This is a genomic window from Streptomyces sp. NPDC025833, from assembly GCF_055558055.1.
Map to the genome: position 1 here is coordinate 1 of NZ_JBVHNF010000024.1, position 57,671 is coordinate 57,671.

The 57,671-nt window shown below is 72.9% G+C and carries 39 protein-coding genes and 3 pseudogenes (1 of these 42 running past the window's edge); 19 read left to right on the plus strand and 23 right to left on the minus strand.

The window, feature by feature from the left end; all coding sequences use genetic code 11:
- The first annotated feature begins 364 nt into the window (after positions 1–364).
- The gene (locus ACZ4K2_RS33130; RefSeq protein WP_467479394.1) at positions 365–1,591 is read left to right on the plus strand and encodes an MFS transporter; all 1,227 of its coding nucleotides are present in this window, start codon (positions 365–367) and stop codon (positions 1,589–1,591) included.
- Between the two features lie 62 nt (positions 1,592–1,653).
- Here ACZ4K2_RS33130 and ACZ4K2_RS33135 read toward each other — a convergent pair whose 3' ends face one another.
- Positions 1,654–4,272 carry a SpoIIE family protein phosphatase gene (locus ACZ4K2_RS33135; protein ID WP_467479392.1) on the minus strand — a complete coding sequence of 873 codons (2,619 nt, stop codon included), beginning with the start codon at positions 4,270–4,272 and terminating at the stop codon, positions 1,654–1,656.
- Positions 4,273–4,958: 686 nt separating this feature from the next.
- Here ACZ4K2_RS33135 and ACZ4K2_RS33140 point away from each other — a divergent pair.
- The 3 genes from ACZ4K2_RS33140 (at position 4,959) to ACZ4K2_RS33150 (ending at position 7,962) form a co-directional block, all read left to right on the plus strand.
- Positions 4,959–5,687: a DUF4232 domain-containing protein gene (locus ACZ4K2_RS33140; RefSeq protein WP_467479390.1), complete on the plus strand. Its 729-nt coding sequence runs from the start codon at positions 4,959–4,961 to the stop codon at positions 5,685–5,687.
- Positions 5,688–5,767: 80 nt separating this feature from the next.
- Positions 5,768–6,190: a hypothetical protein gene (locus ACZ4K2_RS33145; protein WP_467479388.1), complete on the plus strand. Its 423-nt coding sequence runs from the start codon at positions 5,768–5,770 to the stop codon at positions 6,188–6,190.
- A gap of 281 nt (positions 6,191–6,471) precedes the next feature.
- On the plus strand, positions 6,472–7,962 hold the full coding sequence (locus tag ACZ4K2_RS33150; protein WP_467479386.1) for an alpha/beta hydrolase: 1,491 nt from the start codon (positions 6,472–6,474) through the stop codon (positions 7,960–7,962).
- Here ACZ4K2_RS33150 and ACZ4K2_RS33155 read toward each other — a convergent pair.
- From ACZ4K2_RS33155 to ACZ4K2_RS33170, 4 genes are all read right to left on the minus strand, one after another.
- On the minus strand, positions 7,950–8,258 hold the full coding sequence (locus ACZ4K2_RS33155) for a LuxR family transcriptional regulator (RefSeq protein WP_467479384.1): 309 nt from the start codon (positions 8,256–8,258) through the stop codon (positions 7,950–7,952). The two genes, ACZ4K2_RS33150 and ACZ4K2_RS33155, sit on opposite strands and share 13 nt — an antisense overlap.
- Positions 8,259–8,393: 135 nt before the next feature.
- The gene (locus ACZ4K2_RS33160; RefSeq protein ID WP_467479383.1) at positions 8,394–9,602 is read right to left on the minus strand and encodes an MFS transporter; all 1,209 of its coding nucleotides are present in this window, start codon (positions 9,600–9,602) and stop codon (positions 8,394–8,396) included.
- A 95-nt stretch (positions 9,603–9,697) separates the two neighbouring features.
- A complete protein-coding gene (gene hemA / locus ACZ4K2_RS33165) occupies positions 9,698–10,909 on the minus strand; it encodes a 5-aminolevulinate synthase (protein WP_467479382.1) in 1,212 nt (403 codons plus the stop codon).
- Positions 10,910–11,633: 724 nt separating this feature from the next.
- Entirely contained in the window at positions 11,634–12,581 is a 948-nt protein-coding gene (locus tag ACZ4K2_RS33170; protein WP_467479404.1) for a LysR family transcriptional regulator, read from the minus strand.
- Between the two features lie 205 nt (positions 12,582–12,786).
- Here ACZ4K2_RS33170 and ACZ4K2_RS33175 point away from each other — a divergent pair, with 205 nt between their 5' ends.
- The 5 genes from ACZ4K2_RS33175 to ACZ4K2_RS33195 all read left to right on the plus strand — a co-directional run bounded on the left by ACZ4K2_RS33175 (position 12,787) and on the right by ACZ4K2_RS33195 (position 20,686).
- Positions 12,787–13,935 carry an MFS transporter gene (locus ACZ4K2_RS33175; protein ID WP_467479402.1) on the plus strand — a complete coding sequence of 383 codons (1,149 nt, stop codon included), beginning with the start codon at positions 12,787–12,789 and terminating at the stop codon, positions 13,933–13,935.
- Positions 13,936–14,344: 409 nt separating this feature from the next.
- Positions 14,345–16,099 (plus strand): phenylacetic acid degradation protein PaaN, encoded by a 1,755-nt coding sequence (gene paaN, locus ACZ4K2_RS33180; RefSeq protein ID WP_467479380.1) that lies wholly within the window; start codon positions 14,345–14,347, stop codon positions 16,097–16,099.
- 304 nt (positions 16,100–16,403) lie between these two features.
- Entirely contained in the window at positions 16,404–18,044 is a 1,641-nt protein-coding gene (locus tag ACZ4K2_RS33185; RefSeq protein ID WP_467479378.1) for a helix-turn-helix transcriptional regulator, read from the plus strand.
- A 43-nt stretch (positions 18,045–18,087) separates the two neighbouring features.
- Entirely contained in the window at positions 18,088–19,527 is a 1,440-nt protein-coding gene (locus ACZ4K2_RS33190) for an NAD(P)/FAD-dependent oxidoreductase (protein ID WP_467479376.1), read from the plus strand.
- 361 nt (positions 19,528–19,888) lie between these two features.
- A complete protein-coding gene (locus ACZ4K2_RS33195) occupies positions 19,889–20,686 on the plus strand; it encodes an alpha/beta fold hydrolase (RefSeq protein WP_467479375.1) in 798 nt (265 codons plus the stop codon).
- A 112-nt stretch (positions 20,687–20,798) separates the two neighbouring features.
- Here ACZ4K2_RS33195 and ACZ4K2_RS33200 read toward each other — a convergent pair whose 3' ends face one another.
- From ACZ4K2_RS33200 to ACZ4K2_RS33245, 10 genes are all read right to left on the minus strand, one after another.
- Positions 20,799–21,758 (minus strand): SDR family oxidoreductase, encoded by a 960-nt coding sequence (locus ACZ4K2_RS33200; protein WP_467479374.1) that lies wholly within the window; start codon positions 21,756–21,758, stop codon positions 20,799–20,801.
- Positions 21,755–22,960, minus strand: a complete 1,206-nt coding sequence (locus ACZ4K2_RS33205) for an FAD-dependent monooxygenase (protein ID WP_467479400.1) — start codon at positions 22,958–22,960, stop codon at positions 21,755–21,757. Before ACZ4K2_RS33205 ends, ACZ4K2_RS33200 begins: the two co-directional genes overlap by 4 nt.
- Positions 22,961–22,988: 28 nt before the next feature.
- Entirely contained in the window at positions 22,989–30,224 is a 7,236-nt protein-coding gene (locus ACZ4K2_RS33210; RefSeq protein ID WP_467479372.1) for an amino acid adenylation domain-containing protein, read from the minus strand.
- Positions 30,225–30,820: 596 nt separating this feature from the next.
- Positions 30,821–31,822: a BtrH N-terminal domain-containing protein gene (locus ACZ4K2_RS33215; protein WP_467479370.1), complete on the minus strand. Its 1,002-nt coding sequence runs from the start codon at positions 31,820–31,822 to the stop codon at positions 30,821–30,823.
- The gene (locus tag ACZ4K2_RS33220) at positions 31,819–32,625 is read right to left on the minus strand and encodes a MerR family transcriptional regulator (RefSeq protein ID WP_467479368.1); all 807 of its coding nucleotides are present in this window, start codon (positions 32,623–32,625) and stop codon (positions 31,819–31,821) included. Before ACZ4K2_RS33220 ends, ACZ4K2_RS33215 begins: the two co-directional genes overlap by 4 nt.
- A 135-nt stretch (positions 32,626–32,760) precedes the next feature.
- The gene (locus ACZ4K2_RS33225) at positions 32,761–36,381 is read right to left on the minus strand and encodes a hypothetical protein (RefSeq protein WP_467479366.1); all 3,621 of its coding nucleotides are present in this window, start codon (positions 36,379–36,381) and stop codon (positions 32,761–32,763) included.
- 281 nt (positions 36,382–36,662) lie between these two features.
- Positions 36,663–37,052 carry a peptidase inhibitor family I36 protein gene (locus ACZ4K2_RS33230; protein WP_467479364.1) on the minus strand — a complete coding sequence of 130 codons (390 nt, stop codon included), beginning with the start codon at positions 37,050–37,052 and terminating at the stop codon, positions 36,663–36,665.
- A 305-nt stretch (positions 37,053–37,357) separates the two neighbouring features.
- Complete coding sequence (locus tag ACZ4K2_RS33235; RefSeq protein WP_467479398.1) at positions 37,358–37,423, minus strand: PGF-CTERM sorting domain-containing protein; 66 nt, start codon at positions 37,421–37,423, stop codon at positions 37,358–37,360.
- Between the two features lie 402 nt (positions 37,424–37,825).
- Positions 37,826–38,788 carry an alpha/beta hydrolase gene (locus ACZ4K2_RS33240; protein ID WP_467479363.1) on the minus strand — a complete coding sequence of 321 codons (963 nt, stop codon included), beginning with the start codon at positions 38,786–38,788 and terminating at the stop codon, positions 37,826–37,828.
- Complete coding sequence (locus ACZ4K2_RS33245; protein WP_467479361.1) at positions 38,785–39,858, minus strand: threonine ammonia-lyase; 1,074 nt, start codon at positions 39,856–39,858, stop codon at positions 38,785–38,787. Before ACZ4K2_RS33245 ends, ACZ4K2_RS33240 begins: the two co-directional genes overlap by 4 nt.
- A gap of 100 nt (positions 39,859–39,958) precedes the next feature.
- On the opposite strand from ACZ4K2_RS33245, the gene ACZ4K2_RS33250 reads away from it, so the two are divergent.
- The 3 genes and pseudogenes from ACZ4K2_RS33250 to ACZ4K2_RS33260 form a co-directional block, all read left to right on the plus strand.
- Positions 39,959–40,468, plus strand: a complete 510-nt coding sequence (locus tag ACZ4K2_RS33250) for an Lrp/AsnC family transcriptional regulator (protein WP_467479360.1) — start codon at positions 39,959–39,961, stop codon at positions 40,466–40,468.
- 221 nt (positions 40,469–40,689) lie between these two features.
- Positions 40,690–41,079 (plus strand): annotated as a pseudogene (locus ACZ4K2_RS33255) (TetR family transcriptional regulator); the annotation flags it as partial.
- Positions 41,080–41,094: 15 nt separating this feature from the next.
- A pseudogene (locus ACZ4K2_RS33260) lies at positions 41,095–41,792 on the plus strand (methyltransferase domain-containing protein); the annotation flags it as partial.
- 70 nt (positions 41,793–41,862) lie between these two features.
- Here ACZ4K2_RS33260 and ACZ4K2_RS33265 read toward each other — a convergent pair.
- Together ACZ4K2_RS33265 and ACZ4K2_RS33270 are read right to left on the minus strand one after the other, a co-directional pair.
- Complete coding sequence (locus tag ACZ4K2_RS33265) at positions 41,863–42,696, minus strand: PIG-L family deacetylase (RefSeq protein ID WP_467479358.1); 834 nt, start codon at positions 42,694–42,696, stop codon at positions 41,863–41,865.
- 277 nt (positions 42,697–42,973) lie between these two features.
- Positions 42,974–43,960, minus strand: a complete 987-nt coding sequence (locus ACZ4K2_RS33270) for an Lrp/AsnC family transcriptional regulator (RefSeq protein WP_467479356.1) — start codon at positions 43,958–43,960, stop codon at positions 42,974–42,976.
- Between the two features lie 123 nt (positions 43,961–44,083).
- Between ACZ4K2_RS33270 and ACZ4K2_RS33275 the strand changes: the two genes are divergently transcribed.
- Both ACZ4K2_RS33275 and ACZ4K2_RS33280 read left to right on the plus strand, forming a co-directional pair.
- Positions 44,084–45,523 (plus strand): MFS transporter, encoded by a 1,440-nt coding sequence (locus ACZ4K2_RS33275; protein WP_467479354.1) that lies wholly within the window; start codon positions 44,084–44,086, stop codon positions 45,521–45,523.
- A complete protein-coding gene (locus tag ACZ4K2_RS33280; protein WP_467479352.1) occupies positions 45,520–46,704 on the plus strand; it encodes a M20 family metallopeptidase in 1,185 nt (394 codons plus the stop codon). Before ACZ4K2_RS33275 ends, ACZ4K2_RS33280 begins: the two co-directional genes overlap by 4 nt.
- 139 nt (positions 46,705–46,843) lie before the next feature.
- On the opposite strand, the gene ACZ4K2_RS33285 is transcribed toward ACZ4K2_RS33280, so the two are convergent.
- A complete protein-coding gene (locus tag ACZ4K2_RS33285; protein WP_467479351.1) occupies positions 46,844–47,572 on the minus strand; it encodes an SDR family oxidoreductase in 729 nt (242 codons plus the stop codon).
- A 453-nt stretch (positions 47,573–48,025) separates the two neighbouring features.
- On the minus strand, positions 48,026–48,511 hold the full coding sequence (locus tag ACZ4K2_RS33290; protein WP_467479349.1) for a MarR family winged helix-turn-helix transcriptional regulator: 486 nt from the start codon (positions 48,509–48,511) through the stop codon (positions 48,026–48,028).
- 63 nt (positions 48,512–48,574) lie between these two features.
- Here ACZ4K2_RS33290 and ACZ4K2_RS33295 point away from each other — a divergent pair, with 63 nt between their 5' ends.
- The 3 genes and pseudogenes from ACZ4K2_RS33295 to ACZ4K2_RS33305 all read left to right on the plus strand — a co-directional run bounded on the left by ACZ4K2_RS33295 (position 48,575) and on the right by ACZ4K2_RS33305 (position 50,186).
- Positions 48,575–48,955, plus strand: coding sequence for a tautomerase family protein (locus ACZ4K2_RS33295; RefSeq protein ID WP_467479348.1), 381 nt, complete (start codon positions 48,575–48,577; stop codon positions 48,953–48,955).
- 86 nt (positions 48,956–49,041) lie between these two features.
- Positions 49,042–49,245, plus strand: a pseudogene (locus ACZ4K2_RS33300) (LysR family transcriptional regulator); the annotation flags it as partial.
- A gap of 200 nt (positions 49,246–49,445) precedes the next feature.
- Complete coding sequence (locus ACZ4K2_RS33305; RefSeq protein WP_467479346.1) at positions 49,446–50,186, plus strand: class I SAM-dependent methyltransferase; 741 nt, start codon at positions 49,446–49,448, stop codon at positions 50,184–50,186.
- 102 nt (positions 50,187–50,288) lie between these two features.
- On the opposite strand, the gene ACZ4K2_RS33310 is transcribed toward ACZ4K2_RS33305, so the two are convergent.
- From ACZ4K2_RS33310 to ACZ4K2_RS33320, 3 genes are all read right to left on the minus strand, one after another.
- The gene (locus ACZ4K2_RS33310; RefSeq protein WP_467479345.1) at positions 50,289–50,831 is read right to left on the minus strand and encodes a GNAT family N-acetyltransferase; all 543 of its coding nucleotides are present in this window, start codon (positions 50,829–50,831) and stop codon (positions 50,289–50,291) included.
- 38 nt (positions 50,832–50,869) lie between these two features.
- Positions 50,870–51,883: a methyltransferase gene (locus tag ACZ4K2_RS33315; RefSeq protein WP_467479343.1), complete on the minus strand. Its 1,014-nt coding sequence runs from the start codon at positions 51,881–51,883 to the stop codon at positions 50,870–50,872.
- Between the two features lie 424 nt (positions 51,884–52,307).
- On the minus strand, positions 52,308–53,651 hold the full coding sequence (locus tag ACZ4K2_RS33320) for a dicarboxylate/amino acid:cation symporter (protein ID WP_467479341.1): 1,344 nt from the start codon (positions 53,649–53,651) through the stop codon (positions 52,308–52,310).
- 486 nt (positions 53,652–54,137) lie between these two features.
- Here ACZ4K2_RS33320 and ACZ4K2_RS33325 point away from each other — a divergent pair, with 486 nt between their 5' ends.
- Positions 54,138–54,872 (plus strand): D-Ala-D-Ala carboxypeptidase family metallohydrolase, encoded by a 735-nt coding sequence (locus ACZ4K2_RS33325; protein ID WP_467479339.1) that lies wholly within the window; start codon positions 54,138–54,140, stop codon positions 54,870–54,872.
- A gap of 291 nt (positions 54,873–55,163) precedes the next feature.
- Here the strand turns inward: ACZ4K2_RS33325 and ACZ4K2_RS33330 are convergent, their stop codons facing one another.
- The gene (locus ACZ4K2_RS33330) at positions 55,164–55,943 is read right to left on the minus strand and encodes an SDR family NAD(P)-dependent oxidoreductase (RefSeq protein WP_467479338.1); all 780 of its coding nucleotides are present in this window, start codon (positions 55,941–55,943) and stop codon (positions 55,164–55,166) included.
- A 557-nt stretch (positions 55,944–56,500) separates the two neighbouring features.
- Here ACZ4K2_RS33330 and ACZ4K2_RS33335 point away from each other — a divergent pair.
- Positions 56,501–57,671: the 5' portion of a geranylgeranyl reductase family protein gene (locus ACZ4K2_RS33335; RefSeq protein WP_467479336.1), read on the plus strand. Its footprint extends 110 nt past the window's final position; the window shows 1,171 of its 1,281 coding nt (coding positions 1–1,171); it begins with the start codon at positions 56,501–56,503; its stop codon lies beyond the right edge, outside the window.

A 57,671-nucleotide genomic window follows, 5' to 3' on the forward strand; every position in this document is an offset into this window, starting at 1 on the left:
GCCCCGGCCATGCCCACCCGGCCACGAGCAACCGAAACCACCACTTCACCGCGATCCGACCAGCTCAGCCACGCGAAGCGAAACGGGGAGGCTAGCTTGATCTTCAACGGCCGACCTCGCGTGGTGGCTCGAACCTGACCACTCGGCCCGGTGACTGCCGTACGGCAGAGCGGTCTTCGCCTGCACTTGTGCTCACCGCTCGTTCGCATGCTGTGTTCGAGCCGGCTGAGCGTGAGGGTGCGCACGAGCGTGATTACGACACCACCCTTCGAGGCGACGCTGATGTCGCGGATCCGCCAGCCCTCGCCCCGCTCCGCCTGCTGCACTGATCGTGCGACACAATCCCCAGCGCAGGACGGAAACCATGGACGCATCCACCACCGCGACCACGCGCGACCCCGGCGGGGCCGATGCACCGCCCCGCTCCCCGGTGATCGGATGGCTGGCCGTCGTCGCGGTGATGCTGGGCATCTTCTCCATCGTCACCACAGAAATCCTCCCCATCGGACTTCTGACCGAGATCGGCGCCGGTTTCACCGTCTCCGACGGCATGGCCGGCCTGACGATGACCATGCCCGGCTTCCTCGCAGCGATCGCCGCCCCCGTCGTCACCGTCGTCACCGCACGGATCGACCGCCGCCCGATGCTGTGCGCCTTCATGGTCCTGCTCGCCGCGGCGAACTTCCTCGCGGCAGCGGCCCCCGACTACTGGCTGGTCCTGGTCTCCCGCATCGTCGTCGGCGTCGTGATCGGCGGCTTCTGGTCCATCGGCGCCTCACTGGCCGAACGCCTCGTGCCCGCCGCATCCGTCGGCCGAGCCACAGCGGTGATCTTCTCCGCCGTACCCCTGGGCTCCGTACTCGGCGTACCGGCCGGCACACTCATCGGCGGCCTGGCCGGCTGGCGCACCGCGTTCATCGCCATGGGCGGCTTCACCGTCGCCGTACTGATCATGCTGTTGGCCGTCACGCCGCCGCTGCCACCTCGCCGGACCACCCGCCTGCGCGTATTGCGCGGCATGCTCAGCAGCGGCGCCACCCGGTTCGCACTGCTCCTGACCGTACTGATCGTGCTGGCGCACTTCGGTACATACACCTACGTCACACCGTTCCTCGAGCAGGTCACCGACGTCGGGTCCGGGCTCGTCACCGTCTTCCTGCTCGTCTACGGAGCAGCGGGCATCCTCGGCAATTTCCTGGGCGGCTCCCTGGTCGCACGCCACCCCCGGGCCACCTTCGGCACCGCCGCCGGCTTGATCGCTGTCGCCACCCTGCTCCTGCCCGTTCTGGGTCAGGGGAACGCCGGAGCGATCGCCCTCCTCATCGTCTGGGGCGTGGCGTACGGGGCGGTCCCTGTCTGCTCCCAGACGTGGTTCACCAAGGCGAGTCCCGACACCCCCGAAGCCGCTTCCGTCATGTTCACCGCGTCCTTCCAGGCCGCGATCTCCCTCGGCGCCCTGGCCGGTGGACTCATCGTCGACGCCGGCTCGCCCTCGGCGGTCATGACCCTGGGCGGTATGACAGCCATCCTCATGGTCATCGCCGTATGGGCCCACCACGCCCGACGCCGGACATGGCCGGACGACGTTTGACCCGCCCGGCCTTCGTCCGCGGCGGCGGTGTGAGAGGGCCGCGCCGGCGGGACGGCGGCCGGTCATGCGTCCGGCGGAGTGGGGCGCAGGGCGAGGAGGGCGATGTCGTCGGTACTGCCGGCGCCGAGGCTGAGGATCAGTTCGTCGCAGAAGACGTCGAGGGGTGCCTGGGCGAGGGCGGCGGTGTGCCGGCGCAGGCGGCCCAAGGCGTCGCTGAGGGATTCTCCCGGGCGTTCGATCAGGCCGTCGGTGAACATGAGCAGGGTGGAATGGGCCGGCAGCGAGTCGTGGGCGGTGGGTCTGGGAAAGGTGCTGTCCACGCCGATGAGGAGACCGGAGGCGGACTCCAGGTAATGAGTGTCGCCGTTGGGCCGGGTCAGTAGCAGGGGGAGGTGTCCGGCGGACGAGTGGTGCAGTTCCCAGGGGCCGTTGGAGGGTCCTTTGACGACGGCGTAGGCGCAGGTCGCGGTGGAGTTCGGGTAAAGGGTGAGGGTCGCGAGGTCGAGTCGGCGCAGTACCTCCGAGGGCCGGTCCTGGCAGTCGACGGCGATGCCGCGGAGCATGTTGCGCAGCTGGCTCATCGTCACCGCGGCGTTCAGATCGTGCCCTGACACGTCTCCGATGACCAGTGCCGTGTCACCGTCGGGCAGGGTGAAGGCGTCGAACCAGTCGCCGCCGACCTGGGCGGTGGTACTGGAGGGTGCGTAGCGTGCGGTCATCTCCATGGAGGGGATGTGCGGGAGGCGGGGCAGCAGGGACCGTTGGAGGCGCTCGGCCGCGGTACGGGTGTGCTGGTGCAGACGGGCGTTGTCGACACTCAGCGAGATTCCCTTCACGAGGTCGGCGACGAGGAGCGCGTCCTGTTCGGTGAAGGGATCGTCGTGGCCGGTGCGTACGACGATCAGGGCGCCCAGCACCTCGCGGCGGGCCCGCAGTGGCGCCATGATCGTGCTGCCGGCGTCCAGTTGCTCGAACAGCTCCAGCTGCCGGGCGTCCAGGGCGCTTTCCGCCTGGTCCGGTGAGGGGATCTCGGTGATCAGCAGGGGTCCCGCGCCGTTCAGCACCCGGGCCAGCGGTCCCCGCGCGTTCTCGGACACCGGGGGCAGTCTGCCGAGTTCCACCCCGGCGCTCAGTGCCCGAGGCTCGCGGTGGACGACGCAGACCCGTTCGGCATCGCCGTGCTCGTCGAGCAGATCGACCACGCACCATGCGGCCATCTGCTGGGTGAGGACGTGGCACACCCGGCGCAGTCCCTCGCGCAAGTCGAGTGTGCTCGACAGTGCACTGGTGGTGTCCGCCAGCAGGCTCAACCGCTCCCAAGCCCTCCGTGTCGCCGTCTCACCGCCGGCCCGCGGCGCCGCTGCCGCGCCGGTGTGCAGCCGCACCGAGAGCCCGGGATCGGGACGTGACACCGGCCGGTCCTCCCCGGGAGCCGTCGCTCTGGGCGTGAACTGGCCGACCCGCACCGTGCGGCCGTCGACCGCCTCCTGACTCTGCACGTGCAGACGCACATGGACCAGGCTGCCGTCGCGGTGCAAGGCCGGCAGCGGGATGGACCGGCCCATGAGGCGGGACCGGCCGGTCAGCCGGAGCGCGGTGAACCCAGCCCGGTGGCGCTCGCGCAGATGCTCGGGAATCAGCACGGTCAGCGGCCGACCGATCAGCTCGTCGGTCTGCCAGCCCAGCAGGTCGGCCAGAGCGGTGTTGGCCGCGATGATCCGGCCGTCGTCGTCGGCCGCGGCAGTCGGGACACTGCTGTCCTCCACGTCGCCGGCGTCCCACGGCGCGAATTCGACGGAGGTCGCGTCCGGCACACCGGGCAGCAGCGTCCACGCGGTGGGCGGACCTCCGGAGAGTTGGGTGACCAGTTGGTCGAGCACCCACTGGTAGTGGCTGCGCACGTGCGGCGGAGCCGGGAGGGTGAGCAGGGACCCCAGCTGTGCCGCCGTGTCACCGTGTTCGAACACGTTCCGCAACGTGTCCACGGCGGGCGCGGCGTCCAACGGGAACGCGATGTCCAGGGTCACCGTGGCGCCGCCGGTGACCGTCTCCTCCAGCGCGGACGTCACGCACGCGTTGATGACGTTGGCCACATCGCCGGCGACGAGCAGCTCGTGGCGTGACACTCCGGCGCGTTCCTCGACGCGTGTGGTCAACATCAGTTCGCGCAGCACCTCGTCACTGTGCTGCTGTGCCGCGCGGAAGACGATGTACGGCACGTCGATCAGGGTCACGGTCGCGGTTCGGCCGAGCGTGGGCACGGTCTCCCAGCCGGACGTCGGTGGCACCGGGGCCTTGGGCCACAGTTCGAACCAGACCGTCTTGCGGCCCTCCCCCACGTGGGCCCCATGACTGGAAGCCAGCTCCTCGACCATGGCAAGGCCCCGGCCGGCACCGGCATACGGCCTGGACTCCCGCGGCACCAGCGGGCGGTCCGGCCGGCCGTCGCCGACTCGCACGCGCACCTGTCCCTCGTGCGACCAGACCCGCACCTCCACCTCGGTCCGCGCGTGCAGCACCGCGTTGGTCACCAGCTCACCGGTCAGCAGCTCGGCGGTGTCCACCACCTCCGGCTCGACGCCGGGCAGCGCCGACCGCACGAATCGCCGGGCCAGCGGCACACTGCGCGTCTCCGGAGGAAATCGCCGAAAGAGAACTCCGGATGGACTAGAGCTATCCATAACACCATCAATCCCTCTGCCGGGCGAAAACCTAACTCACCCGGCCGGAGGCCCGGCGCGGCAGGAACCGGCGCGAGGCGGGGCCATCCCCGCAGACGCTCCGGCGACGTACCCCCGCGGGGCGCCGTCGCGTGCCCGGGGCGTACACCCGCCCCGCACGGGGCAAGGCCCGGCTGCGCGCCGCCTGGAGCGCCGCGGCCCGCGCCGAGGACCCGCTCACCCGCCGAGAACGGCGGCCAGGACCGCCGGTCCGGCCGGCGTCGAGACCGACACGCGGCGGCTGGGCCGTACGCGGTCCGGCGATGGCGTAGCGCTCGGCGACGGTGAGTGGGCGACGGCTCCGCCCGACCGCGGCCGTCGGGTTGCTCGACGCTTACGGTTCTCGCTGCCCCGATGGAAGGGTGCCACCGCGCGCCGTCTCCGTCCCGGATCATCCGGCGCGTGCGGACGCGAGCACCGGCAGAAGTGTTACGGACCGTATTCCTGCCGGTGGAACCGCCTGGGCCGCACGGACCGCCGGTGATCCAATCAGTTCTGGCGCGGGGCGCCTTGCCTTTCAGAGGCGGGGGCATCTCCCCTCTCGGGGGGGGGACGGGCGCCTGAGCACCACACCGCAGCATCAGAACGACCAGGGCCGGCGGCACCGAGCCGTGCCCCCGCACCAGGCACTCACCGGAAGAACTCCCATGCACACCATGCGCCACCGCTCCACGCTGCTCGCCATCGCGGGCACGGCTCTCGCCCTGTGTCTCACCGCCTGCCAGAGCGACACGGACGGCGAGTCCGCTCCCGCGGCGTCCTCCTCGGCGACGGGGACGGCGGTGGACGGCGAGCAGGCCGGCTCGACGGGCACGACGGGCACGACGGGCACGACGGGCACCACCGATGCGACGGCCTCGGCGAAGGCGAAGGACTCGGCCGAAGCGAACGGTTCCGACGGCTCCACCGCCGCCGGCGGCTCCGCGGGCCCGGACGGCGAGCAGGCACCCGCCACCACCCGGCTGTGCACCGCGGGGGATGTCTCCGTCACCGCCGCCACCCAGGGCGGTCCTCCCTACACGCACCTCGTCCTCACCGCGAAGAACACCTCCGGCGACTCCTGCCGGCTGGCGGGATTCCCGCACATCCAGCTGCTGGAGAGCCACAAGCAGGACGTCCCGGCCGTCGCCAAGAGCAAGCCGCCCACGCCGGTCGTGCTCACGCCGGGAGCCCCCGCCTACGCGCTGGTGAGGGTCTCCGACGGCGGGGTCGACGAGGACAACGAGCCCGTGTCGGCGTTCTCCCTCGTGCTGACGGAAGACTCCACCGTCATCACCGTCAGCGCGCCCGGCAGCGGCGGCATCGCCGCCGACCCGGTGCAGGCCCTCACCGGCTACTGGACCCCCGAACTCCGCAACGGCGCGGACGACTTCTGAGTCCACACCCCTGCTTTGCCCCCTCCCTGCCCTGCCTCGTCACGCAGGACAGACACACGAACCTCAAGGAGATGAAAGTCATGCTGGTCGGGAAACTCAAGGCTGCCGCGATCACGGCCGCCGCCGTCGCGAGTGTCGCGGGGGTGGCCACGCCGGCCGAGGCGAGCAACTGCTCGCGCGGAGGCGGTGTCTACATCTGCGAGTACGGCGTCACCAGCTACAAGCTGCCCGACGGAAGGAAGCAGGAGTTCATCATCGGCACCGACATGGCGGTGTGGACCCGCTACAACACCGACTCCAGCGGAAAGTGGAGCGGTTGGCAGTCCATGGGCGTAGGGGGAAGAGGGGTGACCACCCAGGCGTACGTCTACGACTACGACAAGACCGATCCCTGGACCTTCAGGGTCTTCTACTACGACCACCTCGGGCAGATGTGGGGCCGCAATCGCGACCACGACGGAAACTGGTCCGCCTGGACGGAGTACGACGTCCCGCTCAACTGATCACCGGGCCCGGCCGTGCGGTACCCACCGGCACGGCCGGGCCCGTCCCGCCTCGCCACGCTCCCCAGTGGGAAATCCGGAGGCGCCGATCCTTGTCGATCCAGCAGCTGTTCGCCTCCGCGGTCGGTGAGCCCGCGCCGATCCCCGCGGCGCGGGCCCGTGGCCCTCGTCGGGGCCGCCGCCTGGGTGGAGTTCGTCAGGGGGATGGTGGGGTAAACCCCAAGACGTTCCAGGTTGTTGCCCGGATGGGGCGGGCCTCTGGGATTCGCGAAGATCGTCGTATGACGCAGCACACGCGCACCATCCGCAACGCCGCCATCGTCGGCGTCTCCACCGCCCTCCTGGCCGTCACCGCGCCCGTGACCGCATCCGTGGCCGCGAGCTCCTCCGAGGGCCTCGCCTGGGCCGCCTGCGGGGGCTCCGGGATCGACCCCCGGCAGCAGTGCGCCACCCTCCGGGTCCCCATGGACTACGCCGACCCCGACAGTCCCCGCATCGACATCGCCGTCTCGCGCATCCCGAGCGAGAACCCCCGGGCCCGGCGCGGCACCCTGCTGCTGATCCCCGGCGGGCCGGGCGGCTCCAGCCTGAACGACCCCTCGGGGAGGGGTAAGAGGCTCCCCCAGGAGGTCCTGGACGCCTACGACGTGGTCGGCTTCGCCCCGCGCGGGCTCGCCCCGTCCACGCCCGTCGACTGCGGGCTGGACCACGGCGACCTGGCCCTCTCCAAGCTCCGCCCCTGGCCGGCCGCGGACGGCTCGGTGGACGAGAACCTGGCCACCGCCCGCCGCATGGCCGGCGCCTGTGCCGCGAACGGCGGCGAACTGATCCGGCACCTCAGCACCGCCAACGAGGCCCGCGACATCGACCGCCTCCGCGCCGCGCTCGGCGAGCGCAAGCTCTCCGCGTGGGGCGTGTCGTACGGGACGTACGTCGGGGCCGTGTACGCGCAGCTGTTCCCGCACCGCACCGACCGCATCGTGCTGGACAGCAACGACAACCCCGACCCTACCCGCGTCGCCCGCGCCTGGCTGGCCGGGCACGAGCAGGGCGTGGAGGACACCTTCCCCGACTTCGCCGCGTGGGCGTCGAAGCCGGACAACCCGGACCGCGTCGCGAGCAGCGCCGCCGACGTCCGGCCGCTGTTCCTGCGGCTGGCCGCCCGGCTCGACCGGGAACCCCTCCCCTGGCCCGGCGCCAACCCGGAGGAGCTGAACGGCAACGTCCTGCGCCAGACCATGCTGGACAGCCTCTACTCCCCCAGCCGCTATCCCACGCTCGCCAAGCTGATGCGGGCCGCGCAGGAGGGCACCGTGCCGCCCGCGCCCGCGGCGCCGCCCGAGGCCGTCCTGCAGAACGTCGCCGCCGTCGGCGCCGGCACGCTGTGCAACGACGTCGCCTGGCCCACGTCCGAGGCCGTGTACGAGAAGGACGTCGCCGAGAGCCGCGCCAAGTACCCGCTCACCGCCGGCATGCCCCGCAACGCGATGCCGTGCGCCGCCTGGCCGTATCCGCCGCGTGAGGCGCCGGTGCGGATCACCGGCCGGGGGCCGTCCAACATCATGCTCGTCCAGAACGAGCGGGACGTGGCGACCCCGCTCAGCGGCGCCCGGAAGCTCCGGGAGGCGTTCGGCCGGCGCGCGGTCATGGTGACGGTCAACTCCACCGGGCACGACGCCTACCTCGCCAACGGCAACGCGTGCGGCGACCGTACGGTCTCCCGCTTCCTGGCGACCGGGCAGCGGCCGGGCACGGACACCTACTGCGCCTGACGGCCGCCCGGTGTCACCAGCCCCGACTCGCAGGCCACGATGACCGGTTGCGCCCGGTCCCGCGCGCCCGGCTTGCCCATGATGCGGCCCACGTGCGTCTTCGCGGTCAGCGGGCTCAGCCCGAGGAAGTCGGCGACCTCCGTGTCGGTGAGGCCGCGGGTGTCCAGGGTGCCGCTCCCGCTCGGCAGCCGGCCAGGACCGCGGCCGCCCACCGCCGGGAGCGCGGGCCTGTGCGGCAACCGCTCGATCAGGCAGGCCGCCGGACCGGGCGAGAGCAGGGCCCCGCCGGCCGTCACGCCGCGGATCGACGGACCGGTTCCACGGCCTCCCGGCCCGTGCCGGCCTCGCCGACGACCTCCGTGTCGGGGGCCGAGGCGGCAACCAGGGCGAACGCGGCCCGGACCGGTGGACGCCGTCCGCCGGCAGGTCGGTCAGTCGTCGTCGGAAGCTCCTTGCCGCGCGGGATCGCTGCGTGTCTCCCGCGCCGCACCGGTGGGGGTGGGACGTCCGTAGGTGCGGGCCGCGACGGCGACGGCGACGGCCGCGAGGACGAAGGCGGGCACTGCGGTCGACTCGGGGCCCCAGGTGTTGACGAGGAGGCCGCCGACCGCGCCGCCGATGGCGATGCCCAGGTACAGGGCGGAACTGTTGAGCGCCACGGTGAAGGGGCCGCTCGCCTCGCTGAGCGAGAGCAGCCGGTGCTGCTGGGGCACGAGGTACATCCACCCCGTGGCGCCCCAGACGAACAGCGCCACGCCCGCCCCGATCAGGGACCCGGACCACAGCGGGAGCAGGGCCAGGTCCACCGCCATGCCGCCGACGGCGAGCAGGAGCACCGCCCGGTTGCCCAGCCGGTCGGTGGTGATCCCGGCGACGGTGTTGCCCGCGACGGCGCCGACGCCGAAGACGAACAGCAGCACCGACAGCGCACGCCCGCCGTCGGTGGCGTCCTGGAGCACCGGGCCGATGTACGTGTAGACCACGTGCTCGGAGGTGACGGCGAGCAGGGTGACCGACAGGGTGATCAGGACGGCCGGGCTGCGCAGGCCCGAGAGCCGTTCGGCCAGCGGGTGCCTGCCCGCGGGCGCCAGCCTCGGCAGCATCAGGACGCCCAGCAGCGCGACCGCGCCCAGCGCGGCGACCGCCCACAGCGTGGCCCGCCAGCCCACCAGGCCGCCGATCCAGGTGCCGATCGGCACTCCCAGCGCGGTGGCCATGGTCAGGCCGCCGATGACGATGCCCAGTGCCCGGCCCCTGCGCTCCTCGGGGACCAGGGACGCGGCGGCGGCGGAAGCCTGGGGCGTGTACGAGGCGGCGCCGAGCGCGGCGACGAACCGGCCCGCCGCGACCCATCCGTAGGAGTCGCCCAGCGCGGTGACCACGTTGCCGACGATGAACGTTCCCAGCCCGCCGGCCAGTACGGTCCGGCGGGACAGCGAGCCGGTGATCGTGGCGCTGACCGGGGCGAACAGCGCGTACGTGAGGGAGAACACGGTGATCAGCTGACCGGCGGCGCCAGGGGAGACACGGAGGTCGTCCGCGATCTCCGGCAGCACACCGGCGATCACGAACGCGTCCGTGCCGACGGCGAAGGCGCCCACCGCGAGCAGCCAGAGCACGGGTGGGGTGGCGTCTTTCACGGGAATCCTTGGAATCGGGTGCAGGTTCGGCCGCGGCCCCGGCACGGGTTCCGGAGCGGTGCTCGTGCCGGGGCGACGGCCGTCGGACGGTGCGGTCAGCGGCTGCGGGGAAGGCCGGCCGCCGACCACACGGCGTCGAGCGCCTCGACGAACGTCTGGACGTCTGCGGCCGTGTGACGGGAGGTGGGCGTGACGCGCAGCCGCTCGGTGCCCTCGGGCACGGTGGGCGCGTTCACCGGCTGGACGTAGATGCCGTGGTCGCCCAGGAGCAGCGCGCTGACCTCCTTGTTGCGATGCGGGTCGCCGACGAGCACCGGGACCACGTGGCTGTCCCGCGAGATGACCGGGATGCCGCGCGCGGTCAGTCCCTCCTTCAGTTCCGACGCGCGCGCCCGCAGCAGGTCCCGCTGGGTGGAGTCGTGGCGGACCAGACGCAGCGCGGACAGCGCGCCGGCCACCAGCGGCGCCGGGGCGGACGTGCTGAAGACGAACGGGGCCGCGAAGGTCCGCACGCTGTCGACGACCGAGGCCGGCCCGGCGATGTAACCGCCGGCCCCGCCGAGTCCCTTGCCGAAACCGCCCTGGAAGACGGTGATCCGGTCGCGGACGCCCTGCTCCTCCGCGTAGCCGGAGCCCTCCTCGCCGTAGATGCCGACCGAGTGGATCTCGTCCAGGTAGGTCAGGGCGCCGAATTCCTCGGCGATGTCCACGATCTCGCGGATCGGGGAGAAGTCGCCCTCCATGGAGTACAGGGACTCGAAGGCGACCAGTTTGGGCGCGTCCGGGTCCGTCTCCCCGAGCAGCTTGCGCAGGTGGCCCGTGTCGTTGTGGCGGAAGATCCTCTTCTGCGCGCCGCTGTTGCGGACGCCCTGGATGATCGACGCGTGGTTCAGCTCGTCGGAGAAGATCACCAGCCCGGGTATGCGCCGTCCCAGCACCGACAGGGTGGCGTCGTTGGCCGCGAAGCCGGTGCTGAACAGCAGCGCCCGCTCCTTGCGGTAGAGCGAGGCGAGTTCGGCCTCCAGGTCCTCGTGGAAGGTGCTGGTGCCCGAGATGCTGCGCGCGCCGCCGGTGCCCAGGCCCACGCCGCGCACCGCGTCGGCGACCGCGTCGATGACCGTCGGGTGGTGGCTCAGCGAGAGGTAGTCGTTGGAGCACCAGACGGTGATCTCGCGCGGACCGTCGGCGGCGTGGAGCACGGCCCGCGGGGCCGTCTCGGCGCGGCGCTCCAGATTCAGGTATGTCCGGTAGCGCCCCTGCTCCTTGGCCGACGCGACGTCCCGGGCGAGGTGTGACAGAGCCTGCATGGGTGGTGGTTCCCTTTCTGGCATCGGGGGTCAGGCCGCGAGCGAGCCGGTGCGCAGCGCGTGGCGGCGCGGCGCCGGGGAGGTGTGGTGGCGTCGGGAGCGCTCGCCGGGCCGTCGGCCGCCGCGTCCAGCGCGATGTCGACGAGCGTGGTGACGGTGCGGAACACCAGCGGTCCCGGGATGTCGTCCATCGTGCCGACGTCTTCGCCCAGCAGTGGGAACGGGCCCACCGCGGCGTCCCGCGAGACGTCGGACGCTCCGCTGCTCACCGCCGGGGCGACCCGGTCGACGGTGGATCCGGGCAGGCCGGCGGAGAGCACCGGGGTCTTTTTCCGGCGTTCCGTGGTCCTGTTCGGGAAACGGGTGGTGCGCTCGGCCGTGGACGGCGCGGAGACCACTTCGACAAGCGCCATCAGGGGAGCTTCTGCACTGTGGCGTCCGGCTTTCTGCGGCAGCACATCCAGCCAACGTAATGGACCCGCTCGGCCATGGCCGGGGTGTGCAACATGCCGTTCACGGAAGGTTCACCGGGGGCCGTGCGGGGCCGTGCGCAGGGGTTCATGGGAAGGCGGTGTGTACGGCCGGAAGCGGTGTGAGCGCGGCGGACGGGGATGGGCGCCGCCCGGGTGCACGGGTTCACGCCTCTGCCGCCGCCGGGCGGAGCCCCCTCGGCCGTGCCGTCACAGGCGGGCCGCCGAGGGCGCGCCTGTGCCGGCACCGCGGGTCACAGCCCCAGCCGGGACAGGTCGCTGGCCGCCACCACCTCGGCGAAGGCGCGGACCCGGGCGTTCTCGCGGTCACCGTGCCAGACCAGGCCGAGGGCGGACTCGGGCAGCCCGGTCACCGGGACGTAGGCCACGTCCCGGCGGTGGTGGTACTCGGTGGTCGGGTGGCAGAGCAGCATGACGCCCCGGCCCGCCGCGACCAGGGACAGCCCTTCCTGGAGGGTGCCCACCGCCGGACCCTGCGGCACCGGGCGGCCGGCCGGGGTGCGGGTGGGCGCCTGGACCTCGCGCCAGTACTCCGGCGCCGGGGCGGCCAGACCGACGAGCGGCGAGTCGACCAGCTCCTCGGCGTCCAGAACGGTCCGGCCGGCGAACGGGTGCCGCCGGGAGACCGCCAGGTACTGCGGCTGGCGCGAGAAGACGGGCCCGAGCACGAAATCCGGCTCCCGGACCGGCAGCAGGACGACGGCGGTGTCCACCTCGTCCCGGTGCAAGGGGCCGAAGGGGTCGGAGAGCGGCACTTCGGTGATCCGGGACTCGCAGCCGGGATGGCGGTCCTCGAACTCCCGCACCACCTCCATGAAGCCGTATCCCGCCACGCCCTGGAAGCCGATGCGCAGGGGGCGGCCGCCGAGCGCTGCCGCACGGGCGTCCTCGACGGTGGCGCGCAGGGCGGTGTAGGCGGGGCGGAGGGCGCCGAGGAAGTCCTCGCCGAGGGGGGTCAGCTGTACCCTGCGGCTCGTACGGTCCACCAGACGGGCGCCGATGCGCCGCTCCAGGGCGCGGATCAGCTGGCTGACCCGGCCCTGGGAGACGTACAGCCGCTCCCCCGTGCGCCCGAAGTGGAGTTCCTCCGCGAGGACCAGGAAGCACTCCAGTTCGCGGATCTCCACGGAGCCCACCGGTGGGGGGTTCCCACCGCCGTTCCCCGGCCCGGTGACGATCATGGTCATGCCCTCCAGCGGTACGGCCCGCGCAGGTCGCCTGTGCCTGATCCGCGCGCCCTTCGATTAGCCCACCTTATGAAAACATGAGAACTCCGCGCTTGTTCGGCCTTCGGCCGCGGGGTTGGCTGGTGCCATGGCAAAAGTTGAGGATCTGTCCGTGCAGCAACCCGCACCGAGGGGGGCCAGGAGCGGCGGGTGGCCCGCAGTGGTGGCCGTGGCGGCCGGAACGTTCACCGTGGTCACGTCGGAGATGCTGCCGGTGGGACTGCTTACGCCGATCGGCGGCGCCCTGGACGTCAGCGAGGGCACGGCCGGTCTGACGCTCACCGTCACCGGTCTGGTCGGCGCGCTCTCCGCGCCGCTGGTGACCTCGGCGGTGGGGCGGATCGACCGGCGTGCGGTGCTGTGTTCCCTGATGCTGCTCCTGGCGCTGGCCAATGTACTGGCCGCCTGGTCACCGAACTTCGCGGTGATGATGGCGGCCCGAGTGCTGATCGGCGTCGGCATGGGCGGCGTCTGGTCGCTCGCGGGCGGGCTCGGCGTCCGGCTGGTCCCGGCCAAGTCCGTCGGACCGGCGACCTCCATGATCTTCAGCGGTATTGCCATCGCCTCGGTCCTGGGCGTGCCGGCCGGTGTGTACATCGGTGAACTGGCGGGCTGGCGCGAGGCGTTCCTCGCCGTCGCCGGGCTGGCCCTGGTGGTGACGATCGCCATGGCCGTCCTGCTGCCCCCGCTGCCCGCCGAGAAGGCGGTCGCCCTCGGCGGTGTGATGCGGCTGTTCGGGAACCCCCGGGTGGTCTCCGGGCTCGCCGTGGTGGCCCTGCTGGTGACCGGCCACTTTGCCGCGTACACCTACGTCCGGCCGGTCCTGGAAGAGGTGTCCGGCGTCCAGGACTCGATGATCGGCACCCTGCTGCTCGTGTACGGCATCGCCGGCATCGTGGGCAACTTCGTGGTCGGCGCCCAGGTCGGGCGGTCGGTCCAGGGGGTCCTCGTGGTGATCAGCGTGGCGCTGGCGGCCTCCGTCCTGCTGGTCCCGCTGCTCGGGCTCTCCGTGGCCGGTGCCGCGATCCTGCTGCTGGTGTGGGGTCTGGCATACGGCGGTGTGTCGGTGAGCACCCAGACGTGGCTCGCGCTGGCCGCGCCCGAGGCCCGGGAGGGCGTGACCTCCTTGTTCGTGGGCGTGTTCAACGGGGCCATCGCCCTGGGCGCCTTCGCCGGCGGCCGGGCCGTGGACGGCCTCGGCATCAAGTCCGTGCTCTGGCTGGGCGGCGCGCTGGCGCTCGGGGCCCTGCTGGTCAGCCTCTTCGGACGGGTCCCCTCGCCGGCGGCGCCGGCGGCTTCCGGGGACTGAACAGAGCTGCCGGACGGCTCCCCATGGGTCGTCCGGCTCGGTCCGGTGGTCGCATTCCCCCGTCGGCCACCGGACCGGAACACCTTCCCGTGACCCCTCCCGGGACACCATCCCGACCTCGGGGAACGGCGTCGTCGCAGCGGTGTTCAGCATGGCTATTTTGCCAATGTATGACTGGAACATTGCCTTCTATGCTGATTTGACGACAACTCTTGCGTTGTGTGCGTCTTGTTGTGATGGGATGGGCAGCGTTCAGTCCATCGAGACGAGACGCGATCACGGGGATCAGGGGGATAGCGCACGCGCGCCGCCGCAGTCCGGCCGCGCGGGCCCGCCCCGGCCGGGCGGCACCCGCAGGGCCCGCCGGCAGAGCTCCGCCCGTGACTCGTACAACGGGAGGAGCACAGGAGTGGGAAAGACCGGCACAGTCCACCCGCTCGGGGGCGGCACGTCCCCGACGACCCTCTTACGGGAGCTGGTGCACCGCCACGGACCGACCCTCGACCAGGCGCGGGAGACGCTGCGCACCCGGGCGCACTGGTCGCCCTATCCGGAAGACACCGACGCCTACGGCCCGGACGCGGCGACCGCCGCCCGGGACGCCCTCGCGGCCCTGCGCGGCCGGACCTTCGACCTCGGCCAGCCGGGCCGGGACGGTCTCGTCGGTCCGTCCCCCGCCGACGGCGGCGAGCGGTCGCCCTACGGGCACGAACTGGCCGTCGCCTACCCGCACCACGACCCCGACGTCCTCATCGGCGCCATGCGGCGCGCCATGCCGCAATGGCGCGAGGCGGGCGTCACGGCACGTGCCGCCGTCTGCGCGGAGATCCTGGCCCGGCTCAACGCCGCCTCACACGAACTGGCCCTGGCCGCCGAGTACACCAGCGGTCACAACCCGGTCATGGCCTTCCACGCCGGAGCCGTGCACGCCCAGGACCGGGGGCTCGAGGCCGTCGCCCAGGCCGTGGTGGAGCAGACCCGGCTGCCCGGCTCCTTCGTGTGGAGCAAGCCGATGCCGGACGGCGAGCGGTTCGTCCTGGACAAGACGTTCACGCTCCGACCCTGCGGTGTGTCGCTGCTCGTCGCCAACAGCGTCTTCCCCACGTGGAACGGCTACCCCGGCCTCTTCGCCTCGCTCGCCACCGGCAACCCCGTCCTCGTCAAACCGCACCCGAACGCCGTACTGCCGCTCGCGCTGACCGTGCGCACCGCCCGGGAGGTGCTGAGCGAGACCGGGTTCGACCCCAATCTGGTGTGCCTGGCCGCCGAGCGGCCCGGCGAGGGGCTCGCCCGGCGTCTCGCCGTCCACCCCGACGTGCGGATCGTGGACTACTCGGGGACCACCGGCTTCGGCGACTGGCTGCGCCGGAACGCCCCCCAGGCACGGGTCTTCACCAGCACGTCGGCCGTCAACAGCCTGCTCATCGAGTCCACCGACGCCTACCGGGGCATGCTGGCCAACCTGGCCTTCGGGCTCGCCCTCTACAGCGGCCAGCTCTGCACCAGCCCGCAGAACCTGCTGATCCCCCGGGACGGCATCGCCACCGACGAGGGACACAAGTCCTTCGACGAGGTGGTGGCGGACCTCGGCGGCGCGCTGACGGACCTGCTCGCGGACCCCGCGGCCGCCGTCTCCGTCCTCGGTGCCCTGCTCTCGCCCGAGGTGCTGGCCCGGGTGGACAAGGCCGCGTCGGGCGCCCTCGGCCCGGTGGCCGTCGCCCCCCGCCCGATCGTCCACCCCGACCACCCGGACGCGGTCGTCCGGACCCCCGCCGTCGTCGTCCTGGACGCGGCCGACCCCGGCGCCTCGGCCACCCTGTCCACCGAATGGCTGGGCCCGGTGCACTTCGCGGTCGCCGTCGACTCGGCCGCCGCCGGCATCGAACTGCTGGCCCGCACCGCCCGGGAGCACGGGTCCTTCTCGGTCGGCGCCTGGACCGTCTCCCCGGAGACCGAGGCGGCGCTGGAGGACGCCTGTGCCGAGGCCGGCGTCATGCTGTCCTTCAACCTGATGGGCAACTGGTACATCACCCAGTCCGCCGTCTACTCGGACCTCCACGGCACGGGCATGAACCCGGCGGCCGACGCGGTCTACTGTGACGCCGCCTTCGTCACCGGCCGCTTCCACGCGGTGGGCGTCCGCCGCCACCGTTCCCCGAGCTGAACGCTCGTCCGTCCGCCGCTCCCCGTCGGGGCGCCCCGCCGCCCGCCTCCTGCCGGGCCGTCCCCCGGGCGCCCCGACGGCGGCCCGGCAGGCGTCCCCGCCGAACCGGTCCCCCGAGGGACCGGCGTCCCGGCGTCACGCATCGGGGCCCTGGCCGGCCACCCCCGACCGGCCGCCTCCTCTTCCCTTCCTGTCCGCCTCTTCCCTGCTGCTGAACCCCACCATGAACCCACCTCCGTGAACCCACCATTGCGCGAACGAACCCTTCCCGTGACCCTCTTGACCTCTCAGGGAGTAACCCCCCATGCTCTCGACATCCCCGCCCCTCGATCCCCCGTTGCGCGGTCGCGAACGCGAACTGACCCGCATCGGCGCCGTCCTGGACGCCACCCGCCGGGGCGGCACGGCCCTGGTCCTGATCGAGGCACCGCCGGGCTACGGCAAGACCCGGCTGCTGCGCGCCGCGATGAACCTGGCCGAACGGCTCGGCTACGCCGTGGCCGGCCCGGCCGGCGCCCCCTGCCCGCCCCCGCGGGCCGCCGGGGACCCCCAGGCGCCCGGTACACCCCCCGGCCCCGGCGGGGCCGCCCCGGCCGGGCCCGCCTCCGGCCATCCCGTACTGGTCGCCCTGGACGGCTTCCAGGGCCTGGACCCGGCGACCGGGCCCGGCGGCGGGCTCCTCGCCCGGCACGGCCTCCCGCACGACCGGGTCGTCTGGCTGGCCGCGCACCGGACCGACACCGGCCCCGACCCGCGCGGCGTCCTGCTCTCCGACCCGCGCCGCCACCACGAGCACCTGGTCCTGGGCCCGCTCGGCGACGACGCCGCCCTGCGGCTGGCGGCGGACGTGCTGGGCACACCGCCCGGCCCCTCGGTGGCCCGGCTGGTGGAACAGGCCTGCGGCCACCCCTGGCTGCTCACCGAACTGCTGACCGGGATGCGGGAGGAGGGCACCCTCCGCGTCGACGGCGCCCACGCCCGCCTGACCGGGATGCGGCTGCCGGACCGGGTGCGCACCCGGCTGCGCACCACACTCGCCCAGTACTCCCGCGAGTGCCGCCAGTTCCTGAACGTGGCCGCCGTCCTCGGCACCGAGGTGGAGTACACCGAGCTGTCGGCCATGCTGGGCCGTCCCCTGTCGGCGCTGCTGCCGGTCATGGAGGAGGCGTGCGCCACCGGCGTGGTGCGGCACGCGGCCGACCGGCTCACCTTCCACAGCGGGTTCATGCACCAGGCGGTCCGTGACGCGGTGCCGGACGCGCTCAAGCGGGTGCTGTACCAGGAGGCCGCGCTGCTGCGCGCGGCAGGCGGTGCCCGGCCCGGCGCCCCGTCCCGGGCGGGCGTCCGGGACCCGTACGGCACGGCCGCGCCCCGGTCCGCCTCGACGGCCCGGACCGGTCCCGGCCCCTGGGAGGCCCACCGGTCCGGCGGTGACTGGTCCTTCCCCGCACCCGACCGGCCGGGGAGAGCCGGGGACCCGGGCGAGCGGCCGGACCGGCCGGGCCCGTTCGAGCCGACGGAGCCGGCGCGGGAGACGTGGGAGGCGTGGGAGGCGAACCCGCCGCGGTCCGGCAGCCCCTCCCCGCCCCCCCGGCTCAACCGGCGGCAGCGGGAGCTGGTCCTCCTGGTGTCCGAGGGGCTGACCAACCGCCAGGCGGCCACCCGGCTCGGACTCTCCCCGCACACCGTCAACTACCACCTGCGCCGGCTCTTCAAGTGCTACGGGGTGAACTCCCGCATCGACCTGCTGCGGGCGGTCGCGGAACACCACCGCCGGCCGGTCGGCACCCTCTCCGCGCAAGGAGCCGGCCCGGACGACGCCCCGCTCGCCCCCACCCTGCTGGCACCGCTCGTGCCCCACCCGGCCACCGGTCAGGCGACGGCCGTGCCCGCTTCCCCGGCCGCCCTGTCCGCCGCCGGCGGATCCTCCGCCCCGTGCGCCTGACGGCCCCGCCCCCGCTTCCGTTCGCCACCCCTGGAGACAGCAGATGAACACGCTGACGCTATCGGCCTCCTGGCCCACCGACGCCCCCGCCCCCGCCCGGCGGACGGCCTGGCTGCGCGACGCCTTCGCGGCCGAACCCGACGACGGCAAGTCCCCCGTGCTGTCCGGCGACGTCCGCTGCGACGTGTGCGTGGTCGGCGGCGGCTACACCGGTCTGTGGACCGCCCTGGAGATCCTGCGCCGCGCCCCGGGCACCGACATCGTCCTCATCGACGCCGACGTCTGCGGCGGCGGCGCCAGCGGGGCCAACGCCGGTTACCTGATGCCCATGTGGGCCCGGTTCGACAGTCTGGTCGCCATCAGCGACCACGCCGAGGCACGCAGGCTGGGCGAGGCGTCCGAACGGGCCGTGGACGAGATCCTGGAGTTCGTCGACGAGCACGGCATCGACGCCGAGTACCGGCGGGGCCCGTGGATGTGGGCGGCCTCGTCCGAGGCCCAGCGCGGCGCCTGGAACACGACCCTGGAGAACCTGGCCCGGGCCGGGGTGGAACCACTGCGCGAGCTGACCGCCGACCAGTCCCGCAGGGTGGTCGGCACCCCGTCGCACTACGGGGCGGTGGTCGACCCGCACTGCGCCACGCTGCAACCGGCCAAGCTGGTGCGCGGCATGCGGCGCGTGGCGCTCGACCAGGGCGTCCGCATCCACGAGCACACGCCCCTGACCGCGCTCCGGCGGGAGAACGGCGCCACCGTGGCGGTGACCCGGAACGCCGAGATCCGCGCCGACCGGGTGGTGCTGGCGATCAACGCCTGGGCGGGCCAGCTGAAGGAACTGGCGGGCCGGATGGTGACGGTGGCCAGCGACACCGTCCTCACGGTGCCGGTCCCGGACCGGCTCGACGCGATCGGCTGGCGGGACGCCACGTCGGTCTGCGACGCCCGCAAGCGCCTGAACTACTACCGCACCACCGCCGACGGCCGCCTGCTCATCGGCAAGGGCGGGGTCGGGCTGGCCCCCGGCAACTCGGGCGTGAACACCATGTGGGGCGGCGCCCTGCGCCCCACGGAGGTGCGGCGCCAGTTCCTCAGGCTCTTCCCGGACCTGCGGAACGTGCCGGTGGACATGATGTGGACGGCACCGGTCGAGTACGCGGTCACCTCGGTCCCCTTCGCCGGCTGGCTCCGCTCGGTGCCGGGCGTGTGCTACGCCACCGGGTACTCGGGCGACGGGGTGGGCCCCTCCCGGCTGATGGCCAAGGTGCTGGCCTCGCTGGTGCTGGGCACCGACGACGAGTGGTCCGGGTCGGCGCTGGCCCGTACCCCGGGCGGGGCGATACCCGGCGAGCCCATACGGTACGCGGGGTCCCGGATGGCCCTCGCGGCGCAGCGGCTGCTGGAGGAGCGGGAGGACCGGGGCGCGTTCGTGCCGAAGCGGGTCAAACGCCTGGCGTCGATCGACCCGTCCGCCTTCCGGCGCTGAGGCGCCCCGGAGCCCAGGCCGCGGCACGGGCGGGCGACACCGGTGCTGAGCCCCGGTCGCCCGGCCTGGGCAGGGCGCCACCGGCCGGGCCGACGTCGGCCCGCCGCCCTGGCCCGCAGCCGTGCCCGGCGGGGGCCCGGCCGGGGGCTCCCGGGACGGGGTCCGCGGGCCGGGGGCTCCCTCCAAGGCGGGCCCCCGGGTGGGTGACCGCCGTCGCCCGGGCGCGGCTTCCGAGCGGGTGCCGCCGGGCCCGGCCGTGTCGCGGCCGGCGCTACCAGTTCGAGTAGCGCGGCCGGGCACAACGCCCCGAACCCGGCGAAGCGCCCGCCCGGCGTCCCCGCGCCCCCGCTAGCGTGGGCGAATGACGATCTCTCAGTACGGTTCGTCCGCTCCCCTGGTCCTGGGCTCGGGGCCCGCCCTGGTCCTGGCGCACGGCGCCGGCAGCGACGTACGGGACAGCTACGGCCCCGTCCTCGACACGCTGGCCGAGCGGCACACCGTGATCGGCCCGGACTATCCGGGCTCGGGCGACACCCCGCTCGCGGACGCCCCGCTGTCCCTGGACGCGCTGGCCGACCACGTGGTGGCGGCGGGGCTGCGGTCGGGCGCGGAGACCTTCGCCGTGTCGGGCTTCTCGATGGGGACGACCGTCGCCGTACGGGCGGCGGTGCGGCACCCCGAGCGGGTGACCGCGCTCGTGCTCTCCTCCGGGTTCGCCCGGCCCAACGCCCGGCTGCGCCTGGTCATCGACGTCTGGCGGGCCCTCGGCAGGACGGACGACAGCCGCACCCTCGCGGCCTACCTGTCCCTGGTGGTCGGCGGCGCGAGCTGGCTGGACGAGCGCACCCCGGAGGAACTGGAGGAGCAGCTCGCCCTGTTCGCCGCCGGGCTCCCCCCGGGCACGGACCCGCAGCTCGCCCTCTTCGAGACCATCGACGTGACCGGGGACCTGGCCGCGGTCCGGGTACCCACGCTGGTGATCTCGCCGCTGGAGGACGTGCTGACCACCCCGGCCCACTCCCGTGAGCTGGCCGACGGCATCCCCGGCGCCGAGCTGGCCACCCTGGAGTGCGGGCACGCCATCGCCGCCGAGCAGCCGGACCGGTGGGCGGAACTCATCATCGACTTCCTCGCGGGCGCCGGGAGCCGGCGGGCCTGAACCCCGCCGTGCCGCGTGTCCCGCGGCAGGACGACACGGCACGGCCCCTGGGGGCGCCGGTGGTCCCGGCGCCCCCAGGGGCTTCTTCTCCGCGCCGTCCGTCGGCGGCGCGTCAGCCGTCAGCCGTCAGCGGGCGCAGGTACCGGTCCAGGAGGCGGTCCGGGAGCACCCTGGCGAGCACGGCCAGCTTGCGCACGTCGGCGCCCACCCGGTAGCGGGTCCGGGGCCGGGCCTCGGTGAGCGCGCGGGCGACGGCCCGGGCCATGTCCTCGGAGGTGGTCCGGCTCTCCTTGGCGCCCTGCTCGTTGCCGGCGAGGAACCGGGTGAACCCCTCCCGGTACAGCGCGGCCACGTCACCGCCCGCGTGCCGGAGCGCCTCCTGGGCGACCTCGTTCAGCTTGCCCCAGATCGGCGTGTTGATCGCGCCCGGCTGCACCACGCTGACCGAGACCCCGAACCCGCCCAGCTCGCGCCGGAGGACGTCGCTCAGCGCCTCCTTGGCGTACTGGGCGGCGGCGTACGCCCCCAGGTAGGGGAGCGCCACCGTGCCCAGGCCCGAGGTGACGTTGACGATGCGGCCCCGGGAGCGCCGCAACTGCGGCAGGAACTCCTGGACGACGGCGAGCTGCCCCACCACGTTGGTCTCCAGTTGCCAGCGCAGCCGGTCCGCGGGTACGCATTCCAGCGGCGCCGAGACGCACACCCCCGCGTTGTTGACCAGGCCCCACAGGGCGCCGTCCGGGTCCGCCGCCCCGTCGGAGGCGGTCCGTTCGGCGATCCGTGCGGCGGCCGAGCGGACGGACTCCGCGTCGGTGACGTCGATCCGCACCGCCTCGAGCCGGTCGTACGCGGACGCCTTCACCAGCTCGTCGCCGTCGGTGTCCCGGCGCACCCCCGCGAACACCCGGAAGCCGAGGTGCTCCAGGTGGAGCGCGGTGGCCCGGCCGAGGCCGCTGGAGGCGCCGGTGACCAGTACGGCGCGGCCGTGCGGCACCACCGCGGCGGGCCGGGTGCCGGGCCGGGGCGCGGAGCCGGGCTCCGCGCCGTACCGGGGCTTGCTCACGACGGTCATCGGCTTCCTTCCGCCGCCGCGCCCGTGAGTGCGGGGGGCTCGGGTTCGAGGGTGAAGGTGAGGGACTGCTCCAGGATGCCGGTCAGCTTCCGGTCCGGCATGAAGCGGAAGTACGCGTCGCGTATCGGCCGGCGCACCGGGTTCTCGGACTGCTCGAAGTCGCTGACCGAGCGGGAGGAGGCCACCATGGCCCGGGTGCGGTCCCGGCGCTCGTCCTCGTAGGCCCGCAGCGCCGCCGGGATGTCCGTGGCACCGCGCAGCCGCCGGGCGAGGACGGCCGCGTCCTCGATCGCCATGCCGGAGCCCTGGCCCAGGCTGGTGAGCATCGGGTGGGCGGCGTCCCCGAGCAGGGTGACGGGGCCGCTCCCCCAGCGGTCCAGGAAGGCCCGGTCGCGCGAGGGCACGGACAGGATGTCCTCCTCGGGAGTGACGGCGATGGCCTGCTGGACCTCCTCGGCCCAGCCGTCGAACGCCCGCGCGACGTCGTCCTTGCCGCCCCGCCAGTCGTGGGAGCGGGCGGTCGGCATGTTCTTCGTGCCCCACCAGTAGAGGAGCCCGCCGCCCATGTCGATCAGGCCGAACCGCTGGCCGCTCCCCCAGTAGTGGGTGACCGAGCCGGTGGTGAAGCGCGGATGGCTGAACGGGGTGAGGGCCAGCCAGACGATGTAGCCGCTGTCCCGGGAGTGCTCGGGTCCGACCAGGTGCCGGCGGATCGCGGACTGGAAGCCGTCGGCGCCGATCAGTGCGTCGCCGTGGGCCTCCCGGCCGTCGGTGAAGCGGACGGTCACCCTGCCGGAGGCGGGGTCGGTGACGAAGTCCCGGGCGGTGGAGCCCAGGGTGAGGGGTATCCCCTCGGTGGCCTCCAGGAGCGCCTGCTGGAGCGCGGAGCGGGTGATCAGGACGCTCGGCACCCCCAGCCGCCGGATGATCGCGGGGAAGGGGAACTCCCTGATCAGCCGGCCGCGTGCGGTGCGCACGTAGTAGGACTCCAGGACCTGGCCGCGCTTCTCCAGGCCGAGGTCGAGCCCGATGGAGCGCAGCGCCCCGACGGCGTTGCTCATGACCGAGAGCCCGGACCCGGCCGCCCGCAGCTCCGTGGCCCGTTCGTGGATCTCCACGTCCCAGCCGGCGTCCCGCAGTGCGGCGGCCGCGGTGAGGCCGCCGATGCCGGCTCCGATGACGAGGGCCTTGCGCCTGCCCATACCGTTGCCTCCGGTTCGCGCTGTCATCTCATTCCTCGATCAGTTCGGTGACGACCCGGACGACGTGGGCGATGTGCGGCTCCTCCATGATGGTCAGGTGGTCGCCGGGCACATCGATCACGGTCAGTTCGCCGCTGGTCCGCTCGCGCCAGCCGTTGGTTGGGTCGCGGTGCATGGACTGGATGGCGGTGTGCATGGTGTCCAGCACCTCGGGCAGCGGCTCGGTGGCGTGGATGAGGACCAGGTCCTGGTCCACCACGTCGGGCCGGTAGGCGAACGCCGCGCGCCAGTTGGCCTCGTACACCTGGAACAGCCGGTGGACGACGGCGCCGGTGGCCCCGGCGGGCAGCACTCCCTCGTCGACCGCCAGTTGGGCGATGAAGTCGAACTTCTCGTCCAGCGTGACCAGTTCCGAGGGGATCACCTCCTCCGGGGAGTCGCCGCCGCGCCGCAGCCAGAGCAGCTCCCAGAAGAACCAGTTCAGCAGCGCGTCGTCGCTGGTGCGCAGTCGCCGGCCCGGGTTGAGGGCGGTGGTGTCCAGCAGCACCAGTCGGTGCAACTCCTGACCCTGGGCGCGCAGTTGGCGGGCCATTTCGAAGGCGACGAAGCCGCCGAAGGACCAGCCGCCGAGCAGGTACGGCCCCTCGGGCTGCACCTCGCGGATGCGTGCCACGTAGCTCGCCGCGATCTCCTGGACGCTGCGCAGGGGTTCGGTTCCGGCGTCGACGCCCGCGGCCTGGAGGGCGTAGAAGGGCCGGTCGTCCGGCAGGTGGGTGGCGAACCGGACGTAGCACAGGACGTTGCCGCCCATGGGGTGGACGAAGAACAGCGGGCGTTCGGTGCCGCCGGTCCGGATCGGGACCAGGGGGTCGAAGCCGGCGACCGTGCCGCCGGCCCGCAGCCGGGACGCCAGTTCCGCGACCGTGGGCGCGGCGACGAACTCCGAGAGGGGCACGGCCGTCCCGTACCGCTGCTCGATCATGACGACCAGCCGCATCGCGGTCAGGGAGGTGGCGCCGAGGGCGAAGATGTCGTCGTGGACGCCGAGCCGGGGTACGCCCAGCAGTTCGCGCAGGATCTCGGCGAGGGCCGCCTCGTACGCGTCGCGGGGCTCGGTGTCGTCCCCGGCGCCGTTCGAGGTGGTGAGCGGGATCTCGCGCAGGGTCCTGTCGTCCCGCTTGCCGCTGGGGGTGAGCGGCAGCGCGTCCAGCCACTGGAAGTGGGAGGGCACCAGGTAGTCCGGGAGCGCCGAGCGCAACTGCTTGACCAGTTGCGGCAGATCGGTGCTGTCCGGGTCGCCGACCAGGAAGGCGGCGAGGAAGGAGTCGTTGCCGTCCCGGCGCCGGGCGACCACCGCGGCCTCCGTCAGCCCCGGGTGCTGGGCGGCGAAGCGGGTGATGGCGAGTTCCACCTCGGCCGGCTCCACCCGGTAACCGCGCACCTTCACCTGGGAGTCGGACCGTCCGGTGCACACCACCGAGCCGTCCGGCAGGAGGTAGCCGAGGTCGCCGGTGCGGTAGAGCCGTTCGCCCAAGGTGCCGCCGGGCCGGGGGACGAACCGTTCGTCGGTGAGGTCCGGGCGGCCCGCGTAGCCGAGGGCGAGGCAGACCCCGCCGAGGTAGATCTCGCCGGTGACGCCGGGCGGTACGGGGCGCAGCCGCGCGTCCAGCACCAGTACCTCGGTGCCGTCGACCGGGATGCCGATGGGCGGCAGCGGCGGGAAGGCCGCCGGGTCGCCGGTCATGGTGTGGCGGGTCACCACGTGGGACTCGGTGGGCCCGTACTGGTTCTCCAGGATCACCCCGGGCAGGGCGGCGCACAGGGCGCGGATCTCCTCCGTGACCCGCAGTTGCTCGCCGGAGGAGAGGATCGCCCGGAGCGAGCCGGGGACGACGCCGAGCGCCTGGGCCGTCTCGGCGAGCTGCTGCAGGGCCACGTAGGGCAGGTAGAGCCGCTCCACCCGTTCCCGGTCGAGCAGCCGCAGGAGTGCCGGCAGGTCGCGGCGCTGCTTCTCGGACAGCAGCAGCAGGGTGCCGCCGCCGCAGAGGGTGGAGAAGATCTCCTGGAAGGAGACGTCGAAGCTCAGGGGCGCGTACTGGGCGGTGACGCCGCCCGTGACGCCGCTGGGTTCGCCGTTCTGCCATGCGATGAGGTTGGCCAGGGAGCGGTGCGGCATCTCGACGCCCTTGGGGGCGCCGGTGGAGCCGGAGGTGAAGAGGAGGTAGGCCACGGACCCGGGGTCCAGTGCGGTGGGCGGGGCGCCCTCGGCGGCCGTGTTCCCGGGTGCCGGGTCGAGCAGGTCGGTGGCCCGGACGACGGGTGTCTCCCGGCCGGTGCCGAGGATCTGGGCGGTGCGGGCGGCGTCGGTCCCGCTGGTGGCGTGGGTGACCACGGCCACCGGGCCGGCCTGGTCCAGCATGGCGGCGATCCGCTCGGGCGGGTAGGCGGTGTCAAGGGGGACGGTGGCGGCGCCCGCCTTCAGCACACCGAGGAGGACGGCGATGGTCTCCGGTGAGCGGTCCATGGCGGTGGCGACCCGGGCGCCGGGGCCCGCGCCGAGTCCGGTCAGGCGCCGGGCGGCGCGGTCGGCCGCGTCGGCCAGTTCGGCGTAGGTCCAGCGCCGGTCGTCGTGGACCAGTGCGACGGCGCCGGGGGTGCGGGCGGCCTGCTCCTCGAAGGCGCGCACCACGTCCGGCGCGGGCCGGACGGTGGGGACGGGGCCGAGGGGCGCGGCCAGGAAGCCGAAGTCCACCGGCTCGTCGCCGTGGTGGACGACCCGCTCCAGGATGCCGGTGAAGGCCCGCCCGTGCAGTGCGGCCTGGTCCTCGGTGAACTGCCGGCCCTGGTAGTCCATGCGCAGCCAGATCCCGCCGCCGTCGGGTTCGGTGACGGCGTTGACCAGCAGCGCGAAGTTGGTCTCCTCCCAGGTGCGGAAGTCCAGGGATTCGATGCCCGGCAGGGCGAACACCTCGGCGAGCTGGTGGAAGTGGATGTAGTTGAACGCGGTGTCCAGGACTCCGTGGCCCGCGTCCTCCTGGATGGCGCTGAGCGGGTAGCGGCGGTACGGGTGGCTGTCCTGCTCCTGGCGGAACACGTCCCGCACGGCGCCGAGCCAGCTTTCGGGGGTGCCGGTGACCCGGACCGGCATGGTGTTGAGGAAGAGCCCGGTGGCGCGCTCGGCGCCCTCCAGCTCCGGCCGGCCGTGCGTGACCAGGCCGGTGACCAGGTCGTCCTGCCCGGAGAACATCCGCAGGGTCAGCAGGTGCGCGGCGAACAGCACGGACTTCACCGGTACGGTGTGGACGCGGGAGAACTCCCGCACGGCCTCGATGAGCGGGGCGGGCAGGTCCAGCCGCCGGGTGATCTGCTCGCCGGTGCCGGGTGCCTCGTGCGGCCGGAAGCCGGGCAGGGGCAGCTGGGGCGCCCCTGCGAGGTAACCGGCCCAGTGGTCACGGGCCTCCTCGGACCGCAGCGTCCGCCGTTCGGCCAGCACGTGGTGGGCGGCTATCTGGTCCGGGGCGTCCGGGACGCCATCGATGGGCTCGCCCAGCAGATGGGCGTAGTCCTGGAGGAGTTCCCGCATCAGCGTGGCGACACTGCCGCCGTCCAGGATGGCGTGGTGGAAGCTGAACACCAGCTCCACGCTCCGGGGCAGTACGTGGACGCGCAGGTGGTGGAGCGGGGGGAGTTCGAAGACGTACCGGTGGTGGCGGCGCTCCTCGACGTGTGCCGCGATGTTCTTCTCCGCCTCCTCGGCGGAGACGTCCCGCAGGTCCGCGATGTCCAGGGCGCCGTCGACGGTGGCGTCCACGATCTGGAGCGGTTCGGCGTGGCCGCCGATGTCGAAGGAGGAGCGCAGCACCGGGTGCCGGGCGACCAGCAGCCGGTGGGCGGCGGTGAACGCCTCCGGGTCCCAGGTGGCGAGGGCGAGGCTGTAGCGGAAGACGTCGCGGTACATCCCCGATTCCGGCTCGACCCGGCTGTGGAAGAGCAGTCCGAGCTGGAGCCGGTTGGCCGGCCAAGCGTCCTCGTGGCCCTCGAGGCCGGCCCGGTCCACACGGGAGACCAGGGCGAACGGCTTCAGGTCCGGCTCCTCGCGGTCCGGGGCACCGGTGGTGGTGAGCGGCGCGAGAGCGGCGATGGTGGGGTTGCGTACGAGGTCGCTGAGGTCGAAGTGGTATCCGCGCCGCTCGGCCAGGGCCCGGACCCGCAGCATCAGGATGGAGTCGCCGCCGAGCGCGAAGTAGTCGTCGTGCACCCCCACGTGCTCCGCGCCGAGGACCTCGGCCCAGGTCTCGGCGAGGGCGGCCTCGGTGGCGTTGCGGGGCTCGGTGCGGGTCCGCCGGCCCGGTGCAGCGGGGGCGGGCAGGGCTCGCCGGTCCGCCTTGCCGTTGGGCGTCAGCGGCACGGCGTCGATGCGCACGAACACCGCCGGGATCATGAACTCGGGCAGGACGCGTGCCAGTTCGCGGCGGAGCGTGACCGGGTCGTGCTCCTCGTCCGCGACGTAGTAGCCGATCAGCCGGGTGCCGAGGTCGGCGCTGTGGTGGTCCACCACGACGGCGTCGCGGACACCGGGCAGGGAGGTCAGGGCGTTCTGCACCTCGCCCAGTTCGACCCGGTTGCCCCGGACCTTGACCTGGCCGTCGATCCGGCCCAGGTACTCGATCTCGCCGTTCGCGAGGAGCCGGGCGAGGTCGCCGGTGCGGTACAGGCGGCCGTCGGGGGCGAACGGGTCCTCGGTGAACTTCTCGGCGGTCAGCTCCGGCCGCTCCAGGTAGCCGCGGGCCACCTGGACGCCGCCGATGCACAGCTCCCCCGGTATTCCGACGGGCTGCGGCGCGCCGTACGGGTCGAGCACGCGCAGGGCGGTGTTGGCGACCGGGCGGCCGATCGGCACCCGGCGCACCGGCTGCCGGGAGTCGGTGGGGCAGTCGTGGTAGGAGACGTCCACGGTGGCCTCGGTGGGGCCGTACAGGTTGGTCAGCGCCGGTCCGCCGGGCAGGGTCCCCAGCACCCGGGCGAACTGCTCGACGCGGGCCGGGGGCAGCGCCTCCCCGCTGCAGAACACCCGCCGCAGACCGGCCGCCCGGGTGACCAGGGCGGGCTCCGCCTCCAGCAGGTCCAGGAAGGGGCCGAGCATGGAGGGGACGAAGTGCAGCACGCTGACCCGGCGTTCCTCGATGACGCGCAGCAGCGTCCGGGGGTCGCGTTCGCCGCCCACCGGGAGCAGCGCCAGTCCCGCGCCCTCCACCGCCCACCAGAAGAGTTCCCAGACCGACACGTCGAAGGAGACCGGGGTCTTCTGGAGCAGCGTGTCACCGGGGCCGAGCGGGTACCGCTCCTGCGTCCAGGCCAGGCGGTTGACCACCGAGTGGTGCTCGACCATGACGCCCTTGGGCCGGCCGGTGGAGCCCGAGGTGTAGATGACGTACGCCAGGTCCCGGGGGCCGGCCGCCGGTTCCGGCCGGCCGGTGGGGCCCTCCGCCACCAGGCGGCTCGCGTCCAGCACGGGCACCCCCGCGGGGAGGTCCGGGTCGACCGGGCCGGGGCCGGTGAGCACGGCCCGCGCGCGGCTGTCCTGGAGCAGGAAGGCGATGCGCTCGGCCGGGTACGAGGGGTCGACGGGCACGTAGGCGGCCCCCGACTTCAGCACGCCGAGCAGCGCCGGCACGGTGAGCGGTCCGCGCTCCAGCAGTACGGCCACCCGGTCGCCGGGGGTGATCCCCTCGGCGCGCAGGGCGTGCGCGACACGGTTGGCGCGGGCCTCCAGTTCGGCGAAGGTCAGCTCGCTGCCGTCGGCCGCGGTCACGGCCACCCGGTCGGGGTTGCGCTCGGCCTGTTCCTCGAAGAGCGCGTGCACCGTGGTGTCGGAGCGGTAGGGGACCTCGGGGCCCTGCTGCGCCGCGGCGAGGGTCCGCCGTTCGGCCTCGGTCAGGAGCGGCAGCGCCGCGGCGGGCCGTTCGGGCTCGTCCAGTCCGGCCCGGGTCAGGGTCAGCAGATGGCCGGCGAACGCCTCGATGGGGAAGTCGGCGTCGAAGACGTCCGTCGCGTAGTCGAGCTCGATCCGCAGGTCGGCGTCGTCGTCGAACGCCCGGATCATCACGGAGAGCGCATCCTGCTCGTGGACCGGGGCGGTGAGCGCGGTGTCCCGCTCGATCCCGGCGGGCGTCTCGGGGCGCGGCCCGCGCAGGTACGACACGACCACGTCGAACAGTTGCCGGGAGCCGGCCGCCGGTGCGGGGAGGTCGCGCAGCACGTCGCCCAGGGCCAGCCGCTCGTGCGCCCGGAGCGCGCCCGTCCGCTCGCGGACGAGGGCGGCGAGTTCGCGCAGCGTGGCGTCCTCGGTCACCGGTACGCGCAGCGGCAGGTTGTTGGCGAACTGCCCGGCCGTGGCGCGTTCGTCGTCGGTGACCCGGTTGAGGAACGGCACGCCGAGGACGATCTCGTCCGAGCGGTGCACCCGGGCCAGGTAGGTCGCGAAGACGGCGGCGAGGTACGCGAAGGGCGTCGAACCGCCGGCCCGGATCCGGGCGACCAGCTCGCCGCCGAGCGTGAAGGTGTGGTGGGCGCGCCGCGCGGTGGCGGAGGCCGGGCGGTCGGGGGACCGCTGGAACAGCGCGGGGGCCACGCCGTCGAGCGCGGCCCGGTGGAACTCCCGCGCCGCCGCGCGTTCCGGCGACGACCGGTAGGCCGCGTCGGCGGCGGCGAACTCCCGGTACGAGGGGGCTTCCCCGGGCGCGTCGCCGGCCGCCGCGTCCGAGGTCAGCCGCGCGTACTCGGCCCAGGTGTCGAGGCTGACCTGGTTGAGGGTCCAGGCGTCCACGACGAGGTGGTGGGCGTTGAGGTGGAGGTGCAGCACCCGGTCGCTCTGCCGTACCAGCGCCGCGCGGAACAGCGGGGCGTCGAGCAGCGGGAACGGCCGGACGAAGGCGGCCTCCCGCCAGTCCTCCCAGGCCCGTTCGGGGTCGGGTTCCCCGGACAGGTCGACCAGGTCGACCGTGCGCCGGGGGTCGTCGGACGGCTGAGGGGCGTCGGCCACCCACTGGTACGGGACTCCGTCGCGCTCCCCGAACCGCAGCCGGAACGCGTCGTGCCGGGCGAGGGTCCGAGCGAGCGCGGTGCGCAGCGCGGCGGCGTCCACCGGCCCGGTGCTCGTCTCACAGATCACGACATTGAACTGGGGGCTGTCCGGCGTCTGGGATTCGGCGGCCCAGATGTCATGCTGATACGAGGTGAGCGGAAAATCGCGGCCTGCAGCCACAACGGTTCCTTTCTCTTTCCGGAGCAGCGAGAAGATGATGGAAGCGAATTCCGGACAGCGATAACCGGAACGCGATGACGTGATCACAGTAGGTGCGCACGCCGTTACACGGCCACTGCGCGCTCGGGTAGCCGGCCCTACTCATCTGTGCCGTGACCGTGTAGTGCACCGCTCTGACCAGCGGCTTCATCGCTCCGAATATCGACCGTTCACCCGCGGTCCGTCTCCGGCAAAGCGGAAATAGGCCGTCGCGACACGGGATGACCAAGCCATTTTGTGAGGCAGGACACACCGCGATCCAGAATGCTGCGGGCTCAGGAGCTTTCCCCCTGCACGTACAGTCCGACGGGAGCGCACTGCCGGGAAATTCGGGGCCCACCGCCCGGAATTGCGCACGATGCGCGCGCCCGGCCGAGAAGCGGGAGACGCGCGCCGAAATCTCGCCATTACGGGGCGGGGCCACGACGTCCACCGCGCGGCGGACGATGATGTCCACCGCGGGGCGGGACCATGACGTCGGCGTATGCGACGGGACGGGCCCGCCCGGGAGAACGCGTCACACCGCCGTGTGCGAGCCCGTCAGTCCCGCCCCCGGGTCACACCCGATCCGCACTCCCCAGGCGGCTCAGCGCCTGCATGGCCTCGCGCTCGATACGCGCGAGATCGTGGAGGACCGAGCAGGCGTGTACGAGGCACTGCTCGTCGCCCGATTCACCGGCCTTCCTGATCGTCTCTGCCGCTTCCGTCCACAGGACGGCCGCCTCGGTGTACAGCGTGTGGCCGGTGCGCAGGTGGCTGCTGTCGAGCAGCTCGGTGCATTCGGCGAGGAAGTCGCGGTAGAGGTTGCGGAACAGGGCGCCGCCGGTGCCGGCCTTCTCCATCAACAGGGCGGCCTGCGGCAGGTCTCGCCGAGGGTCGTCGCTGCGCTGGAGCCAGGTGCGTACCAGCTTGCCGGCCTTGTCGATGCCGCGGTGACCGAGGTTGGCGATGGGCGGGTGGAGGAAGGCGTCGGCGCAGGCGGTGATGGCGGGGACGATCCGTCCGTGCGGGGCGGGCATGTCCGCCGGCACGGTGAGGGTGAAGGACCGGTGCCTGGCGGTCATCGGACCGCGCGCGGCCCTGGCCCGGGCGAGGCCGGCCAGGCTGACGGAGACCGCTCCGCCCTGCTGGTCGGTGTCCACCAGGTAGGCGTCGTGGTCGTCGTAGCCGTACATGGCGACGACGTGGCCGCCGAAGTGGACCTTCGAGCCGAAGTACTTCAGGTGGTAGCTGTCGAGCTGGAGGCCGACGGGCCGGCCGGCGTCGATGGCGGTCGCCACGTTGTCCCATGCCTTGCGCGGCGACGCGGTCTCCTGGACCAGGAGTTCCAGCCCGAGCCTGGTGGCCAAGTTGCCGGTGAGGTCGAAGGGCTTGACCCGTCCCCCGAGGAACGGAAAGCCCATGTTCTTGCCGTCCCAGTAGATGAAGGACAGTCCGGAGCCGAGGCCGAACAGCATGGGCTCCGACAGATCGAGTCCCTGGTGCCGCAGCAGCACGCCCAGGGCCGTCGTCTCGCAGTGCCGCATGCCGCGGGCGTCGATGTCCACCACCGTGGTCATGCCGTGCTCTCCTGTACGGGGACGATCAGCCGGGTCATCAGTTCTTCCTGCGGTGCCTCCGCCGGTCCGACGAGATACGCCTCGCGTACGGTTGCCCGCGGGCGCAGTCCGCGCTCGTGGATGGCGGCGAAGAGCGCGTTGTAGGCCAGAGGGAGCTGGGCGTAGGGCCCGATGTGCGTGGTCTCGGCGACGAGTCCGCCGGGCAGCGCCTCGATTTCCAGCCCGGGCACGCCGTCGCCCTGCGCGGTCTGCGCCCCGACGGCGATCTCCATCCGCTCTTCCAGGTCCAGCGGGTACAGCCCCCACAGCGGCGGTTCCCACGCGACCCCCGCTCTCCCGAGCACGGGCAGCAGCCGGCCCGCGCACTCCTCGAACCCGGCTCCGATCTCCGCGGGGCCGCAGACCGCTCGTACCACCGCCAGCCGTCGGTCCGGCTCCCTGCCAAGGGTCACCTCATAACCGGGCAGACCGCCCTCCGCCAGCCGCTCCAGCATCCCCAGCCGGACCTGGTCCCTGCTGATCCGCTCGGCCAGCCGGTCCCGCTCGGCGCGCAGGATCCCGGCCCTGCGCTCAGGCCCGGCGGCCAGCGCCTCGGCGATCACGGCCAGCGGGAGATCCATCTCGCGCAGCAGGGCGATGACCAGGGCGTCCCGCACCTGTTCCGGTGCGTAATAGCGGTAGCCGGAGCCGGCGTCCACGCGTATCGGAGCCAGCAGCCCCATGTCGTCGTAGTGCCGTAGCTGCTTCACGCTGAGGCGGCACAGACGGGCGAAGCGCCCGATGGTGAGAAGTTCGTCTTGCACGCCCTTATCGTGGACCCTCCCACGGTGGGAGTGTCCAGCGACGGGCCGCCTCGGCAGCGCGACGGTGTACGACCGGCCGGGTCCGCGGCCTGCCGCCCCGAAGGCCCGCTGTGACGCCCCCGGAGCGACGGCACGTCACACGTTCCGGGCGGCGAGCAGCGCCTCCACCGTGGAGACCGGGTCCCACTCGGGGTCGAGGCCGGTCAGCCGCCGCGCGAGCCGGTGCCAGGCCGCCGGGTCGGTGCCGAGTCCGGAGCGCACGAGGTCCGCGAGGAGGGCGCGGGCCTCGGCGGCCTCGGGCGGGGCGTCGGTACGGCGGGCGGCGGCGCCCAGGTAGGCGAGCAACCGCGCGGCGGGGGCCGCGCGGCTTACCAGGTCCGCGCCGTCGAGGAGGCCCGCCGTGAGCAGCCCGTCCAGTTGGCTGGTCGGTGCGCGGTGGAAGTGGCCGCCGAGACCGTGCCGGGCCCGCTCCCGGGTGAGCCGCGCGCTGCCGGGCAGGCCGTCGGGACCCGGCTCGGGCAGCAGCGCCGCGTGCCGCAGCCGTACGTCCTCGGGAACGCCGTCCAGGCGGACGATGTCCCGCCAGTGCGGGAGCGGTTGCCCCGCGTGGGCGGCTTCGAGAGCGGGCCAGTCCACGGGCTCGCCCGGCGGGAGGGATGCGAGGAGCTCACGTGCGTGTGCGGCGTGCCGGGCGCGCCGCAACTTCCGCACGAGCTTCTCCGGCGCCAGTTCGCGGTCGAGCCGGGCTCGGAGGACGGCGGCGGGATCGGCGGACGCCAGGGCCTTCGCACATACGGTGGTGGCGGAGCGCCCGAGCACGTCCCGCCCCGCGAGCCTCGCCAGCCGCTCGGCTCCACCGTGCTGGAACAGCCGCAGGCAGCCCAGCAGTTGGTGTCCGAGACCGAGCCGCCGTCCCTCCGCCGCGAGCAGCTCCTCCACCAGGTCGGGTTCGGCGGAGCACAACCACATCAGATCGCCGGCGGGACGCGCGGAGCTGCCCGCTCGCCAGTCGGCGAGCACCCGGGCGCCCAGGGACAACCGACCGGTGCCGGGCCGTGACCGGGTCACGATCCGGTGGGCGGCGGACCGGGGGATCCAGTGCCGCAGCAGGGCGAGGTCGACCTCGGGGTCGTCGAGGTCGACGAGGCGCTCCACCGCGCTGTGCTCCATCCAGCGGGACTGGGCGGCCAGGACGCGCAGCGCGTCGCGGTCGCGGTCCGCGAGCAGCCGGTCGAGGACGGCGCGTGGTGTGCGGTCGTGGCGCAGCAGGTACGCGGCGAGCAGCCAGGGCCCGTCGGGTCCGAGCCGGGGCAGTACGGCGTCGACCACCTCGGCGTCGGCCAGGCACAGCAGCGTGCCCTCCGGCCAGCCCCACAGGTGGTCGCCGTGCTCCAGCAGGCTGATCGCCTCGTCGGGGGTGGCCGGTCTGGGCCTGCCGATGGCCGCGGCCACGCTCGCCGCCGGGCCCGCACCGCACTGCGCGCGCTGGAGCGACTGCGCCCAGGTCAGCCCCTCGGAGGCCGCTTCGGACGCCGTCACGGTCGCGGCCAGGCGCAGCCAGGCGTCGGGATCGGTGCCTAGTTCGGCGCGCAGCCGGCGGGCGAGCGCGGACCGCCACGCCTCGGCGAACGCGAGCGGCCGCCAGTCGTGGGGCAGCAGGAGCAGGCGTCGGGCGGGCAGCAGGGTGAGCAGCTCGTCGGCGGGCAGCACACCTTGGACGTAGACGTGTTCGAGGTGCCGCGCGCCGGATCCGTACGTCTCGGGGAGGTGTGCGCGAACCTGAGCGAGGCTGGGCGCCCCGTACGCGAAGCCGTCCTCGGACGGGGGCACGCCGTGGAAGGCGCAGGCGAGGGCGAACCAGCGAGGGGTGGCGAGGCCGGGCGCCGTCCCCGGCTCGTACACGGCCAGCGCACGCAGCACCTCGGGATCGGTCGGCCGGGGGGCACCGTCCGGGGCGAGGGAGTACAGCAGGTCGAGCGCGGCCAGAGCGTGCACACGCTCGTGCCGGTGGAGGGTGCGGCGGGGCGTGGATTGCGAGACCTGTGGCGGGGGCTCGTTCGAGGGTCGGGGCTCGGCCGGGGTGCGAGGTTCGGCAGCGTCGTCGGTCGGTGGACCGCCCGGGGCGGGCGGTTCGGGCTCGGCCGACGGTCTGCGGGCAGGTGAGTCGGGATCAGCCGAAGGGGCCTGGGCGGGCGACTCGGGATCGGCCTTGCCCGCCTTGGCGATCAGCTCCGCGACCGTTCCTCCGTGCTCGGGCAGCAGGGCATCGAGCGCAGCCCAGGCTCGCTCTCGCTCCCCCAGGTGCGCCTGTGTCAGTGCCTGCAGTTCGGCGCGCGCCGCCGTGCCCAGCAGCTCTCGCTCGCCGAGCCGGGCGAGCGCGGCGAGGGCGTGGACGGCAGGGCGCGCGGTGCCGATCAGCTCGACCGGGTCGAGGTACCCAGCCGCTGCCATGCCCTCCGCCCAGACGGCGGCGCTGTCGTCGAGCGCCTCCTTCGCGAGGCGGCGGTCGGGCAGGGTGGTGTTCCCTGCCCTGCGGCCCCCGGCTCGCCACGGCTCGTTGAGGACGCTCAGCCGGAACGCCCGGCGCTGCGCATCGCTCGCCGCCTCGTGTCGGGCCAGCTCCTCGCACGCCTTGGGCATGAACGGGGTCGCGGCATGGGCCGCGGCGAGGGCGTCGAGATCGTGGGCGTACGGCTCGGACAGCAGGTCGCGCAGGGTGCTGGTGCCCCGGGCGGTGGCGAGCAGCGCGGGCAGCCGGGCCGGATCCTCGTACGGCTCGCCCTGCGCGCGCAGCCGGCGCGGGCCCTCGCCGTCCGGGGCGGTCAGGGCCTCGGTGACCGTGTCCACGGTGGCCCGGCACAGCCAGGCCGCCACGCCGGGGTCGTCGATCAGGGCACGTACGGCTTCCGGGCCGTTCCGCTCCCACACTCTCACCATGGCGTACTGCTGGGCGACCTGGCGCACCCCGCACCGCAGCGCCGGCACCACGAGCTGCGGGTCGCCCGAGCCGAGCAGTGGAGCGAGCCAGGTGCGCGGCGCCTGCCCGTGCGGCGCCGTCAGTTCGGCGCGCAGCGTGTCGTCGAGCGGCACGGTGTCGAGCCGCCCCGCGATGGCGCGGCGCAGGGACTGGGTGGCTCGCGGGTTGCGGTAGACGGCCGCGGCGACCTCGGCCTCGCCGACCGCGGCCAGCCGGGCCAGGTCCCGGGTGTCGAGCCGGGGATGCCGGGCCAGGGCTGCCCGGGTCCGGGTGTCTCCGTGGTCGATGACCGCGGCGACGAGGACGGGCGCCGGGAGGGTCCCGGCGGCAAGCAGCTCCGTCGTCACCAGCTCGGGCAGGGCCGCGAACGCGGTCGCGGCGTGCCGCGGCTCCGTGTGCTCCAGGAGCAGGCCGAGCGTGCGGTGGACGCTGCGGGGCGCGGGCGGACGGAGCGTGTCGTCCGGCGCCGCCGCCACCGGCGGCGCGGCGAGCAGCTCGGGCAGGGCGCCGCGGTGCCCGGCCAGCGCGTCGTGCACCGCGCACCAACGGGCCGCGTCCCCACCGAGGAGACGGTCCGTCAGCTCCTTCAGGTAGGCGGCTGCCGCCTCGTCGACTCCGCCCGCGGCGGCGACCTTGGCCGCCACCGAGCGCGCGGGCCGCGCCTGCTCCACCACCCGCAGCGCGGTACCGCTCCGCGGGCTCGTACGCTCAGCGTCCTTACCGGCCCCACCCGTCTCACGCAGCAGCCGCTCCGCCGCCCCCGCCTGCGTCTTCGTCATGATCGCCATGCTAGACACGGCCACTGACAATCCCGGGGGGGGCACCGGAGCAGCCTCGTCCACCCAGGGGCCTCCTGCTGCAACTACCCCGATACGGCGAACCGGTGACGCGGCGGCCAGGGGGCGATGCGCTCCCGGCCGGCTGAGCCACCCCGCCCGGCGGCCCACCGGGCCGACCGCAGGCCGACGTCCGCGCCGGGCCCGACGACCGCCCGCATGGGCCGCCCCCGTCGTGGCCGAGGCTGGGGCGGGTCCGGTCGTACGCCGTCTACTGGTTCTTGCTACTGCTTCTTGAAGGAGCGGATCTGGTAGCTGCCCTGGAGGTTGCCCCCGTGGCCGGCGGCCGTGGAGCCGACGCGGGCGTTGTAGTTGGTCTGGGTGTAGTACTGGACGCGGTGGCCGGTGCCGTTCCACACGGACCGCACGTTCTTGCCGTTCCGGATGAAGGAACACTGGTCGGCGGTGTTCGCGACCTTCTCCGACGTCCACTGGCAGCGGGTGCCGGCGCCGTCCCAGTCGCTGTAGATGCAGAAGTGTCCGGGGTCGCAGCGGTAGACCGCGGCGGCGCGTCCCGTCTGCGGAGCGGCCGGGGCGGAGGCGGCGGGAGCCGCTGTACCGAAGGCCGCCGCCAAGGCGACCGAGGCGATGGCGAGCGAAGTGACACGGTGCATGGTGATCGTCCTCTTTCCGCTGGTGCCGTGAGTGATGTCCCCGAAGGACGACCATCAGCATCACTCAAAGTGACCAGTTGCCACCAGAGCGTACACAGGGGCGCCCGAGGCACTCCGGTGGTTCCCGGTACCGCTCCCCCATCGACACGAGCCGGGGCCTCCGGCGGAGTCAGGGGTGGTGCCGGAGGCACGGCGCACCACCGGCGAGCGGGGTCGGGCAACCTGCGGAACAACAGCCAGCCGCGTTCCGGCATGAGGGTCAAGGTGGTCGGCGTGGCTCGCGGCGAGCGGAACTCGGCGTCGCGTCATGCCGATCGAGGCCGTCGCCACAGCAGCACGACCGCCAATAGACCTGCCACGCACGGGGCCATGCCGACCCAGCCCAGTACCGGCGGCAGGTCGGTCGCACCGGAGGTGTCCCTTGGTGAGCAGTTCGGTCAGCCCGACACCGATGCCGCACACGAGCAGCACGGCGGAGGCGGGCCGGGCCCACCGCTTGCCGGCCCTGACAGCCCAGACCGCCCCGAGCCAGCCCCCGACGGCGAGTGCCCCGATGACCGACAGCAGGACCACGTAGGCGTCGACGGCCGTGTCGATGCGCGCCTGGCCGTAGCCGGGGTAGCCGGACCGGATGTGGTCGGCCATCAGGTGGGTGGCGGATCGGTCGACGTAGGGAACGGCCGCCGCGAGAACGGTGAGACCGATGCCCGCGCACATCGCCGCGACAGCCCCTCGCTCCGGATGTCTCGTCATCGGACTGCCGCCCTTCCGCTTCATCCGACGAGTGAGGCCCGGAGGAATGCGAGGATCTCCGCCCGCGCGGGCCCGGCCTGCCGCGCGACGGCCGGCAAGCTGAGGAACGCGTGCCCCGCTCCGGGATGATCGGCAAGCCGTGCGCACGTCCCGGACGCCTGTAGCCGTTCGGCGTAGCGGCGGCCGTGATCGGCCAGCGGGTCGTGGGAAGGGATCACCACCAGCGTCGGAGCGAGCCGGTTCAGGTCCTCGGCATGCAGTGGGGAGAGCGCGCGGGGGTCGGTACCGGGCGGGACAGCGAGCCGCCGGAGAAGTTGCAGCTGGGGCAGGGTGAGGGTCGGGGTGTGGGTGTGCCGGGCGACCGAGGCGTGGTCGAACATCGCGTCGGTCACGTCGGTAACGGGGTTGACCAGGACCTGCGCCCGCAGCCGCAGGCCGGAATCCCTGGCCCGGATCGCCGCCATCGCGCAGATCAGCCCGCCGCAGCTCTCGCCGAAGACCGCGACCCGCGCCGGGTCGATGCCCCACTGGGCGGCATCGCGCAGCAGGTGCCGCAGTACCTCCCAGCCGTCGTCGACGGCGGCCGACAGCGGGGTGTCCGGAGCGAGCAGGCGGTGCTCGACCGACACGACGAGGGCGGGCAGTTGGACGGCCAGGTGGCTGTTCACCCAGTCGCTCTGCACTGCCGTGCCCACGAACCCGCCCCCATGCACGTGGAGTACGAGGGGCAGGTCCGTCCGGTCGGTGCCGTCGCCGTCGTGCCCCGGGGCCGGCCGGTACACCCGGACCGGCAGCTCGCGGCCGGGTAGCGCCAGTTGCCGCCAGCCGATCGCGGCGCCGGGATCCGGTTCCCCCGTCATCGCCCGCGCCGCGACGGACACCCGCCAGCGGTTCTCCGCGATCTGGTAGGCGGCCAGCTCTTCGTCCGTCATCGCCGACCACTCGGGCGCCGTCGGCCGCTGCGCAGCGGTGATCTCGGTCATCGTCTCATCTCTCCTTGCTGTGCGGGGTGGTCAGTCCTGGGGGACTCGTTGCCCCCGGAAGGTCGGCGAGCCGGATGGTGCCGACGCTGCTCGGACGGCCGCGCCAGCCGGGCCGCCAGCTCCCGGGCCTGCTCGGGGCGGGGGTTGGCACCCGTCAGCACCGTGGCCAGACGGGCACCGGTGACCGCGCCTTCGGCGATCGCCGCCAGGCCCGCGGCTCCCGCCGGTTCCAGGAGGATCCCGAGCGTGCGTGCGGCCAGCTCCATGGCGGCGGCGATGGCCTCGTCCGTCACCAGGACCATCTCGTCCACCAAGGCACGGGCCCGACGCACCGACGCCTCCAGCGGGTTGCGCACCGCGATTCCGTCAGCGAAAGTGCGGGTGCTCTCGACGTGAACCGCGCGGCCGGCGCGCAGACTCGCCAGCATCGAGGGGGCGCCCGCGGCGTTGACCCCCACGATCCGGGTGCCGGGCGCGTGCTCCTTCATCCAGCGACCCACACCGTTGATCAGCGCGCCGTCACCGACCGGGAGCACGACGGCATCGAAGCGCGGACCACGCGTGCCGCCGGATGCGCCGCCGGTCAGCTCCGCCCCGATCGTCCCGGCACCCTCGGCGATCGCGGTCTGCAGGCCGTCCTGCAAGTAGACTCGGTCGGGACGGTGTTCGACGTGGGCGGCCGCCGCCGCGCGAGCCGCCGAACCGTCCGACCCCGCCACGATGATCCGGGCGCCGAAGACCTCCATCCGTTGCCGCTTGACGGGATTGACCGTCTCGGGCACGAACACCTCGACCGGCATCCCGCGGGCGCGTCCGGCGTAGGCAACGGCCTGTCCGAAGTTGCCCGAGCTCGCGCACACCACCGGTGTCCCCGGGGCGAGCGTGCTCAACATCAGGTCGGCGCCCCGGCCTTTGAAGCTGCGCACCGGGTTGGCGGTCTCCAGTTTCACCGTCACCATGCGGTCGCCCAGCGCCCCGCACAGTTGCTCGTCGAGATACTGCGGGGTGTTCAGGAACACCGGATCGATCACTTGCACGGCGTGCTCGATGCGCGCCACGTCCAGATCCATGCGCCACGCCTTTCCTCGGGAGTCGCGGACTCACCTGACGCTATGCGGACGCCCGATCGAAGCGATTGAAATTTCTCGCGCCGGGACGCAATAATCTCGCGTGCCTGAGCCGACCCCGCCTCGTCTGGACGAGATCGACGCCCTGCTGCTGGACCTGCTCCAGCGCGACGCCGGGCACACCCTGCACGCCCTCGGCGAACAGGTCGGGCTCTCGGCGAGCGCCGTCCAGCGGCGGATCGCCCGATACCGCAAAGACGGCCTCATCGCCAAGCAGGTCGCCGTTCTCGACCCGCACCGCTTCGGGCCCGCCGTCCTGGCCACGGTGCTGGTGACGCTCCAGCAGGAATCCTTCGAGCACCACCGCGCCTTCTCCCTGCGGATGCTCTCGGAGCCGCAGGTCCAGCAGTGTTACCGGGTGGCGGGGCCCTGGGACTACGTGGTCGTCGTGGTTGCCAGGAGCATGCGCGACTGCGGCCGGCTCGGCGACCGCTTGTTCAAGTCGGACGACAACATCAGGCGCTACGAGACCCTGGTCGTCTTCGACACCATCAAGACCGGCCTCGCCCTCCCGCTACCCGGGCCGCAGCCCTCCCGCACACAAGACGGGTGACCGGCACAAGTGTGTTGGCTGTGGCCGCGGGAGCGCGGTCCCGGTCTCTGGCCGGGCGATGATGTGTGCGAATCCCGCACCCGGGCAGTGGTCGCCCACCGCGGGCTCGTCATCTCCGATACCGCTGCGCCACTGCCGTGAAGGCGGCCTTGGGTTCCCATTCCATGTCGGGGTAGGTCTGCCCCCGGCGCCCTTCGAAGAGCTTGACGATGCCCAGGCCGGACGCCATCACCGACGCCGTGGTCGAGCAGTACACGAACACCGGCGAGCGCGAACAGGAGGCGCTGCTGCTGATCACCGCCCGAACCGCGCTGCGCGACGCGTACCTCGACACCACCGCCGGCATCGAGCCCCCTCTCACCGAAGTGATCGCCGAGCGTCTGGGCGACGTCGGAGCGCACACCGCCCGCGTACTCGCGGCGAGCGTCGCCGCGGCGGTGCGCATCGCGTTGGAAGGCTGGCTCCGGCCGGCGGGGAACGCAGGGGCCATCGGCAGTGCCGGTACCGGAGGGCTGGTCGTGCCCTCCGGTTCACTGCCCGACCGACTCCGCGCGACGCTGGCCCCGCTCGCGCCCGCGTTCGACGCCGCCGAGCGACGCACCCACCCGTGAAGCCGGCTCAACCCGGGCGCCCGCGCCACCAGCGGCGATGACGCGGCCATGGTCCAGGCCCGGGACCGGTTCCTGTCCACCGGCGTCTACGCGCCCATCCGCCACGCCGGAGCCCGCCTGGCGGCCGACGCCGAGTCCGGTCAGGCCACGGTCGTGGACGTGGGATGCGGCACGGGCTACTACCTGGCCGGCGTACTCGACCAGTTACCCGGCGCCTGTGGCCTGGGACTGGACACATCGGTGCGCGCGCTGCGCTCGGCAGCCCGTGCTCACACCCGGGCCGCCGCGGTCGCCTGGGACGTCTTCCGTCCCTTCCCCCTGGACGACGGGGTGGCCGATGTCGTGCTGAACGTGTTCGCTCCGCGCAACCCCGCCGAGTTCCACCGTGTGCTGCGCCGACGGGCCGGCTGATCGTGGTCCGCCCCACCGGGCGGCACCTGGCCGAGCTGCGCGACCGGTTGCCCGCGATGGTCACGATCGACCCGGCCAAGGAGCGGCGACTGCACCGGGCGCTGAACCCCTTCTTCGATGCCGTCGTCACCGAGCAGGTCGAGTACCCGGCGACTCTGTCCAGGCTGGAAGCCGTGGACCTGGTGGCGATGACGCCGAGCGCACGCCACGTGGCCCGCGCCGACCTGGACGATGACGGCCTCTGGCCCGATCAGGTCACCGTCTCCGTGCTGGCCACCGCCTACCGGCCTCGGTGGCCCTGAACCCGGGCGGCTGCGTCGGTCCCCGCTCCGCCCCGGCCGGTCGGCGGGGCGGACGGGGCGGACGGATCGATCAGCGCAGTCCGGCGAAGAGGTCGTTCTCGGGCGTGGCCGCACCGGTGGGGTCCTGGACGCGCAGGAAGGTCTCCATGCCCATCAGCTCGCCGAACCTCTCCTTGCCCATCCTGAGGAAGAAGATGTTCTCGCCCTGACTGGCGTGCGCGGCCAGCGCGTCGAACTTCTGACCGCTGAACGCGGTGGTGTCCACCCAGGTGGTGATCTCTTCGTCGGGGAGGCCGATCTCGGCCATCGCGGCGGTCTCGGCAGGGTCCGGCTCCGGCATGTCCTCATGGAACTCGCGCATGATCTCGCCGAACCGCCGCATCCCGGAGCGGGGCATCGTGGTCCAGTACACCTTCGGTGCCAGCTCGGTCATCTCCAGGGCCGCCATCGTGATGCGGTGGGCCTGGATGTGGTCAGGGTGACCGTAGAAACCGTTCTCGTCATAGGTGACGACCACATCCGGACGGTAGTGCCGCATGAGCTCCGCGAGCCGGGCCGCGCCTTCCTGCACGGGGGTCCGCCAGAAGGATCCGGGGGCGTCGTTGCTCGGCCAGCCCATCATCCCGGAGTCGGCGTAGTCCAGCATCTCCAGATCGCTGATCTTCAGGGCATCACAGCTCGCCTTCAGTTCCTGACGCCGTATCAAGGCGACGGCGGCGGGATCGTGTCCCGGATCGCCGGGCTTGGCACCTCCCGGTCCGTCACCGCATCCGCCGTCGGTACACGTCACGAGAACCGTGCGGATGCCCTCCGCCGCGTACCGCGCGAGGACCCCGCCGGTGCTGGTGGCCTCGTCGTCGGGGTGAGCGTGTACTGCCATGAGCGTCAAGGGCCGGTCAGTCATGAAACAGTCCTCCTGCGGACGTATGTCTTGCTCCGAGTGCGCGGCGGGCATGCCGCGACCCGAGGGCCCGAATCCTGGTGGGGCGGACGACATCGTGGTGTCCGTGTGCCAACACCCTTACGGCGCCGGTCCCTCGGTCGATGCAACCGTGCCGCCGGACCGGCTGTTCCCGAGCGCCCGGGACGGCCCGCCCGGCAGCGGCCCGCGCTGCCGGTGCCGAAGCGTACGGGCAGCACTCACCGGACGCTCCGTCGGCCCGCGTGCCTCCGGGCGGCGGTCAGATCACGACACCGGCTCTCTTGTACGAACGCAGCAGCAGTGCCGCCTCCGCTCCCGTCACACCGTCCAGTTCCGCGAACACCCGCGTGGTGAAATCGTGCATCTCCTGGGCCGACCGGTGGCTGGAGTAGCCGAGGACATTCGCCTGGCCGGTGGTGATGACGAGGTGCCGGACCTCGGGTTCGCGGGCCAGGCGGCGTACGGCCTTGTCGAGCGCCCGGTGCTCGGCGCGGAGCCGGAAACGGGCCTCGACCGGGAAGCCGAGGACGCCGGGCTCGGCGTGCAGGCGCAGGTGCAGCACGTGCGAGTCCATGAGCCTGGCCAGTCGGCGTCTGGCCGTGGTCTCGCCGACGCACAGCTCACGGGCGAGCCGGGCCATGGGGATGCGCGCGTCCCGCTCCAGCAGGGCCACCAGCCGGCGGTCGAGATCGTCGATGACGAGCGGCTCGGGCGGGACGCCGCCCTCGGCGACGCGGCGACGGGACGGCGTGGGCTCCTCGCCGTAGGGGTCCCAGTCGTTGGCGGTCAGCAGGAGCTGCAGGACCACCGCCGTGTGCACGTCGGTGACACCGGGGATGCCGGCGATCGCCCCGTCGATCGTGGGCAGGAGCTGCTCGGGGCCCTGGACGAGGAGCTCGGCCAGCACTTCGGGGGAACCGGTGGCGACGTCCACGGAGCGCGTGTCCGGGCGGCGGGCCAGCGCGACCGCCACGGCGTGCAGCTTCCCCGGTGCGCAGCGCACCGCCAGCTCCACGACCAGCCCCTCGCCCAGGTACTCCGGCACCAGGAACGCCGTGAACCGCACCAAGCCGGTGCCGATGAGCCGGTCCAGCCTGCGAGCGACGGTGCGCTCGTGCACCCCGATCCGCCCCGCGACGTCCGCACAGGCGGCCCGGGGCTCACGGGACAGCAGGCGGAGGACGGTGTTGTCCAGCGCGTCCAGAACCAGCGGGGCCGTGGCGCCGCTCCTGTCCGAATCCGCCAACGCTTACCTCGTCAATGCCGGTATCCACTGAATCTACTGGGGATCATTGCCGATAGTACGTCGCACGGGCGACCTTGAGTGGCACTTTCCGCCAGCCACTCTCCGTGAACAGGTGCGGCTTCTATGAACGACACCCCGACCCTCGCCCCCTCGCCCGCGAGATCCGGCCCCCGCCCGACTCCGGTCGCGGCGGTGATCGTCTCCATGGTCCTGGTGGAGCTGTCCAGCGGCATCACCCAGGGGTTCCTGGGACCGCTGCTGAAAGGGCTCACCACCAGCCTGCACGTGACCGTCGCGGACCTGAACTGGATCAGCGTCGCGAATCTGCTCGCCAGTGTGGCCTTCACTCCTGTGCTGTCGCGCCTGGGGGACCTGCACGGCCACCGGCGCGTACTGCGCTGGAACCTCGGCATCGTGCTCATCGGCTCGGTCCTGGTGGGGCTGAGCCGGTCGTTCGAGCTGCTGCTCGTGGGACAGGTGCTCCAGGGCGCGTTCGCGGGCTTCTTCCCGCTGCTCGTCGGCATCCTGCGCAACCGCCGGACCGCTGCCGAGAGCCGGCGCGGCATCAGCTTCATGGTGGCCGCGCTGGTCAGCGGCCTCGCACTGGGCACGGTCAGCAGCGGTCTGATCGCCGAGTACGTGGCCGTGCCGACCGCCGCGCTGTGGGTGCCCGCCGCCGCGACGGCCCTCGCGCTGGTGGTGGCCTGGCCGCTGCTGCCGGAGACCGAGGAGCGGCCGGGCGGCACCACGGACTGGTTCGGCGCCGGTCTGCTGTGCGTGGGGCTCGTCGCCGTCATGCTGGGTCTCGGGCAGGGCGGCACGCCCGGCTGGGAGTGGACCTCGGTCAGGACGCTGAGCTGCCTGGCCGGCGGCGCGCTGGTGACGGCGGCGTGGGTCCTGGTCGAGCTGCGCACCGCGACGCCCGTGATGGACGTACGCCTGTTCCGGCGCCGCAACGTCGTCGTGGTCGCGGTCGTCACCCTGACCTTCAGCTCCTGCATGCTCGGTCTGCTGGTCGCCAACCCGGTGTTCCTGAGCACCTCGCGCGCCGAGGCGGGCTACGGACTCGGGCTCTCGCCGCTGGCCACCGCGTTCGCGCTGCTGCCGAACATGCTGGCGCTCGTGCTCGGTGCCCTCGTCGCACCGGCCGTCGCCACGCGGATCTCCGACCGGCGGACGCTGGCCGTCGGCTCGCTGCTGATGGGCGCCGGCAATCTGGCCGCCTTCGCCCTGCACGGCGGCCTCGTGCCGTACCTGGCCTGCACCGCCGTCGTCGGCCTGGGCAGCGGGCTGCTCCAGCACTCCACCCGGACCCTCGCCGTCGAGGCCGTGCCGCACGACCAGACCTCGGTGGGCTCCGGCATCAACGAACTCCTCATCAACGTCGGCGGCTCGCTCGGCGCCGCCGTGGTGCTCTCCGTCTTCGCCGCCGAGACCGCCGCGGGCAGGTCGCTGCCCGCCGTGACCGCCTACACCCACGCCTGGGCGATCTGCGCCGCCGTGTCCCTGGTCGGCGCGCTCGTCTCCCTGCTCTACCGCCGCACCGCGAAGGAGGCCCTGTGAACACCACCGCGCTGAAGGAACGCTGCCGGGACACCGTCACCGCCGTACAGGACCGGGTCCTCGGGCTCAGCCACAGCCTGCACGCCGAGCCCGAGCTCGCCTACGAGGAGCACCGGTCCGCCAAGAAGATCGCCGAACTGGTCGAGGGCGCCGGGTTCTCGGTCGAACGGGGCGTGTGCGACCTGCCGACCGCCTTCACCGCGACCGCCGGCTCCGGGGACCTGGTCATCGGGATCTGCGCCGAGTACGACGCACTGCCCGGCATCGGCCACGCCTGCGGCCACAACGTCAACGGTGCCGCCGCCGTCACCGCCGCCCTCGCCCTGGCCGCCGTCGCCGAGGACATCGGCGTCACCGTCAAGCTGCTCGGCACCCCGGCCGAGGAGTACGGCGGCGGCAAGGCCGACATGCTGCGCCGCGGTGCCTTCGACGACGTGGCGGCGGCGATGATGGCGCATGCCGCGCCCGCCGACGCCATCGGCATGACCTCGCTCGCCATCAGCAGCTGGAAGGTCGCGTACACCGGTCGCACGGCGCACGCGGCGGCGATGCCGCACCGCGGGGTGAACGCCGCCGACGCGATGATGATCGCGCAGGTCGCGATCAGCGCGTACCGGCAGCAGATGGCGCCCGGCGCCATCGTCTCCGGCATCGTGACCTCCGGTGGCGAGGCCGCCAACGTCATCCCCGGGCGTACCACGGCGGACTACGACTGCCGTGCCTCGACGATCGAGGAGCTGCGGGAACTCCAGGTCCGGATACGGGCCTGTTTCGAGGCCGGGGCACTGGCGACGGGCGCGGAACTGGCACTCGAAACGGTCGGCAACGACTACGCCGACCTACGGCAGGACCTCGACATGTGCGCGCTGTACCGCGAGGCGGCGGGCGACCTCGGCCGCACCGTGCCGCCGCGCGACCCGCGGTTGCGCGGCGGATCCACGGACATGGGCAACGTCTCGCAGGTCGTGCCGTCCATCCATCCCATGATCGGCTACGACTGCGGGGACGCGATCATGCACAACCCCGACTTCACGGGGTACGGCACGACCGCCAGCGCGGACCGCGCCGTCCTGGACGGCGGGCTCGCCATGGCGTGGACGGCGGTGGGCCTCGCGACCGACGAGGAGCAGCGGGGTCGGCTGCTCACACGGCTGGCCGAGCGCGGGAGCCTGGTCGGATGACGGGCGCGGCGGCACGGGTGCGCCGGACGGCACGCTGCTCGCGCATCCGGTGTGCCCCCGCCGCTCCCCCGGTCCGGAGGACCTCTGCCGCCCGGACCGCGCGGGGCATGTCGCCGTGCGTGGATGTGCCGGGAACCGATCAGACCTGTTCGAAGTGGAACGCCTTGATGAAGCAGTCGCGGGGCTGGGCGACGGCGAAGAGGATGCACTCCACGACCGACTGCGCGGTGAGGGGGTCCTTGGCCCCGCGCGGCGCGGATTCCCACTCCTCGGAGAGCGGGTCGGAGTTGTCGAAGTCGGGCGGGTAGAGGGAGATCACGCGTACCCCCTGGGGCCGCAAGCGCTTGGAGAGGATCTCGACGAACCCCGCCTGGGCACTCTTGGCCGCGTAGTAGGCGCCGTTCGCCTCCGAACGGTGGTGACCGGCGGCCGCGCAGGCGGAGACCATGGTCACCACGTCCGGCTTGTCCGATGCCAGGAGGAGGGGGAGGAAGTTCTTCACGGTCAGGACGGTGCCGGTGGCGCCGGATGCGATGGTGTCGACGACATCGGCGTCGGAGGGGGACTGGAGGTCCGGTTCCTCGAGGTAGCGGGAGCCGTTGTTGATCAGCACGTCAATGCGGTCGGTGTGCCGGGCGACACCCGCGGCGAAGTCCCGGATCGAGGCCGGGTCCGTCAGGTCGCAGGCGAAGGCGTGGACCCGCTGGTGCCCTCGGCCGCGGATCTCGTCACGGACACGTTCAGCGGCGGCGAGAGTGCGAGCCGAGAGGAAGACCTCGGCGCCGAGGTCCGCGAGCCGGATGGCCAGAGTACGTCCGAAATCGCGGCCTGCTGCGTTGATGACCACGCGGTGATCGTCGAAGTTCATGTCGGCGTTCCTGGTTCGTAGGTCGGAGGGTGGGGTGAGGTACGGCGGCCGGCCTCGGCGGCCGAGCCACCAGCGGCGGCTCGCCGCCGGGCACCGGCGACGGTGATGCCGATTCCGGGGGTGCGGACGGGTACCGCGGCGGACGGTTCGGTGGCGGGCCGGAACGGCGCGGTCGAGCGCGCTTCCGGGAGCCCGCTCGCGCTCCAGGCCGCACCCCGATCCATCGGCACGGCCGGTTCCGTCCCGGGGCGCACGAGCGTCGGCACACGCGTTTCGGAATCTGACACGTAGCCGCACACTACGGAGATCATTCCGGGGATCTACGAGTCACCGCCGATATCTCACGCCATCGAGTGAAGGGCCGGCACGAGGCGATCCACGTGCTGAGATTCGGTCACGCAACTGCCGACGGCGAGAGCGGCCGTGGCGGCAGATCACGCACTGCTGATTCCGCTACGGCTGCCCGTTCCGATCCCGGTCGCCCGCCTGCTCCAAGGCGGCCTCGTAGGCGTGCAGGGCGGTGATGACCGTGGCGCGCTCCGCGGGGGCGAGGCCGCGCATGACGCTCTCCCAGGCGGAGGCGCTGCCGGAAAGCCATTCGCCGATCGGTGCCGCGTAGGCGGGAGCGATGGCGACGATGCGGCGGCGGCGGTCGGCGGGATCCGCGGTGCGCTCCAGCACGCCCGGTCGTGACAGCTCGCTCACCATGAGGCTGACGGTCGTCGGGGCCACCTCCAGCCGGGCGGCCAACTCGTTGACGCTGGTGGGGCCGTCGTACTCCAGGTGGGCCAGCAGCGCGAGGTGTCGCGGGGCCAGGTCCAGGCCGCGGAGCGCCTGCGGTACGGGCAGGCGCTTGGCGCGGCCGACGAGCCGCGGCATGAGCAACAGCAGGGTGCGGACGGCCTCGTCGACGGCCGGGCCGTCCGATTCCGTGGACAACGGCGACCTCCCCAATTATCTTTGAAGACAAAGGCTTTGGTGTCAAAGGGAACGGGATCCACTATGCCGCACCTCACCGTCCACCTTCCAGAGAACAGGCTGACCGGCAACGAACCCGGGCTCGTCGCCGCACTGACCGACGCGATCGCCGACGTCTACGGCGAATGGGCCCGCGACCTCGTAACCATCCGCCTGGCCGGAGTCCCCGCAGGCCGTTTCGCGCGAGGCGGCAAGGCCGTCGACACGAACGCCTCGGTGATCCTGGGCGTCCGCGCCGGCGTCTTCGACCGCCCCGACGCCGCCCGGATCACCGCGCGCCTCAACACCGCGCTCACCGACGCCATCACGCGCGTCGTCGGCGACGATCTCCGCGACGGCACCATGGTCGAACTCGTGGCGTCACCGCCGGAACGCACCTTCGTCGGCGGCGCCCCCACCGCGTGACGCCCTCTCCGGGCAGCACCGCTCCTGCCTGCGGCGGGTGCGGGCGGGTTGACCGCCTCGCAGGTCAGAACGCGTCGACGTACACGTCCGTCCAGGAATGCCGGCAGGCCGTCCTCTGGAACGGCACGGTCGGCATGACCGTCCTGGACCACGAGCCGGCGGAAGGGCTCACCGCGGTGCCGCTGCTCGACATGCCGCCGAGCCGGGTGGTGGCGGCGTGGAAGGAGGGCGACACCGATCCACTGATCCGCTCGTTCCTCCGGACCGCTGTCGCCGCCTACCGCGACTGAGCGCCTCACGGCCCCGGGAGGTACGCGAGAGCGTGCGCCGGTCGGCCGCGGCCCGCCCGATCCGGTTCACCTCACGTGAGCTCCGGTCGCCACGGCTCGTCCGGCGGATCACGGGCCGGGCCAGGGCCGGACCGAGGCGGGGGCCGGCCAGTGCACCAATCGGTTTGACCGCCCCCGGCAGACAGTGCTGAAGTCGGCACGTGGACAGCATCCCCGCCAACCGGCGGCTCTGGAACCGGATCAGCGGCGCCTACCAGCACGAGCACGACCCGCAAATCGGCGCCGCACCCCGGCTGTGGGGCATGTACTCCATCCCCGACGCGCACCTGCGCGCCCTGGGCGACGTCACCGGCAAGCGCGTCCTCGAACTCGGCTGCGGCGCCGGCCAGTGGTCCAGGGCGCTCGCCGCCGAGGGCGCCACCGTGGTCGGGCTCGACCTGTCCGAAGCGCAACTCACCGCAGCGGCAGGCTCGATGGGAGCGGCCCGCTACCCGCTGGTGCAAGGTTCCGCCGAGCGACTCCCCTTCGCCGACGGCAGCTTCGATCTGGTGTTCTGCGACTTCGGCGGGCTCAGCTGGGCGCCCCCGCACCTGGCCGTCCCGCAGGCCGCACGTGTCCTGGGCCGAGGCGGGCGCCTGGTGTTCAACGTCGCCAGCCCATGGTTCGAGGTCTGCTACGACGAAGCCGCCGGCCGCGTGACCACGACGCTGCAGAAGGACTACTTCGGGCTGGACACCATCGCCGAGGGCGACGGCGCGACCAGCTATCAGCTCACCTACGGCGAGTGGGTCAAGGTCCTGCGCGGCGCGGGTCTCCTCATCGACGACCTCATCGAGCCGCGGCCCGAACCCGGAACACCCAACGGCTACAACGAGACCGACCCACCCGACTGGGCACACCGCTGGCCGGCGGAACTGCTCTGGGTGACCCACAAACGGTAGGTTCCGCCGCGTCGGGACGTGAAGGCCGCCTCCAGAGACACCGCACCGTGGCCACCATGTGCGACGAGGTCCGCCACGAGGCCACGGTCCCCCCCGCCGCCGTCAGCGAGTGCGGGTGACGTACCGGTCGGACGACAGCTCGAACACCCGGACTCGCCGGCCGCCGGTGGGGTTGACGGTCTCACGGACCGGCCGCATCCCCAGTTTGGTCATGATCCGTTCGGAGGCGTCGTTGCCCACTTGGGCGATGCTGACGATCCGCTCCAGCCCTCGCTCCTCGAACCCGAACCGTACGGCGGCCGCGGCGGCCTCGGTGGCCAGGCCCCGCCCCCAGTGGGAGCGTCCCAGCCGCCAGCCGACCTCGACCGCCGGCAGCACCTCCGGCAGGAAGTGGGGCACCGAAAGGCCGGTGAACCCGGCCAGCTCGCCGGTGGACCGGATCTCCACGGCGAACAGGCCGAAGCCCCGTGACTCCCACTCGCTCTCCCATGCCCGGATCCCGGCGCGAGTCTGCTGTTCGTCACGGACGCTGCCGTCCCGGATCCACCGCATGACCTCGGGATCGGCGTTGACGGCGGCCATGGGCGCGGCGTCCTCCTCGCGCCACCGGCGCAGGATCAGACGGGGAGTCTTGAGCGTGACCATCCCGCCATTCTGGATCACGATGGACTACCTGTGCTCCCTCAGTCGGCGACGACGGCCTCGACGACGGACAGCACGGTGGGTGTCGGCACGATCCGCCGCAGGCGCAGCCCCGCCTCCTCGAAGAGCTGGACGAAGTCCTCTTCGGTGCGCTCCCGTCCCACCAGGGAGCACATCATCATCAGGTCGAGGGTCTTGGACTGGTGGGCCAGGTCGCCTGGGGGCACGACGGCGTCGATGACGAGGATGCGGCCGCCGGCTGCCGCGGCCTGCCGGCAGTTGCGCAGGATCGTGGCGGACCGCTCGTCGTCCCAGTCGTGGAGGATGCGCTTGATGAGGTAGACGTCCCCCGGCGGGACCGAGGTGAAGAAGTCACCGTCGGACGTGGACCACCGGCCGGCGATGTCGTCGTGGTCGCCCAGCCGGTGGTCGGCGAGGACGTGCGCCTGGTCGTGGAGCACTCCGTGCAGGCCGGGCTGTCGGCGGAGGACTTCGCGGAGCAGGCCGCCGTGGCCGCCGCCGACGTCCACGACGGTGCCCGTGGGCGGGAAGTCGTAGGCCGCGGCGATGGGTTCGTTCTCGTGGTCGGACATGGCGGCCATGCCGACGTGGAAGACGGCGGCGGTTTCCGTGTCGCGTGCGAAGTAGTCGAAGAACGTCGTCCCGAAGATGCCGGTGAAGGCGGAGTCGCCGTGGGTCAGGCAGTGGTGCATCTCTCCGGCGGGGCGCCACATCGTGGTGTCGGTGAGCATCAGGATCGCGGCACGGGCGGAATGAGGGGCGTCCGAGCGCAGCGCCTGACCGGTGGCGGTCAGCCGGAAGCGTCCGGTGCCCGTCTCCTCGACCACGCCGCGAGTGGCGAGCAGCCGCAGGACTCGCCCGAGGTTGCGCGCGTCGGTCCCTGTCGCCTCGGCGAGCCGCTCCACGCTCGCGTCGGCGTCCGCCATGAAGTCGGCCACTCCCACGACCGCGGCGGCACGCAACGCCGCGGGAAACAGGAAGCCCAGGCTTTCGTCGATCAGCCGGGCGGCGGATTGCCGTGCCGTGTTCGTCACTGCGTCACCTCTTCTTGGCGGAACCCGTCCCCGTGGCGGTCTTGACGCGCGTGCGGGGCCGGGCGAGGGCGGGCGGTCCAGGAGGGCGGGGACGGGGGCTGCCTGCGGGGCTTCCACGGTCACGGCGACCGGTGTTGACGGGTGCGCGGATCCGGTGAGGCCGCCGGTCCCAGTGCATCCCCTAGGACTCGGCGCGGACAGGGGGCTTCCGGCCGTCTTCAGAGGTGGGCACGTCCTGCCCGGCCGGTGCGGGCAGCCTCGCCGGCCCGCTCCTCCGGCGAACGGACCGCCCGGGTGGGGAACGATCCCTGGCGGCGGCGCCGGGAACGTCGGCCGGTGTCCATGACCGGGCAGTTGCGGATGCTCGCCCGAACGCACGACGGCGCCCCCGCGGGTCTGCGGGGGCGCCGTCGTGCGGGGAGCGTCAGGCGGTGACCGGCAGGGTCACCTTCTGCTCGCTGTCGTGGACGTCGTACGCGTCGTCCACCGGGGAGCCCGAGGCGGAGTTGTACGCGTCGAGGTCGAGGATCTTCTCGCGGGCGGCGACGACGACCGGGACCAGTGCCTGACCGGCGACGTTGGTGGCCGTGCGCATCATGTCCAGCACCGGGTCGATCGCCATCAGCAGGCCGACGCCCTCCAGCGGCAGGCCCAGCGTGGACAGGGTCAGCGTCAGCATCACCGTGGCACCCGTCAGACCGGCGGTGGCCGCGGAGCCGATCACCGAGACGAAGGCGATCAGCAGGTAGTCGCCGATGTTGAGCTGTACGTCGAAGATCTGGGCGATGAAGATCGCGGCGAGTGCCGGGTAGATCGCGGCGCAGCCGTCCATCTTCGTCGTGGCGCCGAACGGGACGGCGAAGGAGGTGTACTCCTTCGGCACGCCGAGGCGCTCGGTGACCTTGACCGTGACCGGCATGGTGCCGACGGACGAGCGGGAGACGAAGGCAAGCTGGATGGCGGGCCAGGCGCCCTTGAAGAACTGGATCGGGTTGACCTTGGCGACGGTCGCCAGCAGCAGCGGGTAGACGCCGAAGAGGACCAGGGCGCAGCCGATGTAGACGTCGGCGGTGAAGGTGGCGTACTTGCCGATGAGGTCCCAGCCGTAGTCGGCGATGGCGTAGCCGATGAGGCCGACGGTACCGAGCGGGGCGAGGCGGATGACCCACCACAGGGCCTTCTGCAGCAGCTCCAGGACCGACTCGCTGAGGGTGAGGATCGGCTGTGCCCTGTCACCGAGCTTCAGGGCGGCGATGCCGGCGACGGCGGCCATGAACACGATCTGCAGGACGTTCAGCTCGGTGAAGGGCGTGATGACGTCCGTCGGGATGATGCCCGTGAGGAAGTCCAGCCAGGAGCCGGCGTGCTCGGGCTTCTGACCGTCCTTCGGGGTGAGGCCGGTGCCCGCGCCCGGGTTGGTGATCAGGCCGATCGCGAGGCCGATGGCGACCGCGATCAGCGACGTGATCATGAACCAGAGCAGGGTGCGGGAAGCCAGCCGGGCGGCGTTGTTCACCTTGCGCAGGTTGGTGATGGACACCAGGATCGCGAAGAAGACCAGCGGGGCGACGGCCAGCTTCAGGAGCTGGACGAAGATGTGGCCGACCTTGTCGAGCGTGGTGTACAGCCACTGCACGTCATAGGTGCGGGTGATCCAGCCGAGGACGACACCGAGGACGAGACCGGCGACGATCTGGGCCCAGAAGGGCACCTTGGGTATGTGCCGGACGGGCTTGGCGGGGGTTTCGGTGCTCGCGGACGCGGACACGGACACACTCCAGTGATGGCGTATCGGGGAATACGGAAGGGCGGGGTGGGTGCGGCGCACGCGCGCTACGGGCGGCGCCGCTGCATGATGCCGGTCAGATTGCGCGGCAACAGACCGCGGACATACAGCGGCACAGATCGACATGCAGGCGCACCACGAGCAGGGGGCTCATGGGTTCACGGGTGCGCACGGCTGTCTTCACAGCGAACACGTTAACACTTGTACTTTGAGACACTCAAAGTACTTCTTTGGCCAGTGGCCCTCGCGGAATGCCGGCGTCCGCGCGCGAGGCGCGCTTCGGCACGGCGGTGTGTACGTGTCACCTGACCCGCACCGGAGGTCGCGGGGGAAGCGGCGCCACCATCGGCCGTCGACCGGCCCGGCACGGGACGGGGCTGGCCGCAGGCGGGACGGATGTGGGGCCTGTTGACGGTGCGGGCGCGTTCCGGCACCGTCGAAGGCCACATCCCCTCCCTGGGAGGCACCATGCTCAGACGCGCACTCCGCACTCTTCTTTCACTTGTCATGCTCGCTTCACTCACTGGTCTCGGTGTCACGCTCACGACCGGCACCGCGCAGGCGGACGACTGCTACACCTTCCCTCGCACGCTGAGCCAGGGCAGCAGCGGTGAGGACGTGCGGCAGTTGCAGATCCGGGTGGCGGGCTACCCCGGGTACGGGGCCGTCCTGGCGATCGACGGGCAGTTCGGACCCGGCACCAAGGCCGCCGTCACCCGCTTCCAGCAGGCGTACGGGCTCGGCGCGGACGGCATCGCGGGTCCGGCGACCTTCAGCAGGATCTACGCCCTACAGGACGGTGACTGCACGCCGGCCCACTTCACCTACGCGGAGATGAACCGCTGCAACTCCGACTGGTCCGGTGGGGCCGTCTCCGCCGCGGCGGCCCGCGCCAACGCACTGCAGCAGATGTGGAAGCTGGAGGCGCTGCGGCACGCGCTCGGCGACCGCCCCCTGACCACCAGCAGCGGTTTCCGCTCCTACTCCTGCAACAACGCCGTCGGCGGGGCCGCCGGCAGCAACCACCTGTACGGGCGCGGGATCGACCTGGTGGGCTCGCCGTCCTACTGCGAGATCGTCAAGCAGGCCCGCAACCACGGCTTCAACGAGATCCTCGGTCCGGGCTACCCGGGCCACAGCACCCACGCCCACCTCGGCAGCCAGAGCTCCCGCTTCTGGTCCGCCTCCTCCTGCGGCATCTGAGCGGTTCCACACCCTCGGGCGGGGTCGCGGGGACCAGGTCGAACAGCGGCCGCGCCCGGTGCGGCAGCGGTCCCCCGCCCCGCCTCGACCGCGTCCCCCGGCCGACGGACACAGCGGGCCCGGGCACCGCGCTCCGCGTTCGCGCCGGACTGGTGAGCCGACCATGCGGCACTGGTGCGGAGTGATCGCAAATGATGGACGCAGCGTGAAAGTCGCCTGATCCGCGCCTGCCTGCGGCCGGGGATCCTCGCGGTCTCGCGGCTGCCGGACGGCACGGGGGCGTCCGCGCTGTCAGTGGGCCGTCCAGCCGCCGTCGACCGGCAGTACCGCGCCCGTGAGGTAGGACGCCGCCGGGCCGGCCAACAGGAGCGCCGCGCCCACGAGTTCGTCGGGTTCGGCCCAGCGGCCCATGGGGACCTGGTGGGCGAGGAAGTCCCGGACATGCGGGTCGTCGTCGACGCCGTCGTTCAGCGGTGTGCGGAAGGGGCCGGGAGCCAGCGCGTTGACGCAGATGCCGGTGCCCGCGAGTTCGACGCCGAGACTGCGGGTGAGCTGGACCACCGCGCCCTTGCTGGCCGCGTACCCTGCCCGGCCAGCGGCACCGACCACCCCCAGGGCGCTGGCCAGGGTGACGATGCGGCCGTACCCGGCCTGCCGCATCACGGGTACGACGGCCTGGCACGCGAGGAAGGTTCCGACGACGTTGACGTCCAGGCAGCGCCGCAGCGTCGCGGCGTCCAGCGCGCCGAGTTCCCCTCGCGCCTGAATCCCGGCGCTGGTCACGAGCACGTCCAGGCGGCCGTACCGGTCGACGACGTCCCGCACGAGGCCGTGGACCGAATCCTCCTCGGTCACGTCGCAGGACATGCCCACGGCAGTGGCTCCGGCCAGGGCGGTTATCTCGGTCGCCGTCCGCACGCATACCGCCGGCCGTCGCCCGGCCACCACCACCGTGGAACCGGCGGACGCCAGACCCAGCGCGATCGCGCGCCCCAGCCCGGTCGATCCCCCGGTGACCAGTGCCACCTGCCCGGTCAGATCGGCCCCCGGGCCGAGGGAACCCCCGGTCACCGGCCGACGGGGAGCAGGCACGCGCCCGCCGTCGTGCGGACCGGCGACACCCTGCCGGCGGGCAACTGCACTACGGTGGCCACCGCTTCCCCCTTGCCACAGATGACCGGGCCGCTTCGCGCGGCGTCCGGAGCCGTCGACGCGGGCCGCGGTCAACGCTGCACCGAATCATAGGGTGTTGGCCATGGGAAGGCCGCAGCCCCGGCCCACGAGGGCGCAGAGCCGCCGCGCCGCTCCACGCGCTCCCAGGTGTCCGGTGCGGCGGCGTCAGCGCCGGCGGACCGCGGTCGATGGCGTTCGCAGACGGTCTTCCCGCGGTCGGTGCGATCGGCATACCGGAGGCGTGACGGGTGACCGGCTGGCCCGGGCGCGTGGGTAGGGCTTCCCGCGATGTCGTCCGCGATCACGGAATCGGTGCGGGCGGCCGCGGCGCGGTCGCCGGCGGGCCGCGCCGTTCGCTCGGGGCACGTACCGTGATGGCGGCGTGACCAAAGCCGCGGGCGCCGGGTTGCACACGGCGGTCCCACCAACCGGCAGCCGTGCCGGACAGATAGGAGATGCCCGTGCTCGACACTGCTCCTGAGGAATCAGCGGACGTCATCGTCGTCGGGGCCGGCCCGGCCGGGTCCACCGCCGCCTACTACCTCGCCACCGCCGGTCACGACGTCCTGCTGCTGGAGAAGGCCGTCTTCCCCCGGGACAAGATCTGCGGGGACGGGCTGACCCCCCGCGCCGTGAAGGAACTGATCGCACTCGGTGTCGACACCGGCGGCGACGGCTGGGTGCGCACCCGGGGGCTGCGGGTCCACGGAGCGGGTGCCACGGTGGAGATGCCCTGGCCCGCGGTGGACTCGTTCCCCGGCTTCGGACTCGTCCGCACCCGGCAGGACTTCGACCGGCTCCTGGCCCACCACGCCGTGGCGGCCGGGGCCCGCCTGCTGGAGGCGACCAAGGTCACCGAGCCGGTCCTCGACGCGGCGACCGGTCGCGTCACCGGCGTGATCGCCGAGCGCGACGGGCGCAGCCGCACCTACCGGGCGCCGCTGGTCGTCGCCGCCGACGGCGCCTCCAGCCGCCTGGCCGTCGCGCTCGGCCTGCACCAGCGCACCGACAGGCCCATGGGCGTGGCCGTACGCCGCTATTACACCGCCGCCCACCGCAACGACGACCACCTGGAGGTCTGGCTCGACCTGAAGACCCGCGACCGGCGCGGCCGCACGTACATGCCGTTCGGTTACGCCTGGATCTTCCCCGTCGGCGACAGCACGTTCAACGTCGGGCTGGGCACCTTCCACGTGGGCCGCAAATCCCACGTCGACCACCGGCGCATGTTCCAGGAGTTCACCCGGCGGCTGCCCGCGGCCTGGCAGTTCGACGACGCGCACGCCGTCGGCCCGGTCCGCGGCGCGCCCCTGCCCGCCGGCTTCAGCAGGGACCCCCAGTACACCCGGGGCGTCCTGCTGACCGGCGACGCCGGGGGGATGATCAACCCGCTCAGCGGCGAGGGCATCGACTACGCCATGGAATCCGGCCGCTTCACCGCCGAGACCGTCACCCGCGCGCTCGCCCAGCCCACCCCCGGCGGACGCGAGGCGGTCCTGCGGTCCTATCCGCAGCTCGTGCGCAGCGCCTACGGCAGCTACTTCACGCTGGGGCGCCTCATCGTCCAGGCCCTCAACAAGCCACCGGTCATGAAGGCCGTCGCCACGAACAGCATGCGCCACCCCG

Coding starts and splice junctions, on each gene's coding strand:
- ACZ4K2_RS33130 (WP_467479394.1), top strand. CDS start 365: ATGGACGCATCCACCACCGCGACCACGCGCGACCCCGGCGGGGCCGAT.
- ACZ4K2_RS33135 (WP_467479392.1), bottom strand. CDS start 4,272: ATGGATAGCTCTAGTCCATCCGGAGTTCTCTTTCGGCGATTTCCTCCG.
- ACZ4K2_RS33140 (WP_467479390.1), top strand. CDS start 4,959: ATGCACACCATGCGCCACCGCTCCACGCTGCTCGCCATCGCGGGCACG.
- ACZ4K2_RS33145 (WP_467479388.1), top strand. CDS start 5,768: ATGCTGGTCGGGAAACTCAAGGCTGCCGCGATCACGGCCGCCGCCGTC.
- ACZ4K2_RS33150 (WP_467479386.1), top strand. CDS start 6,472: ATGACGCAGCACACGCGCACCATCCGCAACGCCGCCATCGTCGGCGTC.
- hemA (WP_467479382.1), bottom strand. CDS start 10,909: ATGCAGGCTCTGTCACACCTCGCCCGGGACGTCGCGTCGGCCAAGGAG.
- ACZ4K2_RS33170 (WP_467479404.1), bottom strand. CDS start 12,581: ATGATCGTCACCGGGCCGGGGAACGGCGGTGGGAACCCCCCACCGGTG.
- ACZ4K2_RS33185 (WP_467479378.1), top strand. CDS start 16,404: ATGCTCTCGACATCCCCGCCCCTCGATCCCCCGTTGCGCGGTCGCGAA.
- ACZ4K2_RS33190 (WP_467479376.1), top strand. CDS start 18,088: ATGAACACGCTGACGCTATCGGCCTCCTGGCCCACCGACGCCCCCGCC.
- ACZ4K2_RS33195 (WP_467479375.1), top strand. CDS start 19,889: ATGACGATCTCTCAGTACGGTTCGTCCGCTCCCCTGGTCCTGGGCTCG.
- ACZ4K2_RS33200 (WP_467479374.1), bottom strand. CDS start 21,758: ATGACCGTCGTGAGCAAGCCCCGGTACGGCGCGGAGCCCGGCTCCGCG.
- ACZ4K2_RS33205 (WP_467479400.1), bottom strand. CDS start 22,960: ATGGGCAGGCGCAAGGCCCTCGTCATCGGAGCCGGCATCGGCGGCCTC.
- ACZ4K2_RS33215 (WP_467479370.1), bottom strand. CDS start 31,822: ATGACCACGGTGGTGGACATCGACGCCCGCGGCATGCGGCACTGCGAG.
- ACZ4K2_RS33225 (WP_467479366.1), bottom strand. CDS start 36,381: ATGACGAAGACGCAGGCGGGGGCGGCGGAGCGGCTGCTGCGTGAGACG.
- ACZ4K2_RS33230 (WP_467479364.1), bottom strand. CDS start 37,052: ATGCACCGTGTCACTTCGCTCGCCATCGCCTCGGTCGCCTTGGCGGCG.
- ACZ4K2_RS33240 (WP_467479363.1), bottom strand. CDS start 38,788: ATGACCGAGATCACCGCTGCGCAGCGGCCGACGGCGCCCGAGTGGTCG.
- ACZ4K2_RS33245 (WP_467479361.1), bottom strand. CDS start 39,858: ATGGATCTGGACGTGGCGCGCATCGAGCACGCCGTGCAAGTGATCGAT.
- ACZ4K2_RS33265 (WP_467479358.1), bottom strand. CDS start 42,696: ATGACTGACCGGCCCTTGACGCTCATGGCAGTACACGCTCACCCCGAC.
- ACZ4K2_RS33275 (WP_467479354.1), top strand. CDS start 44,084: ATGAACGACACCCCGACCCTCGCCCCCTCGCCCGCGAGATCCGGCCCC.
- ACZ4K2_RS33285 (WP_467479351.1), bottom strand. CDS start 47,572: ATGAACTTCGACGATCACCGCGTGGTCATCAACGCAGCAGGCCGCGAT.
- ACZ4K2_RS33295 (WP_467479348.1), top strand. CDS start 48,575: ATGCCGCACCTCACCGTCCACCTTCCAGAGAACAGGCTGACCGGCAAC.
- ACZ4K2_RS33310 (WP_467479345.1), bottom strand. CDS start 50,831: ATGGTCACGCTCAAGACTCCCCGTCTGATCCTGCGCCGGTGGCGCGAG.
- ACZ4K2_RS33325 (WP_467479339.1), top strand. CDS start 54,138: ATGCTCAGACGCGCACTCCGCACTCTTCTTTCACTTGTCATGCTCGCT.